Below are 56,767 nucleotides of genomic sequence, written 5' to 3'. Positions count from 1 at the left end.
CCAGCGGGAAGCTGTCAAACGCATGCACCGTGCATTCATATTCATAGCCGAGCAGGCGCGCGCTGTGCAAACGGTTGATCTCGGCCGGCGCGGCCACGAGGGCCTGGTACACGGCTTTCACGCCCGCGCTGTCGGGGAATTGCTTGAGGAAAATCTGGTCGATGCGCGGATTGCGCAGCAAGGACAGAATATCGGCCCAGCCGGCCTGGTCCATGTCGAAGAAATCGGGAATGGCGAGGAAAATCTGGAACGCCTGCTCGATGAGTTCCAGGAAACTGTTGACGGGCTTGTGCGGCCCCGTCTGGACGGTGGCGTTGACTTCCAGCAGCGGGTGCAGGGCCAGTTTCGTTTCCGGCGAAAAATGCTGGAAGCCCTTGGCGGCCACGGAACAGCGCAGCGGCTCGCTGCCGGCGGCGGGAATCTCGTAGTCACACAGGTATTTCGGATAACCGAACAGTTCGCGCCCGTTGATCAGGGCCATCGCGTCATCGACGAAAATATGGCACGGGTACCAATAGATATGCGCGAGCTTGCCCGCCGCATCCATCTGCCCCACCATGATCCAGGTGACGATGTCGACTTCCGTGATCCAGCCCTTGGCCTGGTCGACGGGGTTGGCGGAGTCCGCATGGTTGACGCGCGTAAACGTCAGCATCACATACGGCGACAGGGCCTTCAGTGTCATCTTGCTGCCCGCCACCTGGTTCAGGGTGGTATTCACGGTCGCTTGCAGCTTGGCCAGGTCGCCCCTGACGAAATAGCCATACATTTCCGACTGTTTCAATTGCAGCGGCGAGTGCATCATCACCGAACCGCCCTGATAGATATACGAAGGTCTTGCCGAAGGTTGCGCCGTCATTGCCCTGCCCCCAATTAAAGTTTCAGACAAACAAGATTGCTACAGTGTATTTCAGAAACAGCATTGCATGATATGAAATAAATTAAAGGATTTGCCAAGATGCATAGCTTGGGCTTGCGCACGGCAGCCGGGGCAAGCCCATGCCATCGGGTGTACGATGAAGCATCTTGACCGTTCCGAGCAGCATGCCATGGCAATGATTACCACCGACTACGTTTCCACTTATTCAGGCAACCGTTTTTATCCCTTGCGTCCGCATATCGACAAGGTCGCCATCGAGGACATCGCCCACGGCCTCGCCTACCAGTGCCGCTTCAATGGACAGACGCAAGTGTTTTACTCGGTCGCCCAGCACAGCCTGATCGTCGCCGAACTGGTGCCGCCGCCCCAGCGCCTGGCCGCCCTGCTGCACGATGCGGCCGAAGCCTATCTGGGCGACATGGTGAAACCCTTGAAAGTGTTGTTGCCGGAATTTGCCGTGCTGGAAGACAAGGTCAGCGCCATCATCGCCGCCACCTATGGCCTGGATTTTTCCGATTACGCGCCCATCAAGCGGGCCGACCTGATCGCGCTGGCCACGGAAAAGCGCGACCTGATGCCGCACTCGGCCGAACGCTGGGCTTACCTTGACGGCATCGCACCCTTGCCCGGTATAATCGAAGCCATGGGTCCGGCAGAAGCCAAGCAGCGCTTCCTGCATGCATTCGCCCAGCTGGGCGGGCTTGAGCTTGCCGCATGAATGCTGGCACCTTGCCTCACAAACGGGCGCTAAGCTCCGGTTTTTGCACGGCTTTTTTAGATATCCACAGCAACTGTGGATAAAGTTGTTGATAAGCCCCTCTTGACAAGCCGCAACACCAGTATTGATGCGGGTTTCAACAATTTGCTGATTTCACAGGCAATTTTTTACCCCAATGAAATCAATGACTTGCAATCACGAATTTGCACCTGAGCAAAGTTACTTCACCACAATGAAAATATATTTTTCTGTGCATAAGCAGATCCGGCGCCAGACCGTCTTGTCTGAACAGCATTGTTTTGACAAACCCCGCAGACTGGCATAGTGTGGAGTAGCAAGCACGATCAACGGTGGATGGACGCATGAATATGGATAGCGATAGCGCCGCCAAGGGGGCGGACGAACCGGACTGGCTGGTCGACGAGCCGCTGGAACGGGCAGGCGCAGCGGCGGAATCTGCCACCGCGGCGCCATGGCGCGTGCTGATCGTCGATGACGATGTCGATGTGCATGTGGTGACCAAGTTCGCCCTCAGCCAGGCCAGCTTCCAGGGCCGCAGGCTGAGCTTTTTGCATGCGTATTCGGGCGCCGAGGCGCTGGCCTTGCTGCGCAGCACGCCCGATATCGCCGTCGTGCTGCTCGATGTGATCATGGAAACCCAGGATGCGGGGCTGCAAGTGGCGCGCCAGATCCGCGAGGAGCTGCACAACAGCGCCGTGCGCATCATCCTGCGCACGGGCCAGCCCGGCCAGGCGCTCGAGCACCGCATCATCATCGATTACGACATCAACGATTTCTGGTGCAAGACCGACCTGACCACGCGCAAGTTGTTTACCACCGTGATCGCCTCGCTGCGCACCTATGCCACCTTGCGCGAAGCGGAGCAGCAAGTCGCCGAACTGGCCGCCGCCCTGGCCCAGTGCGGCGATACGCCACCGAAGCCGGCCGGCGGTACGCCCTGAACACGGCCGCTACTTTCAGTCATAAAAACACGAGCACTGGATAGGCATACAGGCTTCCCGGATGCCCCATTTTGGCCCGTTTTGCCCGCCGCTTGCACTCGCTGGCCGACTCCGATTTCCTAAGTGGCGGATTGTTAAGCGCTTTTTCAGATATCCACACGGACTGTGGATATCTTTGTGGATAAGGGCCTATTGACAGCCTTCAAAGCCACAGCCGGTGCGGCTTTCAATAAACTGCTCAATCAAACAGCAAAAATAAAATCCATTAAAATCAAACACTTAGAAACTCACACATAATCACAGGAAAATTATTTCGCCAATTTCGTTAACCCATCATTTGTGCATAACTGAGCAGTAATGATCAATCCGACAACACCGGCTTAACGCTGCCGGCAACACAATTGCCGTGTGGATATTCAATGCACGGTCTGGCGGCGCTGCTCCGGATGCAGCAGCACGCGCTCGATCAGCTCCGGGGCGACATTGTATGACTTCAGGTATTCCAGCGCGCACAAGGTGCTGAAGGCAGCCTGCACGGCGATGCCCAGATTGACGATATCGCACATCTTCTGGTCGACGCGGGCGTGCAGCGCCACTGGCTTGACGGGCATGTGCAAGGTTTCTTGGGAACTCAGCATGATGAATGACTCCTGCGGAAGACAGACGTGGCGGGAAATGGCGGCGGAAAACGGTGCCGCGCCGGATGGCAGCGCGGAAGAGTGACAGCGAAAGTATTGCCGAAAAACGCGCGATGTCAATGCCAGCCAGTTATTCCCATGCAGTTTTTTTCTGATACACAAGGCCGCACACCTAAGACAGATCAAATACGGTGCCTGTCGCCAGCCTAGTATGGACTGGCTGCCATCGCGCGGCGTTCGCGCGGCATGGACGAGGAGAGACGACATGAATACAACACCCGAACCAGCGAAAAATCCCGGCGACGTGGCCCCTCCAGGCACGCCCGGTACCGGTGAAAACGTCTGCACGCATTGCCAGGGCCGGGGCGCCATGGCCGATGGCCAGCCCTGCCCCATGTGCGGGGGCACGGGCCTAGTCATCGCCGGCATCGGCGGGGGCTGAGCCATGCCTGGACACGGGCAAGGGAAATAAGTACGGACATAAGCATGGACAAGGCGAAGCAGGCACGGCGATAATCAGCCATGCCCGCACCTTCCACCTTTCCGCCCGACCTGCCCCGTCCGCAACCAGCTTCGCTTGCCGACCTGTTCTTCTCGTTCACCTGGCTGGCCCTGCAGGGCTTTGGCGGCGTGCTGGCCGTGATCCAGCGCGAAATGGTCGAGCGCAAGCGCTGGCTGACGCAGGAGGAGTTCCTCGAAGACTGGGCCGTTGCACAAATCATGCCCGGGCCGAATGTCGTCAACCTGTCCCTGATGGTGGGCGGGCGCTATTTCGGTTTGAAAGGCGCACTGACGGCGCTGGCCGGCATGCTGACCGCCCCGCTCGTCATCGTCCTCGTGCTGGGCGTGCTGTACACGCGCTTTGGTGACAATCCGCACATGGCGGGCGCTCTGCGCGGCATGGCGGCCGTCTCGGCCGGCATGATCGCCGCCACGGGCGTGAAACTGGCGACGGCGCTGACCAAGCATCCGCTGCCCTTGTGGCTGACCTTGTCCATCACCGTGCTGGGCGTGCTGATGGTGGCCGTGCTGCGCTGGCCCCTGCTGTACATCCTGCTGGGCCTGGGTGGCATCGGCTGCCTGCTCACGTATCGAAAGCTGTCCACATGAATCCGCCCCTGCAACTGGTGCTGAGCGCGGGCGACTGGCTGAACCTGTTCGGCCACTACCTGATGCTGTCGCTGATGTCGATCGGCGGCGCCATTTCGACCACTTCCGAAATGCACCGCTTCCTCGTCGAGCAGCACGGCTGGCTGACGCAGGCGCAATTCAACGAATCGATTGCCATCGCCCAGGCCGCGCCCGGCCCGAACGTGCTGTTCGTCGCCCTGATGGGCTGGAACGTGGGCATGAACGCGGGCAGCTACACGGCCGCCTACCTGGGCGTGTTCATCACCATGGTGGGCATCATGCTGCCCAGCACCACCCTGACCTACGTGGCGGCCCAGTGGGGCTACCGCAACCGCGACCTGCTCCCCGTGCGCGCCTTCAAGCAAGGCATGGCGCCCATCGTCGTCGCCCTCCTGATTTCCACGGGCATGATTTTGGGCGGCGCCAACCACGACATCCGCACGGACTGGCCCCTGTGGAGCCTGTCCATCATCACCGGCCTCATCATCTGGCGCACGAAGATCCATTTGTTGTGGCTGCTGGCGGCGGGCGCCGTGCTGGGCTGGTTCCAGCTCGTCTGACCTTACACGGCCAGGTGCCGCTTCACGTCCTCGCCATCCATCTGTTCCGCCTTGCCGCCGGCCACCACGCTGCCGCGCGACAACACGATGAATTCGTCGGCCAGTTCGCGGGCAAAGTCGAAATACTGTTCGCACAGCACGATGGCCATGTCGCCGCGCTGTTTCAACAATGAAATGACCCTGCCGATATCCTTGATGACGGAGGGTTGTATACCTTCCGTCGGCTCGTCGAAAATGATCAGATGCGGCTCGGCCAGCAGGGCGCGGGCGATGGCCAGTTGCTGCTGTTGTCCGCCGGACAAATCGCCGCCGCGCCGCTGCAGCATCTCCTTTAATACCGGGAACAGTTCATACACGTGGGGATCGATGCGCGACGCCTGCCTGCCCCGCTTCACCGCCATGCCCATCAGCAAGTTTTCCTCGACCGTCAGGCGCGCAAAGATGTCGCGCCCCTGCGGCACGTAAGCGATGCCCAGCTTGGCCCGCGCATGCGGCGTCAGCTTCGTGATGTCGCGCCCCTGGAACACCACCTTGCCCTGCGCCACGGGCAGCACGCCCATCAGGCATTTGAGCAAGGTCGTCTTGCCCACGCCATTACGCCCAAGCAAGGCGAGACATTCGCCCTTGCGCGCCGACAAACTGATGCCGCGCAAGGTGTGCGAGGAGCCATAGTATTGATTCAATTGCTCGACTTCCAGCATAGTTACCTTCCCAGATAGACTTCGATGACGCGCTCGTCGGCCTGCACTTCGTCCATGCGGCCCTGCGCCAGCACGGAACCTTCATGCAGCACGGTGACGATGCCTTGCTGGGCAATGTCCGTCACAAAACCCATGTCGTGTTCGACCACCATGATCGAATGCTTGCCGCGCAACTCATTGAGCAATTCCGCCGTGCGCGCCGTTTCCGCGTCCGACATGCCGGCCACGGGTTCATCGAGCAAGATCAGCTGCGGCTCCTGCATCAGCAGCATGCCGATTTCCAGCCACTGCTTTTGCCCATGCGACAGCAAACCGGCCGGCCGCGCCTCGTGGCCGTTGAGGCGGATCAGGCGCAAGATGGCTTCGATCCTGTCCGCCTGCTCGGACGTCAAACGGGCAAACAGGGTGGGCGCCACGCGCTTGTCCATCTTCATCGCCAGTTCCAAATTATCGAACACCGTGTGCTGCTCGAACACGGTGGGACGCTGGAACTTGCGGCCGATACCCGCGTGGGCGATCTGCGCTTCCGTCATGGTGGCCAGATTCATGGTCTGGCCAAACCAGGCCGTGCCGGAGGTGGGCCGCGTCTTGCCGGTGATCACATCCATCATCGTCGTCTTGCCCGCGCCATTCGGACCGATGATGCAGCGCAATTCGCCCACGGAAATATCGAGACTGAGCTTGTTGATGGCCTTGAAGCCGTCGAAGGACACGCTGATGTCTTCCAGGTACAAAATCGCGCCATGCGCCGTGTCGACGCCCTCGCCTTTGACGCGCGAATAGCTGGCGCCCGTTTCCGTGCCGGCCATGCCGGGCAACATGCGGATACTCATGCGGCCTCCTCTGCCACGACGGCCGTTTTCCTGCGTTTGAGCTTGCTCAACACACCGAGCATGCCTTGCTGCATGAACAGGGTGACGACGATGAACAGCAGGCCCAGCGCGAACAGCCACAGTTCCGGCAAGGCGGCCGTGAACCAGCTTTTCAAGCCGTTGACGGTAAATGCGCCCAGGATGGGGCCGATCAAAGTACCGCGCCCGCCGACGGCCACCCACACGACCATTTCGATGGAGTTCGCCGGCGACATTTCGGACGGGTTGATGATGCCCACCTGCGGCACGTACAGGGCGCCGGCGATGCCGCACAGCACGGCCGACAAGGTCCACACGAACAGCTTGAACCACAGCGGGTTGTAGCCGAGGAACATCAAGCGCGCTTCGCTGTCGCGTACGCCCTGCAGCACCCTGCCCAGTTTCGAGCGGACGATGGCGCGTGCGCCGATCAAGGCCGCCAGCAGGAAGGCCAGGGTCAGCAGGAACAGCACGGCCCGGGTGGCGGGCGCCGTGATGTCATGGCCAAGGATGGTCTTGAAGTCCGTGAAACCGTTGTTGCCGCCAAAGCCAGTGTCATTGCGGAAAAACAGCAGCATGAAGGCATACGTCATCGCCTGCGTGATGATGGAAAAATACACGCCCTTGATGCGTGAGCGAAACGCAAAGTAACCGAAGACAAAGGCCAGCACGCCCGGCACCAGCACGACGAGCGCCATGCAGTACCAGAAATGTTCCGTGAAAGCCCAGTACCAGGGGTAGGTTTTCCAGTCGAGAAAGACCATGAAATCGGGCAAGCTGCTGTGATACTGGCCCTGGTCGCCGATGGCGCGCATCAGATACATGCCGTGCGCATACGCGCCCAAGGCAAAGAACACGCCGTGGCCCAGGGACAGGATGCCCGTGTAGCCCCAGACGAGGTCCAGCGCCAGCGCGGCCAGCGCATAGCACATGAACTTGCCCACCAGCGCCACCGTGTAGGCGGACACGTGCAGCGCATGGCCTTCGGCAAACGCCAGATTAAAAATCGGCAACAGCGCCGCCAGCAGCGTGCATGCGGCAATGGCCAGCCAGACGGGCCGCGTGAACAGGCCCTGCTTGGATTGATAGGAGGTAGTCATTCGACGCTGCGTCCCTTCATGGCAAACAGGCCCTGCGGCCGGCGCTGGATGAAAATGATGATGAACACGAGAATGGCGATCTTCGCCAGCACGGCGCCCGCCACCGGTTCGAGGAATTTGTTCACTTCGCCCAGCCCCAGCGCGGCGATCACGGTGCCGGCCAGCTGACCCACGCCACCGAGCACCACCACCATGAAGGAATCGACGATGTAGCTTTGGCCCAGGTCCGGCCCCACATTGCCCAGCTGCGACAGGGCCACGCCACCGAGCCCGGCGATGCCGGAACCGAGGCCGAAGGTCAGCATGTCGACCTTGCCCGTGGCCACGCCCACGCAATCGGCCATGCGGCGGTTTTGCGTCACGGCCCGCACGAACAGGCCCAGCCGTGTCTTGTTGAGAATCAGCCACACGGCCACGACGACAACAAAGGCAAAGCCGATGATGGCCAGGCGGTTGTACGGCAGCACGAGGCCGCCCAGCACCGTGACGCCGCCCGACATCCACGCGGGATTGGCCACTTCCACGTTTTGCGCGCCGAAGATCGTGCGCACCGTCTGCATGAGGATGAGGCTGATGCCCCAGGTGGCCAGCAGGGTTTCCAGCGGCCGCCCGTACAGCCAGCGGATGACCGTGCGCTCAAGCGCCACGCCCACCAGTCCCGCGACGAAAAAGGCGGCCGGCAAGGCGGCCAGCAGATAGGCATCCTGCAGGCCAGGCAGATAGGTGCGGAAGAACAGCTGGCACAGATACGTCGTGTACGCGCCTATCATCAGCAATTCGCCATGCGCCATGTTGATGATGCCCATCAAGCCGAAGGTGATGGCCAGCCCCAAGGCGGCCAGCAGCAGCACGCTACCCAGCGAAATGCCGTAGAACACATTGCCGGCGAATTCCATGCGCGCCACTCGTCCCTTGATCTGACCCATGGTGTCGATGGCGGCCAGCTGCACTACTTCGTCCGGCTCGCCCCCTTTCTCCAGCATGGCTTGCAGCACGGGCAGCAGTCGGGCATCGCTGCTGCCCGCCAGATCTTGCACGGCCTGCTTGCGCGTGGCGGCGTCTGGCGCGTGCAGGTTGGCGCTGGCGATCAGCACTTGCAATATCTGCTGGATCTCGGCATCGCTCTCTTGCGCCAGCGCCTTGTGGATCAGGGGCAACTGCGCCGGATCAACGGATTGCTGCAGCGCCTGCGCGGCGGCCAGCCGCGTGCTCCGCTCGGGCGCCAGCAGTTTCAGCCCAGACAAAGCGCCCGCCACGGCCGAGCGCAAGCGGTTGTTGACCATGACGCCGTCGATGCCCTCGGGCAGCGGCACGCTCTTGCTGGTCGACGGGTCATACGCCTGCTCGCCGTCGACGATGTAGACCTTGCCGTCGGGTGCGGCATATAGCTGATCGTCCTGCAAGGCTTGCAGTACCCTGGCCGCCTCTGGCGTGGCCAGGGCGGCGATCTGCGCGACGGCGGCGACCCTTGTATCGGGGTCGTCGCCGGATAGCGGTTTGAGCAGGTCGGGGGAAATGGCTGCCTGCGCCAGCGAGGAGAACAGCAGGCAGGCGAGGACCAGCAGTTTGGGGATGAACCTCATTGTAAGTTCCATGGAAAAACTGCACGGGGCGAGTTCGCTTACCCCAAAGGCGAGGACTGGGGTCGGATGGGGACGCCTAGTCCCTCAGGGTCCGACCCCGGCATTTGCTGGTGGGTAATAGCGCCCTACAACTTCTGCTTGCCCTCATTCCCCTTGATAAACGGGCTCCACGGCTGGGCGCGTATCGGTTCCTTGGTTTTCCACACGACATTGAATTGCCCATCAGCCTTGATCTCGCCGATCATCACGGGCTTGTGCAGGTGGTGATTCGTCGCATCCATGGTCAGGGTGAAGCCGGACGGCGCCTTGACGCTCTGGCCGGCCATGGCGGCGATCACCTTGTCCGTGTCCGTTGACTTGGCTTTTTCCACGGCTTGCGCCCACATGTGGATGCCGACATAGGTCGCTTCCATCGGGTCGTTCGTCACGACCGAACCGGCGTTCGGCAGTTTTTGTGCCACGGCGTACGCCTTCCACTGCTTGATGAACGCGGCATTCACGGGGTTCTTGACGGATTCAAAGTAATTCCACGCCGCCAGATGGCCAAGCAGCGGCTTGGTATCGATGCCGCGCAACTCTTCCTCTCCCACGGAAAACGCGACGACAGGCACGTCCGTGGCTTTCAAGCCCGCATTGCCCAGTTCCTTGTAGAACGGCACGTTCGAGTCGCCATTGATGGTGGAAATGACGGCCGTCTTGCCGCCCGTGGAAAACTTCTTGATGTTGGCGACGATGGTTTGATAGTCGGCATGGCCGAACGGCGTGTAGACCTCGCTGATATCGCTATCCTTGACGCCCTTGCTTTTCAGGAAGGCGCGCAGGATCTTGTTGGTGGTGCGCGGATACACGTAATCCGTACCCAGCAGCACGAAGCGCTTGGCGCCGCCGCCATCCTTGCTCATCAGGTATTCCACGGCGGGAATGGCCTGCTGGTTCGGCGCGGCGCCCGTATAGAACACGTTCTTTTCCAGTTCCTCGCCTTCGTATTGCACCGGGTAAAACAGCAGGCTGTTGAGTTCCTTGAACACAGGCAAGACGGATTTGCGCGACACGGATGTCCAGCAGCCGAACACGACGGCAACCTTGTCCTGCGCCACCAGCTGGCGCGCTTTTTCCGCGAACAAAGGCCAGTTCGACGCCGGGTCGACGACGACAGGCTCGAGCTTCTTGCCCAGCACGCCGCCCTTGGCGTTGATCTCGGCAATCGTCATCAAGGCCACGTCTTTCAGCGACGTTTCGGAAATGGCCATGGTGCCCGACAGCGAGTGCAAAATGCCCACCTTGATCGTATCGGCGGCCAGGGCTGCCTGCATATAGGTGGACGTGGCCAGGGCCAGTGCGCCGGCGGCGGCCGCTTTCAGGATGATGCGTCGTGACATGGGGACTCCTGTGATGGGTTCGTGGGGGTCGAGCTGGGCATACGATGTTGTTAAAGCAGAATGCATGCCAGGTACATTGCCCTGCAGTGGAGAGCACTGGGAGACAGGGTGGCGCGCGGCCCACCGTTTTGGTGCAGCAGCGCCACTTCCTGGGGAATCCGGAGTTATCTAAAAACTAATTGAGCTTTCTTGATAAGCGCACTAAGATATGACTCTCTTGCGTCGCATTGCCTGGCGGCGTAAGTAAACATGAAATCAGCGCGGTACTTGCTTCTTTCCCTTTACTTCACTCACTTAGGTAGTTCACTCATGAAAAATATGATCGCGGGCGCGTGCGCCCTGTTGCTGTTGAGCGCATGCGCCGCACCTACGGCCCCGGCGGGTGGCATCAGCACGAGCCAGGTCAAGGTCGACGATGAAGGCAGTACGGGCAGCAATATCAAGAAACGCCCGAAAAAAGCGGCCGAAGTCGTGTCTGCCAACACTTCGAACCATCACGCTTGATCAAGCTGCGGCAAGCATGTAACGCCGCTCCAGGGCCTGCCGAGTGCAGGCCCTGTTCACATCTGCGGTGCGCGCCTAGCGCTTGATGCCGCGCAAACGGCGCCAGCCCTTGCGTCCCAGCGGGAACAGCAGCACGAAAGCGATCAGCCACGGCAGGATGTAGGCCATGGCCGTGATGGCGTTGGCCACGCCTTCCGACAGGTTGTCCGTGAAATTGCCCAGCGAGCGCTTGACGGGCGTCCAGAACGATTGTTTGCCTTCGGCGCTGATGGCCACGTTCAGCAAGTCCGTATCGATGCGCTGCATCAACAGCGCGTCGGCCGCCGTCGCCTGCTCCAGCTCGACTTGCACGGTGGCCAGTTCCTTGGTCACCTTGATCAGGGCATCGACATTCGTGCCCGAGCGTTTTTCCAGGTCTTGCAGCTGGGCCTGGTATTGCCTGAGCATCTCCAGGCGCTTCTTGCTGTCAAGCACGGGGCGGCCCAGGTCTTCCACCTTGGTGCCCTGGCTGGTGACGTCGCCTTCGGCCGCGACCAGCGCGACGAGCTTTTTGATGCCGGCCGGCTTGGCGCGCATGCTGATGCGCGCATGCACGTAGCGGCCGCTGTCGAGGCTGGAATCGAGCAGCAGACAGCCGTTTTCCGTATCGGCCTTGCAGGCGGCGACCACTTTTTCATACAGGGGCCGCACTTGCGCCTCGCGCGTATCGACGCCGACATTATGTTCATAGGCCAGAAACTCGCTGCCCTTTTCCTTGCCATCGAGACGCGCGGCGCTCGATTGCCCGCCGCTCTCGCCCTTGCCGCCGCAACCGGCCAGCAGCATCAGGCCGATCAGACCCACATACACTTTTTTCATGATTTTTTTCCTGGATTATTTTTGCAGCGGCAGCAATGTGATATCGGGCAAGTGCGCCGCCACGTCCTGCACGGTGGCGTATTGCGTCAGCGACGCCACCACCTGCGGCAGCGGTTCCGCCCAGATTTCCGGCAAGTCGCGTTCCTCGGGCGCCAGCACGGGAAAGGCCAGCTGCTCGCGTGGCGGCGTGAAGGCGGCATCGACGCCGGGCTTGTTGCCGCGCGCATCGATGCGGTACCAGCCAAACTCCTGCAGATACACGGCATTCAAACCATGCAGGCAAAACGGCGGCCCCACTTCGCCCACGGCCAGGCGCTGGTAGCACAGGCCGGCGGGAATGCCGTTGGCGCGCAGCAGCGCGGCCAGCAGATGGCTCTTCGCATAACAGTATCCCGTGCCATGCTGCAAGACGTCGGAAGCGCGGCAAGTGACGGGATTGCGCTTGTAATCCCAGCTGTGGGCCACCTCGTCGCGCACGAAGGCAAAGCAGCGGGCCGCGATGGCGGCGTCGCCCACGGCACCTGCCGCCAGTTCGGCCGCCCTGGCACGCACGGCCGGATGGTCGCTGTCGATATACAGGCTGCTGCCTAGATAGGGGGAAAAGTCGGTAGACATGGCATAAAGGCAAGGCGAAAAGATAATGCGCGATTTTAGTCGAAGCGGCGCAACATTCACCGTTTCTTTGCGCAGGAACAAAGAAAATCCACGCGCCGGACTGGCTGCGCGGGCGGCGGCGACTTTGGCGCCGGGCCGGTAGCTGGTATCATGCGGGCAAACGCAGCCGGCCGTACAGGCCCGGCACAGGCACTACCCTGCGAAGCGGCCCCGCCACCGGGCGCGCCGCCGACGCCACCCTACAGATCAGAGAAACGAGTTCCCTATGAGCACATCATCGTCCCACCCATCGTTCTGGCGCCGTGTCCCGCTGGCTTTCGGCGCTTTCTTCAGCACCCTGTCGGACGCCGCCTATGCGGCCCGCGTGGAAAAGCTGTCCTTGCCCGAGGCTGCTCCCGTCGCGCCAGCGGCCCCGGCGCCAGCCCCCGTGCCGACACCGGCCGCCGCGCCCGTCATCTTGAAGGAAGCGACGCCCGATGCGGCCCTGCAACTGCTGGCCCTGCTGCAACGCGAAGCGCGCTTGATCGATTTTACGCAGGAAAACCTGGGCAGTCATGCGGACGCCGACATCGGCGCGGCCGCCCGCGTCGTGCATGAAGGCTGCGCCAAGGTCATGCGCGAATATTTCACCATCGATGCCGTGCGCCAGGAAGCCGAGGGCAGCCGCATCGTCCTGCAGGAAGGTTTTGACTCCGCCCAGGTGCGCCTGACGGGCAACGTGGTCGGTTCGGCGCCATTCACGGGTACCTTGAGCCACCGCGGCTGGCGCGCCTCCAGCGTGCGCCTGCCGAAACTGAGCGCGCAGCACGACGCCGCCATCCTGGCACCGGCCGAGGTGGAACTGTGAACGACACAAGGAACGCCACCCCGAACACCGCGCGCTACGCCATCGGCATCGACCTGGGCACCACGCACAGCGCCCTGTCGTATGTGAACCTGGTCGAGAGCGACGGCGAAAAGTCCAGCCACGGCGTGCTGAAAGTGCCGCAACTGTCGGCGCCGGGCACCGTCGAAGAACTGTCGCTGCTGCCATCGTTCGTCTACCTGCCGCACGCCGATGAAGTGGCGGCCGGCGACCTGGCCCTGCCCTGGGTTACCGAGGAAGCGGAAGCGCCGTTCGTCGTCGGCGAAATGGCCCGCAGCCGCGGCGCCACCACGCCTATCCGTCTGGTGTCAAGCGCGAAAAGCTGGCTGTGCCACCCGGGCGTGGACCGCCGCGCGGCCATCTTGCCGAACGACGCGCCGGCCGAAGTGGCGCGCATCTCGCCGATCACGGCCGCCACGCGCTACCTGACGCACTTGCGCCAGGCCTGGGACAACGCCCACCCGCAAGCGCCGTTCGCCGAGCAGGAAATCACGGTGACGATTCCCGCCTCGTTCGACCCGGCCGCGCGCGAGCTGACGATGGAAGCGGCGCAGGCGGCTGGCTATTCCTCGTTGACCTTGCTGGAAGAGCCGCAGGCGGCTCTGTACAGCTGGATCCAGACGAGCGAAGGACGCTGGCGCAAGGAAGTCAAGCCGGGCGACATCATTTTGGTCGTCGACGTGGGCGGCGGCACCAGCGACTTTTCGCTGATCGCCGTGCTCGAACGCGACGGCGTGCTGGAACCGCACCGCGTGGCCGTCGGTGAACACATCCTGCTCGGTGGCGACAATATGGACCTGGCGCTGGCCCACCTGGTGGCGCGCAAGCTGGCCGCCAACGGCACCCAGCTCGACGCCTGGCAAATGCGTGCGCTGACCTATGGCTGCCGCAGCGCCAAGGAAAGCCTGCTGGCAGACAGTGGCATGGAAACGGCACCCATCGTCGTGCCGAGCCGCGGCTCGAAACTGATCGGCGGCTCCATCCGCACGGAACTGACGCGCGCGGAAGTGTCCACCTTCATCCTCGACGGTTTCTTCCCGCAAGTGGAAGCATCGAGCCGCCCTGCCGTACGCACGCGCGCCGGCCTGACGCAACTGGGCTTGCCGTATGCGCAGGACGCGGCCATCACGCGCCACCTGGCCGCCTTCCTGGGCCGGCAAGTGGCGGCGACTGCCGAACTGGAAGGCTTTGCGGGCCGCCAGGCGGACGGCGCCAGCTTTTTGCACCCGACGGCCGTGCTGTTCAACGGCGGCGTCTTCAAGTCCGACTTGCTGGTCCAGCGCATCATGGCGACCGTCAACGACTGGCTGTACATGGAAGGCGCGGAACCGGCGCGCATGCTGGCCGGGGCCGACCTGGACCTGGCCGTCGCACGCGGCGCGGCCTACTACAGCTACGTGCGGCGCGGCCATGGCGTGCGCATCCGCGGCGGCACGGCCAGTTCCTTCTATGTCGCCATCGAATCGGCCATGCCCGCCATCCCCGGCATGGAACCGCCGATCCAGGCCTTGTGCGTGGCGCCGTTCGGCATGGAAGAAGGCAGCGAACTGGAACTGCCGGGCCAGCAATTCGGCCTCGTCGTGGGCGAACCCGTGCACTTCCGCTTCTTCGCCTCGTCCACGCGCCGCAACGACCAGATCGGCGACCTGCTCGACTTCTGGGGTCCCGATGAACTGCAGGAACTGAGCGAAATCCAGGCGACCTTGTCCGCCGAAGGCCGTCAGGCTGGCGATGTGGTGCAGGTGAAACTGCATGCGCGCGTGACGGAAGCGGGCACCCTGGAACTGCTGGCCGTTTCCACTGACGGCGCCGAGCGCTGGAAAGTGGAATTCGACGTGCGCGGCACGCCGCAGCCATAAGCATGCGCGGCGCTGAGGGCAAGCCGGCCTTCCTGGTCGGCATCGACCTGGGCACCACCAACACGGTGGTGGCCTATGCCAAGGCGAATGATGCGCAGGCTGAAATAAACCTGTTCGCCATCGAGCAGCTGGTCGCTCCCGGCGAAGTGGGCGCACGCCCGCTGCTGCCCTCCTTGCGCTACCATCCCGCCGCCGGCGAACTGGCGGCGGGCGACTTGCAGCTGCCTTGGCCGCAGCAGGACCTGGAGCATGCCGTGCTGGGCGCCCTGGCGCGCCAGCTCGGCGCCCAGGTACCGGGACGCCTCGTTTCCAGCGCGAAGAGCTGGCTGTCGCATGCGAACGTGGACCGCCAGGCGCCCATCCTGCCGTGGGGCGCCGATGCCGATGTGGCCAAAGTGTCGCCCGTGGCGGCCAGCGCCAGCTACCTTGCCTACGTGCGCGCCGCGTGGAATCACCGCTTCCCGGACTCTCCCCTGGAAGAGCAGGAACTGGTGCTGACCATCCCCGCCTCGTTCGACGAGGGTGCGCGCGCACTCACATTGGCATCGGCGCGCATGGCGGGCTTGCCCACCCTGCGGCTGGTGGAAGAACCGCAGGCGGCCTTTTATGACTACCTGCAGCGCCGGCGCGCCACCCTGCGCGACGACTTGGCCGACACGCGCCGCATTCTGGTCTGCGACGTGGGGGGAGGCACCACGGATTTCAGCCTGATCGACGTGGCCTTCGATGACGACGGCGAACCGCAGCTCACGCGCAGCAGCGTGGGCAACCATTTGATACTGGGCGGCGACAATATGGACCTGGCGCTGGCCCACCTCGTGGAAACGCGCATGGCCGCTGGCATCGACGGCGGCATGAAGCTGTCTGCCGCGCGATTGTCGCAGCTGATGGAACGCTGCCGCGCCGCCAAGGAACTGCTGCTGTCGCAGGACGCGCCCGACAAGGCCACCGTCACCCTGCTGGGCGGCGGGTCGCGTTTGATCGGCGGCAGCCGTTCGGCCGACATCACGCGCGAAGAAGTGGCGACCATGGTGGTCGACGGTTTCTTCCCGAAGGTGGAATTCACCGAGACGGCGAAAAAAGGCCGCGCGGGCATCGTCGAATTCGGCCTGCCGTATGCGCAGGACGCGGCCATCACGCGCCACCTGGCCAGCTTTCTGCAGCAACACCAAGGGGCATTGCCCGACACCCTGCTGCTGAACGGCGGCGTGTTCCGCGCCGACGCGCTGGCGCGCCGCCTGGCCGACACGCTCGCCCACTGGCGCGGTGCTCCGCTCACCATCCTGCACAACGATAATCCCGACGTGGCCGTGGCCCGTGGCGCCGTCGCCTACGCGCTGGCCCGCCGTGGCCAGGCGCCGCGCATCGGCGGCGGCTCGCCGCGCAGCTATTTCCTCGTGCTGGGCGAAGCGGGCAAGGACCACCGGGCCGTGTGCATCCTGCCCCGCGGCAGCGCCAGCGGCGAAGAAATCCGCCTGACGGAGCGCCTGTTCGCGCTGCGCCTGGGCCGGCCCGTGCGCTTCCACCTGGCCACCTCGCTTGCCGAAGCGGGCACGCCGCCGCGACTGGGCGAGATCGTCGACCTGGACGCCGGCGAATACCTGCGCCTGCCGCCGCTGGCCTGCGTGCTGCAGGCGGAAAGCGGCGACAAGCGAGAGATCACCGTGCAGCTGGCAACCGTCATGACGGAAGTCGGGACTTTGGAAGTGCATTGCGTGGCCGAAGCCGACGCCGGCCAGCGCTGGCTGCTGGAATTTCAATTACGGGGCGAAGACGAAGCGCCGGCAGAAACGTCCAGCGTGCCGCCACGCGTGAAAGAAGCCATCGAGAAGATCGAGCGCATTTTCGGCGGCAAGGCGCAAAAGGTCGACGTCAAGGAAGTACGCCAGCTGCGCCAGCACCTGGAACGAGGCTTGGGCGGACGCGAAAGCTGGGAGACTCCCCTGCTGCGCCAGCTGTTCGACGCCCTGATGCTGCGCGCACGCGGCCGGCGCCGCTCCGCCGAGCATGAGCGGGTGTGGCTGAACCTGGCCGGCTACTGCCTGCGTCCCGGCTATGGCGATGCGCTTGATCCATGGCGCATCGAGCAGCTGTGGGCCCTGTTCGACACGGGCGTCCAGCACCACAAGGACAACCAGGTGTGCGCCGAATGGTGGACCCTGTGGCGCCGGGTGGCCGGCGGCTTGAATTCGGAGCAGCAACTGCGCCTGCTCGACGACTTCGCCTTCAACCTGCAAGCCGACGCGGCCCAGCGCGGCAGCCGCCCCGTCACGCTGGTGAACGGCAGCGACGACGACATGCTGCGCCTGGGCGCGTCGCTCGAGCGCATCCCGGGCGCCTACAAGGCGGAAGTGGGCGCCTGGCTGATCAAGCGGCTGGAGAAAGCCGGCAAGAAAGGCGAAGCGGCGGACACGAATACCTTGTGGGCGCTGGCCAGGGTCGGCGCGCGCCAGCCCTTCCACGGCAGCGCGCACGAAGTGGTCGACAGCGCCACCGTGTCCGATTGGCTGGACGTGCTGCTGGCGCTGGACTGGAAGAAGACGGAACCGGCGGCGTTTGCCGCCGCCCACCTGGCGCGCATGACGGGCGACCGCTCGCGCGACATCGGCGACGAGCTGCGCGCCGCCATCCTCGCCCGCCTGAAAGCCGTCGGCGCCCCGTCCCTGTGGCAGGCCATGGTCAGCGAAGTGACGCAGCTGGACGAAGCGAATACCAAGCGCATGCTGGGCGAGGCGCTGCCGCCGGGCTTGAAGCTGATAGGCCGACATCATTGATCACGTAGGTCGGATTAGCCCGGAGGGCGTAATCCGACAACATCGTCGGCAGCACCTGTCGGATTACGCGGCGTGCCGCCGCTAATCCGACCTACCCCTCGCTACGCTCCCCGCGATACCGTGGCAAACCGTCGGCCAGCTTCACCCACTCCAGTTGCGTGTCCGTATAAATATGGCTGTGAGGCGGCAGCTGTTCCGGGCTGTCCAGGCTACCGGTGGTCAAGCCGACCTCGTCCGGGTCGCGCTCATCCTCGAACGTCAGCTGCGTGCCGCAGCAGGGACAAAAACTGCGCGTGCAGTGTTCGCTGGAAGCATAGGGCGTGGCCTGTCCCCGCAGCCAGCGAAAATTCGCCCTCGGCACGCTGAACCAGGCAACGAACGGCGCGCCCGACGCGCGGCGGCACATCGAGCAATGGCAGGCCGTTTCATGGAAGGCGCCCGTGCCCGCTTCGTAGCGCACGTCGCCGCATAAACATCCTCCGCTCAGCATGGCATCCTCCTGCAAATGAAAAAGGCGCCCAGTGTAGCGCCGCTGCGGCGCCACGGTTTGCGCTAGATCAGGGCAATGATCAACAGCAGCACCGCCAGCGGCGCCTGCACCAGCACGATGCCCGGATGCGTGCGGCGCAACTGCGCCCACACGGACAGGCCCGGCACTTCCTCGTGCGGATGGTGGGCTTCATCGCGCAGCGACATCGCGTGCAGGAACATGCCGGCGATCAGGGGGCCGGGATTGACCCACCAGCCCTGCTCGAGCAAGCCGCGCGACAGGTAGATGGCCAGCGCGCCGATGGCCAGCGGCGAGGCCCATACCAGCGCCAGTATCAGACGGATGCCATAGAATTCGGCCAGTGTCCCCATGCGGTGCGAACGGCTGACATCGTGGTCTTCCATGCGCTTGTCGATGGCCAGCTCGGCGCGGCCGTACAGGGTCCACAGGCCGCCGAACAGGCAGCCCAGCAGCACGCCGATGACGATATCGGCCACGAACACCGCATATTTGTTGACGTCGGCCGTGCCGATGCCCAGCGAGGTGTGGGCGGCCGCGTGCAGGTGCAGGCCGGCCTGCTCGCCTTCGGCCGTCGTATAGCGGTCGCGCACGTCATACGTGCTGCCGATGTACACGACATCCTTGCGCGGCGCTCCGGCGTCCACGCCGGCCTGGCCATCGATCAGTTTGACGCGCGTGCGCGTGGGGTTGAGGAATTGCGGCGCCACGGCGGCCGGGTGGAACGGCGCCGTGACGGCATTCTGTTCGGCCGCCGCCCTGGCGTCGCCGCGGATGACGGGTTCGAACGCCCAGCGCGCCAGCTCCTTTTCGCTGTTCGTGCGCCGGGCCAGCTGGCACACGCGGCCGGCCAGCGCCAGCACTTCCTTTTGCTCGGACAAGGTGGCCGGCATGGGCTGCTTCTGTTCCTGCTCGTCGGCGCCATGCGCCAGCTCGAAGGCGACTGCCGCCAGCACGGGGCTTTTCAGCTCGATGCGCGTGACGGCGCCCATGCGCTCGCGGATGCGCGGACTGGCGAAATGAATGCCGGCCGCGCAGCGCGCGCGTATCCACGGCAGGTTCGCGTTCTGGTCCGATTGTTCGGGCAGGATCAGCACCAGTTGACGGCCATCGGCGGCCAGCCGGTCGAGCAGGCGGTCCAGCGGCCGCTCGCCCGCCTTGTGCTGTTCGTACACGGCCGGCGCCAGGTCCAGGTCGATGGCCAGCACCTTGCTGCCGCGCGCGGCGGCGCTGGCGATCAATTGCTCCAGGCGCGAGCGCTCCAGCGGTTCGCGCTCGTCGAAGACCTGTTCGAACGCGGGCTGGTCGATTTCGATGATGCCGGGGCGGTAGGCGGCGCCCGGGTCCTTGCCCCGGTCCAGCAACTGCTCCTGCGCCGCGCTGGCCCGCAGCATGGCCGCATCGAGCCATTCGAGCACGTGAAACCCTTCCAGCGCCAGCATCAGCGCGGCGATCAGGCTGGCGCCGATCACGTGGTGCAGCAGATGCGTGCCCGTCAGCTTGAAGGCCGAGCCCAGCTGGGCGGCCGGCCACAGCAGGCGCCGCCAGCGTGGCGGGCGCGGTTGATCCGGCGGGCTGCTTTCCACGGTGCGCTCCCTTGCGTGCGATGCCTGAATTGCCATTCAAGCAATAAATGATGACGAAAGGATAGTGTATTGCAGTTGTGCCCGTTTCGCCGCACGGCTGGCACGGGCCAACCTGGCAGCCTACTGCGGCCTGGCCAGCAGCAGCTTGCCCAGCGCTTCAAAGGCTGGCGTGGTGGTCGGATCGTTGGCCGCGTTGGCCGCCGTCGGCGTGGAGGCGAAACGCACGATCACCATTTCCGCCTTCGGATCGATGTAGATGCGCTGGCCGTACACGCCGCGCGCCATGTAGGCGCCATGGTCGTTATGCGTGACCCACCACATGTCGCGGTAGCTCCAGCCCTTGAGCAAATCGTAGCCGCCCTTGGCGAACAGCTGCTTGTCGCCGCCACGGCGGATATCGTCGACGGCCGCCTTCGGAATGATTTGCTGGCCGTTGTAGCGGCCGTCGTTGCGCAGCATCTCGCCGAAGCGGGCCAGGTCGCGCAAGCCCGCGCTCAAGCCGCCGCCGGCAAACGGCGTGCCCGTCGAATCGACCGACATATAGGCATCCTGCTCGGCGCCCAGCTTTTGCCAGACATGCTCGGACAGGTAGTCGTTGACGTTCCGCCCCGTGACCCTGGCGATGATCCATCCCAGCACGTCCGAATTGACCGTGCGGTAGCCGAAGCCCTCGCCATGTTTTCCCTCATGCCGCACCGTCTGCAGATACTCGAAATAACTGCGCGGTCCCGCGTAATCCTTGGGCTTGGGCAGCGGATTGCCGGCCGCCGCGTGCTGCCACACTTCCGCGTTCGGGTCGGCATAATCTTCGCTGAATTTCAGGCCCGTGGTCATGTCGAGCACCTGGCGCACGGTGGCGTCGCCAAACGCGGATTTGGCGAGTTCCGGCACGTACTCGGCCACCTTCTTGCCCGGATCGAGCTTGCCTTCGGCCACCAGGGCCGCGCCGATGGTGCCCATCACGGACTTCGTCACCGACATGGCGCCATGCTGGCCGCCCTCCTTCAATACGCCGAAATAGCGTTCGTACACGATGCGGCCCCGGTGCAGCACGACGATGCCGTCCGTGTAATTGGCGCCCAGCGACTGCTCCCACGTCATCGTCTCCTTCGCGCCCAGTGGCGTGAAGCGCAGGCCGTCGATATCCTTGCGCAGCGCGCGCCGCAAAGGCAGGGGCGCGGTCAAGCCGCGTGACACTGCCACCGTCGGCATCAGCTGGCGGAAGTGCGACACGCTCCAGCGCAGCTGCGGAAAATTGAAATAGCTGCCATCGTCGAAGCGGATGATTTTATCGGCCGGCGGCGGCGCGCCCACCATCCATTGCAATGCGGCCGGGTCGCTGGCGGCGGCCGACAGCGGCGCCGTCGTCTCTGCAGCATGGGCGCCGGCGGCCAGCGCCAGGCAGGCGGCGGCCAGGGCCAGGCGGCGGGTTGGTGGCAGTGTCGTCATGCATTTCTCCTGTCATGGCTGGCGCCGGCGGCGGCGCTCGCTTCATGCGATGCATGCTAACAGAGAAACTTTTTTATCTTGTTCTACGGCATCCTATTGTGCGGGCCACACGCTGAGACCATCGTCTCACGCGCGCGCCATGCTGCAGCGCAGGATGCGCGGCCTGGCGCTTCGTGCTACAAACGAAAACACCATAAAAACTGACACGAGACACTGGAGAGCGCCATGCCCTACGTCCGCCAGACCAGCCATATCGACCGCGTGCGCGACCTGATCGCCGGCCGTATCGTCAATCCGGGCGCCGATACGGCCAGGCTCGCGTCGTCGTACCGGCGCTCGCTCGACGACTACCGGCTCGACCCCGCTTCCACCACGGGGCCGCGCATCCTGACGGGCGCCGAATTGCGCGCCATCCAGCAGTCCGAGGAAGATTTTCTGCGTTCCACGGGCCAGTGCCTGCCGCGCCTGCACGCCATGGTGCGTGAAGCGGGCTATTGCGTCATCCTCGCCAATGCGCGCGGCGTGACGATCGATTACGCGGTCGATACGGACCAGCGCAAGGATTTCAAAAAGGCTGGCCTGTACCCGGGTTCGTGCTGGTCGGAAGAAGAGGAAGGCACGTGCGGCATCGCCTCCGTGCTGCTCGACCAGGAAGCCATCACCGTGCACAAGACCGACCATTTTCGCGCCGCGTTCACGGGCCTGACCTGCAGCGCCGCGCCGATCTTTTCGCCGCACGGCGACTTGATCGGCGTGCTCGATGCGTCGGCCTTGCGTTCACCCGACGCGCGCGACAGCCAGCGCCTCGTCAAGCAGCTGGTGCGGCAAGGCGCGACCCTGATCGAGGACGGTTTTTTCCTCAAGTCCTACAGCCATTGCTGCATCCTGCTGGCGCACCGCAACCGCCACTTCGTCGAAGTGCAGCCGGAGATACTGCTCGCCATCGACGAACATGGCGACATCGTCGCCGCCAACCGCTGCGCGCGCGACGTCATCGCGGGCCTCGGCAGCCTGCCGCGTCCCGTCGCGGACGTGCTGGAAGTGCGCGCCGAGAGGCTGTTCGATGCGCGCGCGGGACGCAGTCTGCTGTCCTTGCGCCTGGCCGGCGGCAGCACCTGGCTGCATGCGCGCGTGCGCGCGCCGCAGCGATCGGCCAAGGCGCGTCCGCACGCCATGCGCGAGGCGCCCGCCGCGCAAGACGTGGTGGCCTACACGGCGCCGGAACTGGCCGAACGCACGCGCATCGTCCACGCCATGAACGCCGCCAAATGGCGCCCGCTGCAGGCGGCCGCCATGCTGGGCATCTCGCGCGCCACCCTGTACCGGCGCCTCAAGCAACTGCACATCGTGGCGCCGCACCGGCAATGATGCGACAAACGCGCTGAGACTTCCGTCTCAGTAGCGGCCATGCTGCGCTGCGCAATGCGGCGCCGGAACGCCAGTGTTACAACATCGTCAGCGGCAACACAGCCGCATCCCATCATAAAGTCAGCAGACTTGGAGGAGACACGATGCAAACCGATATCAACCCGCACGACCTGGCCGTGGCCGGCGTCCTGGAACAGCTCGAAGGCTTTCTTCGCGCCAGCGACGGCACGGGCGCCGCGCAACTGTTCGAACAGGACGGCTACTGGCGCGACCTGGTGCTGTTTACCTGGAACCTGAAAACCCTGGAAGGCCGCGAGCAGATCGCCGCCATGCTGGCCGCGCAACTGGGCGCCGTGCAGCCGGTCTCCATCCGCATCGCCGATGGCGAGCATGCGGTGGAAGCCGGCGGCGTGCTGCAAAGCTGGATCACGGTGGAAACGAACGTGGCGCGCGGCGTGGGCTTCATCCGCATCCGTGACGGCAAGATCTGGACCCTGCTCACCACCATGAGCGAATTGAAGGGGTTTGAGGAAGCCAAGGGCGGCCGTCGGCCCATGGGCGCGGAACACGGCGCGCGCACCAACCGCAGCAGCTGGCTCGAGCACCGCGAGAAGGAAGCGGCGGAACTGGGCTACGCGCGCCAGCCCTACTGCGTCATCATCGGCGGTGGCCAGGGCGGCATCGCGCTCGGTGCGCGCCTGCGCCAGCTGAACGTCCCCACCATCATCATCGAGAAAAACGCGCGCCCCGGCGACAGCTGGCGCAAGCGCTACAAGTCCTTGTGCCTGCACGACCCCGTCTGGTACGACCACATGCCCTACATCCCGTTCCCCGACAACTGGCCCGTCTTCACGCCGAAGGACAAGGTCGGCGACTGGCTGGAAATGTACACCAAGGTGATGGAACTGAACTACTGGGGTTCGACTTCCTGCGAATCGGCCAGCTTCGACGAAGCCACGGGCGAGTGGACGGTGCAGGTGCTGCGCGACGGCCAGCCCGTTACCCTGAAACCCAAGCAGCTGGTGCTGGCCACGGGCATGTCGGGCAAGGCGAACATGCCGAAGTTCAAGGGCATGGAGGTGTTCCAGGGCGAGCAGCAGCACTCGTCGCAGCATCCGGGACCGGACGCGTACGTGGGCAAGAAGGTGGTCGTCATCGGCGCGAACAATTCCGCGCACGATATCTGCGCCGCCCTGTGGGAAGCGGGCGTGGACGTGACCATGGTACAGCGCTCGTCGACGCACATCGTCAAGTCCGATTCGCTGATGGACCTGGCCTTGGGCGACCTGTATTCGGAACGGGCGCTGGCCGCCGGCATGACCACAAACAAGGCCGACCTGACGTTCGCCTCGATCCCGTACAAGATCCTGGCCGACTTCCAGAAGCCCGTCTTCAAGGCCATCCGCGAACGCGATGCGGACTTTTATGCGCGCCTGGAAGAACGGGGCTTCATGCTGGACTTTGGCGACGACGATTCCGGCCTGTTCATGAAGTACCTGCGCCGCGGCTCCGGCTACTACATCGACGTGGGCGCCTCCGAGCTGGTCGCCGAGGGCAAGATCAAGCTGAAAAGCGGCGTCGGCGTGCAGGAATTGAAAGCCCATTCCATCGTGCTGTCCGACGGTACGGAACTGCCAGCCGACCTGGTGGTGTACGCCACCGGCTACGGCTCCATGAATGGCTGGGCGGCGGACCTGATCTCTCCGGAGGTGGCGAACAAGGTGGGCAAGGTATGGGGACTCGGGTCAAGCACGACGAAGGACCCTGGCCCGTGGGAGGGCGAACAGCGCAATATGTGGAAACCCACGCAGCAGCAGGCGCTGTGGTTCCACGGCGGTAACCTGCACCAGTCGCGCCATTATTCCCAGTACCTGTCGCTGCAACTGAAGGCGCGCATGGAAGGGTTGAACACGCCCGTGTATGGGCAGCAGGAGGTGCATCACCTGGCGTGATACCGACTACCTGGACGAAAAAAAACGGCGGGCTATTTGCCCGCCGTTTTTTTCAGCTTCAAACCAAGAGCAAAAACTGGGGTCGGACCCTCAGGGTCCGACCCCGGCAGTGCAGATATCGGGTCTAAAAATTACTGTTTGATGGCTTCGATGGCGAAGGTCAACGTGACATCATCGCTGACGGCCGGCGCATATTTGCCGGCGTTGAACTCCGAGCGCTTGATCTTGGCCGTGGCATTGGCGCCGCAAGCGTCTTTCTTCAGCATCGGGTGCGGTGCGCAGGCGAACGAGGTGACGGTCAGGGTCACTGGTTTGGTCACGCCTTTCAGGGTCAAATTGCCTTCAACGGAGGCCAGCTTGTCGCCGTCGAAGTTGAACTTGGTCGACTTGTAGGTGGCGACCGGATACTTGGCCGTGTCGAGGAAGTCTTCGCCTTGGATGTGCGAGTTGAACAGGGTCGAACCCGTGTCGACGGATTTGGTGTCGATCAGCACTTCGACGGCGCCCGTCTTGGCGGCGCGGTCCAGCGTGACCTTGCCGGTGGTGTTATTGAAACGGCTTTGCTGCGTCGAGAAGCCCATGTGGGTGTACTCGAAACGGGGGAAAGTGTGGCTGCCATCGATGACGTAGACTTCAGGAGCGGCAAAAGCGGACAGGGAGAAGCCGGCGGCGGCGATAAAAGCGAGCAGTTTTTTCATGATGGATTCCTGATAGGAGTGGAGGATGTCAAAACCGCAAGCAGCTGCAGGCGGGAAGCGCTGCGGCTGATTGTCCGGCTTCAGTTGCAACAGATTATGCATGGCATGAAGATCGATGTAAAACGAAAAATATACCTAGTTAGCATCGAAAAATTCGATAATAACGGCAGCGATGTCCGTGACGGCGTCTTCTGCTGCCGATTATTGTCTGCATTGCCAAAAATATCCAGCGTTATCAGATCATCAAATGAGAATGATTCTTGTTATTATTCTCCGGGATTGCTATCATCACGGCCCTGGCGGGCATGCAGCGTCGCCTTGATTCATCCATAATAGAGCAGAACACAGCACAGAAAAAAACATGACGGCCACCCGCCACACCCGCCACGCTATGCGCACCTTGAAGGCGCTTCCCGCCGCCTCCCCGCTCCGCGGCCACGGCCCCACAGCCGGCGCCCTCGCCTGATGCGGCAACCGCACGCCCGGACGCCGCTGCCTGAAGCGCATGGCGCACGCCTGCGCCGCTGGGCGTGGACGGCCGCCGGCGCCCTGATGGTGCTGCTGGGGATCATCGGCGCCATGCTGCCCGTCATGCCGACGACGATTTTCCTCATCCTCGCCCTCGCCTGCTTCAGCCGCGCCTCGCCGCGCCTCGAACACTGGCTGCTGCACCATCGCCGCTTCGGTCCGCCGCTGCGCCAATGGCGCGAGCATCGCGCCGTCTCGCGGCGCGGCAAGGCCATGGCTTGCCTGGGCATGGCCATCGGCTTTGTCGCCATGTGCCTGGGCCATCCGCCGTGGTGGGTCATCGCCATGGTGGGCGCCATGGAAATCGCCGTGCTCGTCTACCTGCTGCGGCGTCCGGAAGGCCCTGCCGCCAGCGGGGCAGAATCTGCCCGCGAAGCAGGCAATGGCGGGCAGTAAACGGCCCTGTCCACGTCGAAGAAACGGCAAGTGAGCCGAACCGCACATAAAAGTACCGCGAGGCGTCCGCAGGGCGCGGCGAACTTTTCACCAGGATGCGGCTCCCGCACGCCCCTCCACGCGATTAAATTCGGCAAGAACGCCGCTTTCCCGCTTTTTTGACTTGAAAACGGACGCATAGACATTATTTGCATATTCAAAGCAAGATTCTGTCGTAGGAGTAATAACACGATCGGAGGTATACTACGCAACCGACGTAACAGGCTGGGCGATTTGGCCCCTGCAAGCGCGCCTGTCACGGTCCAATAAAAAAGGAAACACTGCATGACCACATCCCACCGTACGCCGGTGATTCGCATCGATGGCGCGAACAAGACCTTCGCGCTGCCCAAAGGCGAACAATTCCACGCGGTCAAATCGGTCACGCTGGAAGTCTATCCCGGTGATATTTTCGGCCTGATCGGCAAGAGCGGCGCCGGCAAATCGACCCTGCTGCGTCTGATTAACCTGCTCGAGCGTCCCGACAGCGGCACCATTACCGTGGCCGGGCGCGAATTGACGAGCCTGAGCAAGAGCGACTTGCGCGATGCGCGCCAGAACATCGGCATGATTTTCCAGCAGTTCAATCTGCTGCAGAATGCCACCGTCTTCGACAACGTCGCCTTCCCCCTGAAAATCCATGGCACGACCAAGGGCGAGCAGATCGCCGCCCGGGTCGAGGAGTGCCTGGCGCTCGTCGGCCTGTCCGACAAGCTGCACAGCTATCCGGCCCAATTGTCCGGCGGGCAGAAGCAGCGCGTGGCCATCGCCCGCGCGCTGGCCAGCCACCCCGACGTGCTGCTGTGCGACGAGCCGACGTCCGCGCTGGACGCGGAAACGACGCGCGCCCTGCTCGACACCCTGCGCGACATCAATGCGCGCCTCGGCGTGACCATCGTCATCGTCAGCCATGAGCTGTCGGTGCTGGGCGCCATCTGCAACCGCGTCGCCGTCGTGGAAAAAGGCGCCATCGCCGAACAATTCGACTTGAGCGACACGGCTACCCCGCGCAAGACGGCGCTGGGACGCGAGCTGGCTTATTACGGCACCGAGGCGTTTGAAGCCACCGCATGGAAGGATGCAACACATGTTTGAAGAATCGATCAATAACGTCATCAACCTGCTGCCGGAAATCTGGGTGGCGCTGGGCCAGACCATGACGATGCTGGGCATTGGCCTCACGGCCGCCATCCTGGTCGGCGGCCCGCTGGGCATCTTGCTGTTCCTCGTATCGGAAGGCCAGTCGCTGGAAAACCGTCCGCTGTCGATGATCCTCGGCTGGCTGGTCAATACCGTACGCAGCTTCCCCTTCATCATCCTGCTCGTCGCCCTGACGCCGTTTACGCGCATCATCGCGGGCACCTCGATCGGCCCGCTGGCGGCCAGCGTGCCGCTGTCGTTCGCCGCCATTCCCTACCTGGCGCGCCTGGTGGAACAGAACCTGCGCGAAGTGCCGCGCGGCGTGATCGAGGCGGCGCACGCCATGGGCGCGTCGGAAATGCAGATCATCTTCCGCGTGCTGCTGGTCGAAGCGCGTTCCGGCCTCGTGCTGGCGCTGACCGTGCTGTCGATCAGCTTCCTGTCGTATTCGGCCGTGGCCGGCGTGGTGGGCGGCGGCGGCATCGGCGACCTGGCCATCCGCTACGGCTACTACCGCTTCGAGACGGACATCATGGTCGCCACCGTGGCCATCCTGATCGTGCTGGTGCAAACCATCCAGTTCGCCGGCACGCGCATCGCCAAGCGCCTCGACAAACGTTAATTCATCTTCAGTATTTCAGTACAAGGAAAAGCATGAACCACATTCGCCGCACCCTGCTCGTCGCCGCCACCAGCCTGGCCTTCGCCACCGCCGCCCACGCCAAGGACCCGAAAGAACTCGTCATCGGCACCAGTTCCGGCCCGTATTCGGACCAGCTGAAGCTGGGCATCAAGCCCATCCTGGAAAAACAGGGCTACAAGGTCAAGATCGTGGAATTCAACGACTACGTGCAGCCGAACTACGCGCTGGCCGAAGGCTCGCTGGACGCCAACGTGTTCCAGCACATCGTCTATCTGACCAAGTTCGCCACCGATAACAAGCTGCCATTGAGCCCCCTGATCACCGTGCCGACCATGCCGATCGGCCTGTACGGCGGCAAGCAAAAATCCTTGGCCGACGTCAAGAACGGCGCCACCATCACCATGCCGAACGACCCGACCAACCAGGCGCGCGCGCTGGTGATGCTGGCCAAGATGGGCTGGATCAAACTGAAACCGAACGTCGACCCGCTGCGCGCGTCCGAGCGCGACGTGCTGGAAAACCCGAAGAAGCTGAAGCTGGTGCCGCTGGAAGCGGCGCAGCTGCCACGTTCGCTGGCGGACGCCGACTACGCTTTCGTCAACGGCAACTTCGCCCTGGCCGCCGGCATGAAGCTGACCTCGGCCCTCGCCGTGGAAAAGATCTCGGACAGCTACATCAACCTGGTCGCCATCCGCACGGCCGACAAGGCCAAGCCATGGGTCAAGGACCTGGAAGCGGCCTACCGCTCGCGCGCCTTCCTCGACGCGACGAACAAATACCTGGCCGGCTACGAAAAGACGGACTACCAGCTGGCGCTGGAAAAGACGCTGAAAAAATAAACGGTACGCTTGAAACGTAAAAAAGGACGGCTGTTGCCGTCCTTTTTTTTCGCCCGCGCTGCGCGGGCATGCCTATACTTAGAAGCGGTAACCGACGCCGACGCCGATCAGGAGAGGATCGACCTTGACTTCGCTGGCCTTGGCGCCACCGATGAAGACGTCGCTGCGGATCTGCACTTTCTTGATGTCGAAGTTCAGGGACCAGTTTTTATCCAGTTTGTAGTCGACACCGGCTTGCAGCGAGTAACCCCAGCTGTCGTGTTCCAGGCGGCCGGCGCCGTTCAGCAATTTCACGTCCGAGATATTCGTGTAGTTGATGCCGGCACCCACGTAAGGGCTGAACTGTTTTTCAGGCATGAAGTGGTATTGCAGCGACAGGGTCGGCGGCAAGTGCTTGAAGGTACCGATATTGTTGCCGTCGAGCTTGACGTCATGCTTTTGCGGGTAGGTCAGAATCAGCTCGGCAGCGATATTCGGGGTGAAGAAGTACGAAATATCGATTTCAGGAATCGTCTTGCTGCTGACCGTCAAACGGTCGGATGCGCCGACGCCACCAACAGGAGCAGATTTATCGGCCGGATCGAGGTGCACGGCGCGCGCACGGACCAGCCATGGGCCTTCCTGTGCCATTGCGTTGCTGGCGAATGCGCCGATGGCGGCCAGGACGATTGCTGCTGCAGTTGCGGACTTTTTCATTCTAGTTCCCTCTTTTTGTCGTTAAGTAACGCTGCGAAGTCTAAGAGTGCAGTGCAACAAAAACTTTGATCCACATCAAATAGTGCTAGATGGCATCAACAGAGGGATTTTTTCCTTTGCCCAGGTCAAGAAAATGCGGCAGCGCGTCAATTCGCTTCGGCAAACAGGCCGGCGACCCAGTCGGCAAACACGCGCACGCGCGGCGACAGTTGCCGGTGATGGGGATACAGCACGGAGACAGGCAAGGGATCGGGACGCATTTCGGCCAGCACTTCCACCAGTTCGCCCGCCGCCAGCGCCGACTCCAGGTGATAACGGGGCGCCTGGATCAGACCCATGCCCGCGCGGCAGCAGGCGTGATACGCGTCCGCATTGTTGACGGACAGCGTGCCCGGCAAGGCCACGCTGTGGCGCTGGCCATCCACCTTGAAATCGAAAGGCCAGACCTTGCCCGTCTGGGCGGAAAAAAAATTGACGGCGCGGTGGCCCGCCAGTTGCGCCAGATTCTCCGGCGTGCCGTGCCTGGCCAGGTAGGCGGGACTGGCGCACGTTACCTGGTCCAGCAGCGCCACCCGGCGCGCCACCATCGACGAGTCGCCCAATTCCCCCGCGCGCAGCACGCAATCGACGCCTTCGCGCACCAGGTCGACGAGGCGGTCGCCCATGCCGATTTCCAGCTCGATCAGCGGGTAGCGGGCGCAGAACCGGTCCAGCACGGGCATGACGAAATGCATGGCCAGGGTCGCGTGCAAGTCGACGCGCAACTTGCCGGCCGGCTGCCGCGCCGCCGAACTGAACACGGCTTCCGTTTCTTCCAGGTCCGCCAGCAGGCGCACGCAGCGCTGGTAATACGCCTCGCCATCGGGCGTGGGCGTCACTTGCCGCGTGGTCCTCTGCAGCAAGCGCACGCGCAGCCGCGCTTCGAGTTGCTTGATCGCATGCGTGACGGTCGCCTTCGGATAGCCGAGGTCATGCGCGGCCCGCGTGAAACTGCGCAACTCGACAATGCGCGTAAATATCCGCATCGCATCAAATCTATCCATGCCCTGCTCCATTGTTATTCATTACTGCACAGTACGGCGATTTTACCGTGCACTCTGCAAAAGTGGATATCAGAAGCAACAGCAAGTCTGACGCACACCATACAAATGAGAATAGTAATGATTATCATTTGCGATATAATGAATGACCTCGCTAGACGACTACAAAAGGAATGGGAGACATGGATATATTGAGGGAACTGCGTGAATCGGGCTTGAAAGTGACCATCCCCCGCTTGCGGATTCTGCAGCTGTTTCAAGAAGGGGGCATCAAGCACCTGAGTGCGGACGATGTCTACAAGCTCTTGCTGGCCGAAAAGATCGACGTGGGCCTGGCCACCATCTACCGCGTGCTGATGCAGTTTGCCGAAGCGGGCATTTTGTTTCGCCGCCACTTCGAATCGGGCCACGCCGTCTTCGAACTGAACGAAGGCCAGCACCATGACCACCTGGTTTGCACCGGTTGCGGCAAGGTTGATGAATTCGTCGATGAAGGGATCGAGCTGCGCCAGAACGAAATCGCCGCCGAACGGGGCTTCGTGCTGCACGAGCACGCGCTGTCGCTGTACGGCACCTGCGCCGAGTGCACGGCCAAGAAAATCCCGCCGCGCCGGGTCTGAGGGTGCATCGGGTATCTGGGTGCCGCTGCCTTGCGGTAAGATTCGCCCAAGCTTGAAAAAGGATCGCCCATGTACATCGGAGAAATCGCCCGCCTGGCGGGCACCTCGCCCAAAGCCTTGCGCCACTATGAAGCGCTGGGCTTGCTGGGCGACGTGCGCCGCTCGGGCGCCTATCGCGTCTACACGCAGCAAGACCTGGCGCAAGTCAAACTGATACGCCAGGCGCAGGTGCTGGGCTTCCGCCTGGCCGAACTGCTGCCCGTCCTGGCCGGCGACGACACGGACTGGGCCGCCCTGTCGCAGCACATCGCCGCCAAGCGCGCGCAGGTGCGGCAGGATATCGCCCGCCTGCGCCAGCTCGACGCGCAACTGGCCGACATCGGCACGGAAATCGGCGACTGCCTGGCGCGCCAGCGTCTGCAAGAGGCCGCTTGACTCTGCCACTAGGGGCAGGCTTTAGCATGCAAGCTCTTCTTTAACGGACAGCCTGCATCATGACCAAGACGACACCCAAGCGCATTTTGATACTCCTCGGCCACCCGTCCAGCGACAGCTTTTGCGCCGCCCTGGCCGAGGCCTACGCCGCCACGGCCCGCAACGCAGGCCACACCGTGCGCGAACTGCGCCTGGGCCAGCTGGACTTCGACCAGAACCTGCACGAGGGCTACCGCCAGGTGCAGCCGCTGGAAGCGGACTTGCTGGCGGCGCAGGAAGCCATCAACTGGGCCGAACACCTGGTGTTCGCCTACCCGATCTGGTGGGGCGGCGCGCCGGCCCTGCTGAAAGGCTTCGTCGACCGCGTCTTCCTGCCGGGCTTTGCCTTCAAGTATCGCCCGGGCAAGGCCTTCCCGGCACAGCTGCTGAAGGGCCGCACGGCCCAGCTGCTGGTGGCGATGGATACGCCGCCCTGGTATTTCCGCTGGGTCTACCACATGCCCGGCATCCACCAGCTGCGCAAGACGACGCTGGAATTTTGCGGCGTCAAGCCCGTCAGGGTGGCCAGTTTCGGCCCCATGATCGATTCCACCGAAGCGCAGCGCGCGCGCTGGCTGGAACAGGCGCAGGCGCTGGCCCGGCGCCTGTAACTTGCTTGCCATGCAGCCATCTTGCATACGGTTTTGACAAGCTCGTAATCAAGCCGTCATATTCAAAGGCTACCATGATGATATTGCCTGTTTGTCAGTCGCCTTGCTCTCGCGACAACAAGGGTCCGATCGTCATCTAAAGGTAGCCGCTGTGGAGTTCAACGCTTCTCGATTGCATCTTCCCCGTTTTCGCACGTCCGTGGCAGCCGACCTGTGCATTCCCACGGAATCCGTGCAGGCCGACGCCAGCAATTTCGCCGTGCTGGAACTGTTCACGGAACGGCGCGATATGATGAGCCTGCCCGTCACGGAGCAGCACAAACCCATCGGCTTGATCAGCCGTAACATCTTCATGTCGCAGATGTCCAAGCCCTTCTATCACGAGGTGTATGGCAAGAAGAGCTGCATCGCCTTCATGGACAAGGAGCCGCTGATCGTCGATGGCGCCATGAGCATCGAAGACCTCACCTTCCGCGCCGTCGAAGCGGGCGAGAAGGCGCTGGCCGACGGTTTCATCATCACCGAGGATGGCGCGCTGGCTGGCGTGGGTTTCGGCTTGCAGCTGATGAACGTGGTGGCCACCATGCAGGCGGAAAAGAACCGGCAGATCATGCACAGCATCGATTACGCCAGCGTGATCCAGCGCGCCCGGCTGCGCACCTCCGATGCGGAACTGCGCGCCACCCTGCCCGACGCGCATCTGGAATGGCAGCCGCGCGACGTCGTCGGCGGCGACTTCTACTTTTTCGAACGCCATGCGGGCGGCTGGTTCGCCGCCATCGCCGACTGCACGGGCCACGGCGTGCCGGGCGCCTTCATGACCCTGATCGCCTCGTCGGCCCTGAGCCAGGCACTGCGCGAACTGGGGCCGCATGATCCGGCGGCCCTGATCGGCGCCGTCAGCCGCGCCATCAAGACCCTGCTGGGCCAGGATGCGGGCGGCGGCGAAGCCGCCGGCCACGCGGGCTCGAACGACGGCATGGATTGCGCCTTTTTGTGCTACGACACGGCCAGCGCCAGCCTGCGTTTCGCGGGGGCGAAACTGGCGCTGCACGTGGTGGCGCCGGGTGAAGAGGCCGTGCGCGCCATCGACGGCGCGCGCATGGGCGTGGGCTATGTCGACACGCCGGCCGGCTACTGCTGGCACAACGAGACGCTGGCCATACCCCCCGGCAGCCTGCTGTTCCTCACCACCGACGGCTTGCTCGACCAGATCGGCGGCGCGCGCGACATCGCCTACGGCAAGCGGCGCATGCGCGAGCAGCTGCTGGCGCGGCGCGACGCTCCCGCCGGCGCGGTGGCGGCGGCGCTGCTGCAGGACAGTGCCGCGTGGCAGGGAGCGCAGCCGCGCCGCGACGACCTGACCTTTTTCTGTTTCCGCCTGTAGTTTTGGCCCCATCGAGCCACCTTATCAACAAGACACCGGGTCACCGGCTAGCCAGGAGCACGGACGTGCTGTACGAAGAATTCAACGAGTTTTGGGATGTGGCGCGCAAGCGCAACATCATCTTTTTTTACGTGGGCTATTTCTCGCAGCACGTGGTGAACGCCATTTCCGAAACCATCAAGGCGCGCCTCGATACGGCCGGCGCGGCCGGGCCCACGCGGCGGCGCATCTTTTCCTCGTTCATCGAGATGTCGCAAAACATCATGCACTATTCCGCCGACAGCCTGACGCCCGACGCGCAGCTGGACCAGCAGATGCGGCGCGGCTCGTTTTGCATCGGCACGCGCGGCGACAGCTTTTTTCTGCTGTGCGCCAACCCCGTCTCGACGGACAACGTGGCGCAGATCCGCGCCCGCCTGGAGCCGCTGCACACCATGACGATGGAGGAAATCCGCCTGGCCTATAAAAAGGCCCTGCGCGAGGAAGCGCCGGCCGACAGCAAGGGCGCGGGCCTGGGTTTTCTCACCATGGCGCGCGACGCCAGCGAGCCGCTGGAATTCGAATTCGTCCAGGATCCCCAGGAACCGGGCCACACCATCTTCTGCATCAAAGCCATCATTTGAAAGAGCCGACTCAGGAAAGCATATGCAATTACCGTCACCACTGTTCATCGCCGCGACCCCGAGTTCGCCCGAAATCGACTTCCGTTTCGAGCAGCACACCCTGTCGATCAAGGGCGAGTCGTATCCGGAAAACGCGGCCGCCTTCTATGGCCCGCTGATCGCCTCCGTGCGCGCCTACCTGGAAGGCTGCCGCGAAGCGGCCATCACCGTCAACGTCTCGCTGGCCTACTTCAACAGCTCGAGCACGAAGATGCTGTTTACCCTGTTCGACACCCTGAACCAGGCAGCCATCGATGGCAACCATGTGCGCCTGAACTGGTACCACGACGAGGACGACGACACCATCCTGGAATTCGGCGAGGAACTGCAGCAGGATTTCACGGCGCTGGACTTCCACGACCATCCCGTGCAAGGCAGCTAGGGCATGCGCGCCGCCCTCTCCGAGTCCGGCCTGGAGCCCGACCTGTTCACCGTGGAAGCGGCGGCGCTGGCCGCCGCCCGCCGCATGCACGCCGACGCCAACGCCTCGGGCGCGGAACAGCGGCGCGTGCTCGGTGAGCTGATCATCCACTACGAACGGCTGATGCGCGAGACGCGGCGCCTGATCGGCCGCAGCGACCGCGCCGAGCGCGACATGCATCTGCTGAACCGCCAATTGCAAACCCTGGCCGGCCAGCTCGAATACCGCGCCACGCACGATCCGCTGACGGGCGCCCTGAACCGTGGCGCCGTGATCGACCACGCGTCGCGCTGCCTGGCGCAGGGCGACATGGCGCTGATCGTGCTCGATATCGACCTGTTCAAGCAGGTCAACGACGACTTCGGCCACCCGGCCGGCGACGGCGTGATCCAGGCCGTGGTTGACTGTCTGAAAGGGTTGCTGGGACAGGAGACGGCCATCGGCCGGGTCGGCGGCGAAGAGTTTTCCGTCGTCTGGCCCACCTCCTCGCGCGACGACGCGGCGCAAGTGGCGCAGCGCATCTGCGACACCGTCGGGCGCCAGCGCCATGCGGCGCCCATCACGCGCGCCATCACCGTCAGCGTGGGCCTGAGCTGGAACCGCGCCGGCACCCCTTTCGAGACGGCCTACAGCCACGCGGACCAGGCCCTGTACCAGGCCAAGCGCGAAGGACGCAACTGCGTGCGCCAGTGGCTGGAAAGCTGAATCAGCGCACTGAATCAGCGCAGCTGTTCGCGCGCCATGCTGCCGTCGCGGCGCATGGCCGCCGCCGCCCGCTGCATGGCCGCCACCTGCGCCTCGGGCAGTTGCTTGTTGCAGGCCAGGTAGGTCTGCACGCGGTTGAAAGTCAGCAGCGGCACCACCTTGCCCGCCCATTCCTTGCCCACAAATGGCTTGCTGCCCACGGCCATGCCCACGGCCCACAGGTCGATGCGCCCCAGCAGCAGCTTTTGCGGATTGAGCCACTCCTGCGTCACGGGCGCCACGGTCATGCCGCGCTGGCGCAGGTAGTCGTCGCGCGCGTCGCCGAGCACCGTGCCGATCACCAGGCCGCGTGCATCGGCCAGCGTGTGTAGTGTGAGGTGTCGCTCGGCCAGGCCGTAGAGTATCCATTCCGCTTCGTTGAGGGGGCCGATCCAGCGAAATTGCGCTTCGCGCTCCTGCGTGCGGCTGGTGGAATAGATGCAGGTGTCGGGCTCGCGCAGCGCCTGCGCATACGCGCGCTTCCACGGCAGCAGCTCGATGCTGTAGGAAACACCGGCGCGCGCCATGATGTCGCGCACCTTGAGCGTTTCGCGTCCCACGACGACATTGCCTTCCATCATGCTCGAGGGCGGCAAATGCTCGCCGACGATGCGCACGTCGGCCGCCGCGGCCAGCGCCGGCATCAGCAGCGCCACTGCCAGCAGCCGCGCCATGCTTGCTTGTTTCATGCTTGCTTTCTTCTGCCACAGGATTCCAGCCGATGTTACCACCGGCCCGCAGTTATGCCGGAATAGAAACTGGAATCGCCCCGTCATTCGTATCAAAAGCACGGGATTCTCATCGAGTGTGTTGCGGATTGGTGTCGAAACGACCTGTCGCCAGGAACAAGCCGCTACCTGACCTGCCTCCTCCCGGCTTCAGTCGGCGGTGGTCCCGTGGACATGTTTTGCCACCAGCTCCGCCAGCATGCGCGCGGGAGCGCTCAGGCTTGCCTGGGAGCGGCGTACCAGGCCGATATCGCGATGGAAGGTGTGCGGCCCCAGGTCGACAACGCGTACTGCCGCCGGCCATCGCCGGTGGGCGGCAGTCTGCGGCAGCAAGGCGACGCCGACGCGATTGGCCACCAGCTTGACGATCGCATCGAGTTCGTCGACTTCGCACACTTCGCGCAAGGGCAAATGCATTTTCCGCAGGAAGCGGTCGACCTGGCGCCCGCCGAACGAGGCGCGGTCATAGCGGACGAAAGGCTGCTGCGACAGCAACTCCACCCAGTCGTCGCCGGGCACGTCCCGTGGCACGATCAAACGGAACGGTTCGCGCGCCAGCGTGGTCCAGCGCAAATCGCTCTGCAGTGCGAAAGGCGGGCGAATGATGAGCGCCATGTCGATTTCACCGGCATCGACCATGTTCAGCAGCTCCATGGACAAGCCGGGCAAAACGCGCGTGCGGCAATCGGGCAAGCGCTGGTGCAGGGTGGCCAGGGCATCCGGCAGGAAGGAGCGCTGTACCGAGGCGATGGCGCCTATGGTCACTTTGGCGGCGGGCGCGCCGGCGCTGGCGGAGCCCAGGTTGTCGTACAGGCGCAGCAACTCCTGGGATTGCTCCAGTATCTGCTGTCCCATCTTGTTGAGCCGGGCCGAGCGCCCCGCGCGGTCGAACAGCGACAAGCCCAGTTCAGCCTGCAGGCGCTGCATCTGCGCGCTGACCGCCGCTTGCGTCAGGCCGATCTTGTCGCCGGCTGCCGCAAACGTGCCCTCGCGCGCGACCGAGACCAGGGTTTTGAGTTCTCGTATCATTCATCAATCCTGTTTGTGTTTATGGAAAAAATATATTGATTATTTTTTCCATTGCGAGATTCTACAATACTTGAGCCGCGGCATGGACTTCCTCGCACATTGCTGAACGGCGGCATCCATCACACACCAACAGGAGACTTCCACATGAACCTTTCCCCCTTTCACCTCGCCATTCCCGTCTACGACTTGCCGGCCGCACGCCGCTTTTACGGCGACATTTTTGGTCTTGAAGAGGGCCGATCAAGCGTGCAATGGGTGGACTACAACTTCTTCGGCCATCAACTGGTCATCCATGAACACCCGAAGACGGCCTCCCAGGAACACGTGCATTCGAATCCCGTCGACGGGCATGATGTGCCGGTGCCGCACTTCGGCGTCGTGCTCGGCTGGAACGAATGGGAGGCATTGGCCGCGCGCCTGAAAACCTTCGGCACGAAGTTCGCCATCGAGCCTTACATCCGCTTCAAGGGCCAGGTGGGCGAGCAGGCCACCATGTTCCTGTTTGATCCGTGCGGCAACGCCCTGGAATTCAAGGCCTTCCAGAACATCGATCAGCTGTTCGCCAAGTGATACCGGCGGCACGGGTCTCGGCCCGTGTCCAATTGCCATACAATAAAATGGGGACAGGCATGAAACGGATTTCTTTGGTTGCACAAATCGCCATGGGCTTGGGTCTTGGCGTACTGGTCGGGTGGTATTTCAACACGCATCCCCTGCACCAGGAATGGGCAAGCACGCAAGTGCTCAAGCCCCTGGGCGATATTTTCATCAGGATGATGAAGATGGTCGTGGTGCCGCTGGTATTTTGCTGCATGGTGCTGGGCATCGCCGGCGGCGACAACAAATCGTTCGGCCGCATGGGGCTCAAATCGATCGCCTATTTTTTCGCCATCACGAGCGTGGCCATCGTCGTCGGCTTGTTGCTGGCCAATTTATTCCAGCCCGGCACGGGGACCGATATTTCGGGCATGGTCCATGGCGCCACCGCCGTCAGGATGGAGCCGCCCAAAGGCGCGCTGCTCATCGTGCAGAACATTGTCCCGGAAAATATTTTCGTGGCCCTGTCGGAAGGGAAATTGCTGTCGATACTATTCTTTGCCGTGCTGTTCGGCCTGTCCCTCAATTCCCTGCCCCAGGCAAGGAGCGCGCCGGTCCTGGCAGTCCTGCAAGGCATGCTCGATACCATGTTCAAGGTGGTGCGCATCGTGATGGCCTATGCGCCGATAGGCGTGTTCGGCATGATAGGCGCGACCGTCTGCAGTTTCGGCTTCGCTTCGCTGCTGCCGCTGTTAAAGCTGATCGGCGTGGTGTACCTGGCGCTGCTGCTGTTTGCGCTGCTGGTGCTCGGCGGCATCTGCTACCTGATCGGCGAAAACATCTTCAGGCTGATACGCTATTTCAAGGATGAATTGCTGCTGGCCTTTTCAAGCGCGGCATCGGCTGCCGTCATGCCGCAGTTGATGGAAAAGCTGGAAGCCTATGGCGTACCGCGCCGCATCGTCAGCTTCGTCGTCCCTGTCGGCTACGCCTTCAACCTGGATGGAGCAGCCATTTTCCTCGGCGTGGCGACCATCTTCATCGCGCAGTTGTACGGCGTCGACCTCACGGTGGCGCAACAGGCCATGCTGGTGATCACCATGGTGCTGACGTCGAAAGGCGCGGCCGGCGTGCCGGGCTTTGCCATCATCATCCTTTCCGCCACGCTTGCCTCGGCCGGACTGCCGCTGGAAGGCGTGGCCCTGATCGCCGGCATTTTCCGGATCATCGACAGCGGCACGACGACCCTCAACGTGCTCGGCAACGCCGTCGCGCCGCTGGTCATCGCGCGCTGGGAAAAAGAGGCTTTGCTTCAGCCGCCGCACTTGCCGGTACAGGCTCGCACCTGCCCTGCCAAATAGAACAAGCGAAGCGGACGCCAGCGCCGCCTGCGCGACCGCCCGGGATGGCGCTGGATACTGGATATGCGACGAATGGGAAGAAAATAACTGGCGGAAAACAGTAGGAGTCGAACCTACGGGAGAACGTCTGACGCCCTCCACCGGGTTTGAAGCCCGGCCACATCACCGGATGAGTGTGCTTTCCGCGGTGCCTGAGCTAGCTGTTGGGCAAGGCCGCGGTGCCGGACCACAGCGCTTGCGGGCGTAATAGATGCCCATTGCCAACACGGCGAGTATAACCGACGCGGTCGAAGAATTCCAGAACCTGGATCGCCCGCTTGCGGCCCAGGCCGCTGGCGTCGCGGAAGGTGGCCGCGCCGACGGCGCCGGAACCGGGCGCCAGGCCGTCGTCCGTCTCCGCTTTTTCGGTCAGGGTGCGCACCAGTTGCGCCAGCTCGGCCAGCGCCGCCTGATGATAGAACAGGTCGTGCACCACCTGGCTGATCTGGCCTGCCTTGGCAAGTTTGCGCAAGAGCCTGCGCGTCTCGTCCTCGGCCAGGCCGAATTCGCGCGCCAGGTCGCGCGTCCACGGCGGATCGGCTCGCCCCTGCTCCAGCGCGGCCAGCAAGGGGTCGGCCACCGCCTGTTCCTGCGGCGTGAGTTCCACGCTGTGCGTCGGCAAGTGCAGGCTAGCGCCGCGCGCGAGGATCTCGCCTTGCGCCAGCAAGCCTGCGACCAGATGGCTCCACAAGGCGTCTTCCATCTCCGCGTCGACGATGCGTTTGAGCCGCCACAATTCCGGCCCCGCCTCGTCGGGGGCGCGCGCGTGGAAGACTTCCAGTGCGGCCAGCACGCGCTGTTCCAGCGCTGCCTGCGCGGGCGGCGCCAGCAGCAAGGCGTCGTCGCCGCGCAGGGCGATGCGCCGCGTGTCGGGCGGCAGCGCGATGGCCGCCGCCGGCAGCAGGGACAGGCGCACGAGCAGCGACTCGCGCAGCCCCAGCGGGCTTTGCGCCAGCAGGGCGGCATAGTCGCCGTGCGCGACAAACGCGGCCAGCGCGGCCAGCCACGCCAGCCTGGCCGGGCTGCGGCGCTTGCGCGCGGGACCGAACGGGTCGAGCACCATGCCGCCGCCCACCGTCTGCGTCGCTTGCGCATTGCGCACGACGAAGCGGTCGCCCGGCACGCCGTGCATGGGGGCGTCGAACACCAGCTGTACTCTGCCCGTCTGCCCCGGCGAGAGCGTCTCGCCATCGAGCATGACGGCGCGCGCCAGCTGGTGCGCCGCGCCCAGGTGCACGTGCAGCGGCGACCAGGCTTTCAGCTGCACGCCGGCGTCGGGCAGCAAGGTCAGTTCCACGTCGAGGCGCTCGGAACACTGCGCCAGTTCGGGCGCGACGAGCCAGTTGCCCCGCTCGATGCGCTCGCGGTCGATGCCGGCCAGGTTCAGCGCCAGGCGCTGGCCCGCCATGCCCGTTTCGGCCGCGCGGTTCTGCGCATGAATGCTGCGCACGCGCGCCGGCGCGCCGCCGGGCGCCAGTTGCAGCATGTCGCCCACCTGGGCGCGTCCCGCCAGCGCCGTGCCGGTGACGATGGTGCCCTGCCCCGACAAGGTAAACACGCGGTCCACGCCGAGGCGGAACAAGCGCCGCTCGTCGCGTGGCGGCAGGCTGCGCGCCACTTGCGCCAGGTGCGCCAGCAAGGCGGCCACGCCGGGATCGTTGTCACGATGGGCGGCCGTGAGGAAGACGAGACTGCCCGCCAGCGGCGTACCGGCCAGCAGCGCCTCGATCTCAAGCCCCACCTGCGCCACGCGCACGCCGTCGGCGCGGTCGATCTTGGTCAGCGCCACGGCGCCGCGCGTCACACCGAGCAGCTGCAAGATGGCCAGGTGCTCGTGCGTCTGCGGCATGATGCCGTCGTCGGCCGCCACCACGAGCAGGGCGAAGTCGATGCCCGTCACGCCGGACGCCATGGTGCGGATGAATTTTTCGTGGCCCGGCACGTCGATCACGCCCAGCACCGTGCCGTCCGCCAGCGGCAGATAGGCGTAACCGAGTTCGATCGAAATGCCGCGCGCCTGCTCCTCCTTCAGGCGGTCCGTGTGCACGCCCGTCAATGCGCGCGTCAGGGTCGTCTTGCCATGGTCGATATGGCCTGCCGTGCCGACGATCATGCGGACAACTCGGCAAGCTGCGCGACGAAGGGCGCCTCGTGCGCCGCTTCCAGGCAGCGCAAATCGAGCCACAAGGTGTCTTGCCCGATGCGCCCGATCACGGGGCATGGCAAGGCGCGCAAGCGCTGTTCCAGCACGCCCAGGGGATTGCTCAGGCGCGAGCCGGCGGTGCTGCGGATGGCCAGGCCAAAGCTGGGCAGCTGGTCGACGGGCAAGGCGCCGCTGCCGATCTGGCTTTTCATGGATTCGGCCGTCACCACGTACTGTTTGCCCAGCGCGCCTTGCAGCAGCGGCAGCAGGGTTTGCGCCTGCGCGCGCATGGCGCAAGCGGGACGCGTCAGCAAACGCAGGGTGGTCAGGCGTTCGGCCAGCAAGTCCGGCGCGCGGTACAGCTGCAGCACGGGAGCCAGTGCGGCCAGGGTCAGCTTGCCGACCCGCAGTGCGCGTTTCAATGGATTGCGCTTGATCTTCGCGATCAGGTCGGCCCGCCCCACGATGACGCCGCATTGCGGGCCGCCCAGCAGTTTGTCGCCGCTGAACGTCACCAGGTCGGCGCCCGCCTCGATGGTTTCGCGCACCGTCGTTTCATGCGGCAAGCCATACTGCGCCAGATCAACCAGGGTGCCGCTGCCCAGGTCCACGGCCGTCGGCACGCCGTGCCTGGATGCCAGCGGCACCAGTTCGTCGAGCTCCACGCTTTTCGTAAAACCCGTGATCGCGTAATTGCTGCAATGGACCTTCATCAAGAGGGCCGTGTTCTCGTTCACGCCATGCGCGTAATCGGCCAGGTGCGTGCGGTTGGTGCTGCCCACTTCACGCAGCACGGCGCCCGCGCGCGTCATGACGTCGGGGATGCGGAAGGCGCCGCCGATTTCCACCAGTTCGCCGCGCGAGACGACGACCTCTTTATTTTGCGCCAGGGTATTGAGCATCAGCAGCACGGCGGCCGCGTTGTTGTTGACGATGGTGGCCGCTTCGGCGCCCGTCAGTTCGCGCAGCAGTTCCTCGACCAGGTCGTCGCGGTCGCCGCGCTTGCCCGTTTCCAGGTCGAATTCCAGGTTCATCGGCCACTGCAGCGCTTCCACCACGGCTTGCACGGCCGTATCGGGCAGCAGCGCGCGGCCCAGGTTCGTGTGCAGCACGGTGCCCGTCAGGTTGAAGACGGCGCGCAGCTGCGTGCGCGCTTGCGCTTGCAGCCGTTCGTCCATTTGCGCGACGATGACGGCGATCGATGCGCCCTCTTCGCACACTGCGCCGGCCAGCATGGCCGTGCGCAGTTCGGCCAGCACGGCGCGCGCGCAGGCCAGGGTCTGCACGCGGCCGTAATGCGCAATCAGGTCCAGGCAAGCCGCGTCGCCCAGGATGCGGTCGACCGACGGCAGGCGCACGGTTTGCCCCGTCGTCATGACGGCTGGCCTTCGCTGCTTTTACCCAGCCACAGCAGCGGATTGCCGCTGGCGCGCTGGTAGCCCGCTTCGCCCACCAGCAGGTCGAGCATCAGGCTGGCCAGGTCGTCGGCCAGGGGCTCGACGTTGTAATCGTGCTCCTGGTTGAAGACTTTGCGATACGTATGGCAGTCGTCGCAGGTTTCCGCGCGCGCCACCTTCTTCGGATCGTTGGCCTTGTTGGGCAGCTTGTCGTCCTTCGCCGTCACGGGGTCGAACGGTTTTGCGTCGGCCGCGTCCAGGCCCTGGTAAGCGATCTTGCCATTCTGTTCGCAGGTCGAGCACTTCACGCGCACCATATGCCATTCGCTTTCGCAAATGCCGCAGTGCAGGTAGCGGTATCCCTGCGACTGGCCGCCGATGCGGATCACGCTGGCAACGGGGTGCGAACCGCAGACGGGGCACAGGGTGCCCGTTTCCAGGTCCGGCACGCGCGCGGCGCGCAGTTCGCTGGCCGACACCGACCACAGAATTTGCAGGGCGGCCGCGACGAATGGCGCATGCATGGGATTGAGGTTGTCGCCGTTTTCATCGAGCACGGCATCGGCGCAGGCGTCCAGCGCGTCCACGTCGAGCGCGCGCAGCTGGGCCAGCACCTGGGTCAGGCCGCCGGACAAGGCCGGCTGGCTTGCGGCCGTGGTGGCCAGTTCATCGAGCAGGCTGGCGAAAATGTCGCGCCAGACGGGTGGACGGGCGCCGCTGACGGGCAGCACCGGCATGCGGTGCTGGATGGCGCGGCGCAGCGCGTCAGGGTCGGCGGCAGGCACGGCGCCGGGCGCCAGTTTTCCCACCACGGCCGCTTGCGCGTCGGCCAGCGCGGCCATCAGCACCAGGTAGCCCTGCATGCCCGCATCGACGGGGATGCCCTTGATGTTACCCTGCGCCAGTTCGCGCAAGCGCAAGGCGCGCGCCGTAAACAGGCTGCCAGGCTGCGGCAGCAGCAGGCGCGGAATCGCGTTGTGGTCCAGGCCTTCGATTTCGCCTGGCTGAAGTATGCGTTGTACCAATGGAGTTTTCCCATCAAAAAAGGCAAGGCAAAGCCAGCGGAGTTGGCTGTGCTGTAAAGTATTTTAATCGATAAAAAGAAAGGGGCCAGTCCTGGGGGACTGGCCCTGGCATACGAAAACGCCGGCGGCGGAGCATGTCGGCTTACGCGAAGCTAAGCCGACCTACCCTGCTGCCTACTTTCTCGTATTACGCACCACCGATTCAAACCACTTCGGATGGTGCTTGCGCGCCCAGCCGTAGGTGACGGTGCCGCGCACCATGGCGCCGATCGAGCCCTTGACCCACAGGGCCGCGTAGATGTGCACGATGATGGCGCAGATGATGGCGAACGCGCACACGGCGTGCAGCAAGGCGGCAAAGCGCACCACGTCGATCGGGAAATAGAACGCGAAATACGCGCGCCAGATCACGACGCCCGACAGCAGCAAGCCGATCATGCTGGCCAGCAGCACGAAAAACAGGATCTTCTGGCCGGCATTGTATTTGCCGATCTTCGGAAGCTTTTCTTCGCGGTTGTGGAGCACGTCGTCCATCTGTTTGAGCCACTGCTTGTCGCCGTCCTCGAACTTGTTATGGTGCCAGAACCGCACCACGAGGATCGCGAACGAGACGAACATCACCAGGCCGGCGAACGGATGCAAAATGCGCGTCCATTGCCCGCCGCCGAACAGGTTCGCCAGCCACGCCATCGACGGATGGAACATGGCCAGGCCGGACAGCGCCAGCATGACGAAGGCGATGGCCGTGACCCAGTGATTCGTGCGCTCGTTGGGGTTGTAGCGTTCGATCAAGGGATTGCCATCCTTGTCGCGCAGCTTGCCATCGTGATGTTCACTAGGATTCATGCTGTTCCTCCTTGATGCGCTTGGCCTCTTCCAGCGCTTCGTGCTCTTCGTCCTTGCTTACTTCGTTCGGACCGACACGCGTGTAATGGAACAGGCCTGCCAGGGCCGTGGCGGCCATGCCGGCCACTGCCAGCGGCTTGGACCAGCCCTTCCAGAAGCCCACCATCGGGCTGATGCGCGGGCGTTCCGGCAAGTTCGAATACAGCTTCGGCTTGTCGGCATGGTGCAGCACGTACATCACGTGCGTGCCGCCCACGCCCAGCGGATCGTACAGGCCCGCATTCTCGAAACCGCGCGACTTCAGGTCGACGATGCGCTCTTCCGCATGGACCTTCATGTCTTCCTTGGTGCCAAAGACGATGGCGCCCGTCGGGCAGGTTTTCACGCAGGCCGGTTCCTGGCCCACGGCCACGCGGTCCGAGCAGAGCGTGCACTTGTAGGCGCGGTCGTCCTTTTTCGAAATGCGGGGCACGTCGAAAGGACAGCCGGCCACGCAGTAGCCGCAGCCGATGCAGTTTTCCTGGTGGAAGTCGACGATGCCGTTCGTGTATTGCACGATGGCGCCCGGCGCCGGACAGGCCTTCAGGCAGCCCGGGTCCTCGCAGTGCATGCAGCCATCCTTGCGGATCAGCCACTCGAGGTTGCCGTCGTTGCTTTCGTGTTCGGCAAAACGCATCACCGTCCACGATTGCGGCGTCAGGTCCGTCGGATTGTCGTAGGTGCCATGGTTTTCGCCGACTTCGTCACGCAGGTCGTTCCATTCCATGCACGCCGTCTGGCAAGCCTTGCAGCCGATGCATTTCGACACATCGATCAGCTTGGCCACCGTGCCCGTCACCGGGCTACGCGCTTGCGGCGGCGTCACCGTGGTGGCGGACAGGCGCCGGATATCCAAAGATTGCAGTGCCATTATCGATCTCCCATCATGCTTTTTCCACCTTCACGAGGAAGGACTTGAATTCCGGTGTCTGCGAATTCGCATCCCCCACGCCCGGTGTCAGGGAATTAATCAGATACCCCGGCTTGGCCACGCCCGTAAAGCCCCAGTGCAGCGGCAGGCCCACGGTATGCACCTGCTTGCCTTCGATCTTCAAGGCCTTGATGCGCTTGGTGACGACGGCCTTGGCGATGATGTGGCCGCGCTTGGACGTGACGCGTACCTTGCCGCCGGCAACGACGCCGATGCTGGCCGCCAGTTCCTCGCCGATTTCCACGAACTGTTCCGGCTGGATGATGGCATTCAGACGTGCATGCTTGGTCCAGTAATGGAAATGCTCGGTCAAACGGTAGCTGGTCGCCACATGCGGGTATTCCTCATGCGTGCCGAACAGCTTGCGGTCCTCGGCAAACACGCGCGCGGCCGGATTGCTGGTCGCGGTCGGGTTTTTCGGATGCATGGGGTTGTAGCCGAGCGGATTTTCAAACGGCTCGTAATGCTCGGGGAACGGTCCTTCAGCCATGGCGCCGCGCGCAAAGAAGCGCGCCACGCCCTCGCCCAGCATGATGAACGGACCCATGCCGTTTTCCGGCGGTTCGTCGGCCTTGAAGTCGGGAATGTCGGCCCCGCTCCAGTTCGTGCCATTCCACTCGATGAGCTTGCGGGTCGGATCGAACGCCTTGCCCTTCAAGTCGCACGAGGCGCGGTTGTACAGCACGCGGCGGTTCGCCGGCCATGCCCAGGCCCAGCCCAACGTCTGGCCAATGCCGGTCGGGTCGCTATTGTCGCGCCGTCCCATCTGGTTGCCCGCCTGCGTCCAGCTGCCGGCGAAGATCCAGCAACCGCTCGTGGTCGTGCCATCGTCGCGCAATTGCGCAAACGAGGCCAGCTGCTCGCCCTTTTTCACCAGCAGCTTGGTCGGATCTTTCGGATCGTACAAGTCGGCCAGCGCCTTGCCGTTGAATTCGCGGGCGATTTCTTCGGGCTGCGGGTTATGCGGCTGCGCATAATTCCACGTCAGGTTGAGAATCGGATCGGGGAACTTGCCGCCCTCTTTCTTGTACATGGCACGCATGCGCAGGAACAGGCCCGACATGATCTCCAGGTCGCTGCGCGCCTGGCCCGGCGGTTCGGCCGCCTGCCAGTGCCACTGCAAGACGCGCGAGGAACTGACGAGCGAGCCGCGTTCTTCGGCGAAGCAGCTGGTCGGCAGGCGGAACACTTCCGTCATGATCTTGGTGGGATCGACTTCGTGGAACTCGCCATGCGGACGCCAGAATTCGCCCGTTTCCACGGCCAGCGGGTCCATGATGACGAGGAACTTCAGCTTCGACAGCGCTTCCGTGACCTTCTGCTTGTTCGGCGCGGACGCCAGCACATTGAAGCCCTGGCAGATATAGCCCGTCATCTTGCCTTGATGCATGTTCTCGATGGCTTGCATCAAGTCATACGGCTTGTCGAGTTTCGGCAGGTAGTCGTAGGCGTAGTTGTTGTCCGCCGTGGCAAAGTCGCCCCACCACGTCTTCATGAAGCTGACGTGGAATTTGCGGTAATTGCTCCAGTAGCTGAGCTGGTTCGGCCGCAGCGGCTTGGTGGCGCGCGCGGCGATATAGCCATCGAAGTCCTGCTCGCCCTCGTTCGGCAAGGTCATGTAACCTGGCAACAAGTTCGACATCAGGCCCAGGTCGGTCAAGCCCTGGATGTTCGAGTGGCCGCGCAAGGCGTTCATGCCGCCGCCGGCGATGCCCATATTGCCCAGCAACAGCTGCACCATGGCGCCCGTGCGGATGGTTTGCGCACCGGTCGAGTGGTGCGTCCAGCCCAGCGCGTACAGGATGGTACCGGCGCGTCCCGGCACGGCGGTCGAAGCCAGGGCTTCCGCCACCTTGTGGAACTTGTCGGCCGACACGCCGCACGTACGTTCGACCATCTCGGTCGTGTAGCGCGAGTAGTGCTTCTTCATCATCTGGTAGACGCAGCGCGGGTGCTCCAGGGTCGGATCGACCTTGGCATAGCCGTCTTCGCCGATCTCGTAATCCCAGGTGGCCTTGTCGGTGTACTTGCCTTTTTCCTTGTCGAAACCCGAGAACAGGCCGTCCTCGAACGCATAGTCCTCGCGCACGATGAAGGGCATGTCCGTGTAGTTGCGCACGTACTCATGCTGGATCTTGTCGTTCGTCAGCAGATAATTGATGATCGCGCCGAGGAAGACGATGTCCGTGCCGGTACGCGTGGCGCAGTAGTAATCTGCCACGGATGCGGTACGGGTAAAACGCGGATCGACAACGATCAGCTTGGCCTTGTTATGCGCCTTCGCTTCCGTTACCCATTTGAATCCGCAAGGATGTGCTTCTGCTGCATTGCCGCCCATGACCAGGATCACGTCGGCATTCTTGATATCGACCCAATGATTCGTCATCGCGCCACGGCCAAACGTCGGGGCAAGACCTGCCACCGTCGGTCCGTGTCATACACGCGCCTGATTATCAAAGGTCAGCATCCCCATGCTGCGCACTGTCTTGTGGGTCAGATACCCCACCTCGTTGCTGCCGGCGGACGCGGCAAGCATGCCGGTGGAGAGCCAGCGGTTGACGGTCTTGCCGTCGGCATTCTTTTCGATCAGGTTGGCGTCACGGTCATCCTTCATCAGGCGCGCGATCTTGTCGAGCGCCGCATCCCAGGAGATCGGTTGCCATTCCGTGCCGCCCGGTGCGCGGTATTCGGGCACTTTCAGGCGGTTCGGGCTGTGGATGAAGTCGACCAGGCTGGCGCCTTTCGGGCACAGGGTGCCGCGGTTCACCGGGTGATCGGCGTCGCCTTCCACGTGGATGATGCTGGAGACGGCATTTTTCGCGCCATCGCCCAGTCCATACAGCAGAACGCCGCAGCCAACGGAACAGTAAGGACAGGTATTGCGGGTCTCGGTCGTGCGAGCCAGCTTGTATTGCCTGACCTCAGCCAACGCCTGCCCCGGTGCGAAACCGAGCAAGGCGAGGCTGGAGCCAGCAATCGTGGCGCCAGTTACCCGAAGGAACTGGCGCCTGGATATCTGAACCATATCAGACCTCTATGATGTGAGTAAATAAAAAGTCATACGGCGTCGTGGTCGTGTCATATCACCAAGATATAAGCACCATGCCTGTGCCGTATGACATCATTTTACCCCTCAAACCAAATGAAGGCTCAGTCCGCTGGAGAAAATTGCCTTTAGTCAATATTAATTTGACGATAGCGAATGTTCCCTCTAATCAACGCCAGCCTGCCCGGCGAACTTGCACATCGCTAGCCACCATGAAAAAACCCGCTCGCAAGCGGGTTTTTTGGGGGGGGTGAAAATTACAGGCTGTAGCGCAAGGTCAGCGCCACGTTGCGCGGCGCGCCCGGCAAGCTCAGGTTCGGACTGGAACCGTGGCCCGACACGATGTAGCGCGTGTCGCCGATATTGTTGACGTTCAGCTGCACTTCATAGCGGCCCGTGCGGTACGCGGCCATGGCGTCGGCCGTCACGTAGCCTGGCAGCACGACGGTGTTGCCCGGATTGGCGAAGCGGCTGCCGACGGCATTCGCGCCGCCGCCCACCGTGAAGCCGTGACCCAGGTCTTTCGTCAGCCACAGGTTGGCCGTATTGCGCGCCGTCAGGGTGGCGCGCTTGCCCTTGATGGCGACGGCGCTGGCCGTCGTCGTGCCCGGCACATTGACGCTGCGGTCGACGGCGATGGAATCCGTGATGGTGGCGTCCAGGTAAGCATAGCCGGCCATCATCTTCCAGCCATCGTGCAAGTCCGCATTGAAGGTCAGTTCCAGGCCATCCGTACGCTGCGTGCCGACGGGCACGATGCGGTTCGTGATCGGGTCGCTGGTCTTGATATTGTCGCGCTCCAGGCGGAACAGCGACACGGTGGCGTTGGCGCGGCCGCCCCACAGGTCGTACTTGGCGCCCACTTCCGTGTTGCGCGTGGTTTCCGGCGACAAGTCGGCATTATTCGCGGCCAGGGCGAAGTTTTCGCCGCTCGGCTGGAACGAGCGGCTCCACGACGCGTAGTACGATTGCACGGCGCTCGGTTGCCAGACGAGCCCGGCGCGCGGGCTGTAGGCCGAATCCGTGCGCGACAGGTCCGCCGTCGTCACGCCAAGCGCATTGGCCAGGCGCGACTGCTGTTTGTAGCGGTCGTAGCGCAGGCCGGCCAGCGCCTTCCACTCGTCGCTGAAGCTGATGGCGTCCTGCACGTAGGCGGCGGACGTATCGTAGGTACCGAAGGTATCGCTGCGCGCGCCCAGCTTGCTGCGGTTGACCTGCGGCAGGACGGGATGGAAGATCGATACGTTCGTTGCCACGACGGTCGAGGCCCAGCTCGACGCATCCTTGTTTTGCTTGCCGAACTCGGCGCCGTACAGCACTTCATGGCGCACCGTGCCCGTGACCAGCTTTTGCGTCAGTTCCGTCTGGTTGAACCAGCCGCTCTCGTCGCGGTTCAGCTTGGCGTGGCCCAGGCTCATCGTGCCCTTGACTTCATTGACGTTGCCGGAAATATTCGTGTTGTTGCGGTCGAGGTGATAGTCGTAATAACGGAAGGCATTGCGCAGCGACAAGCTATCGCTGAACTTGTGCGTCAGGGTGGCGGCCGTGGAGACGACGCGCGACTGGCTGAAGTCCGCGTCGCGGGCGTTCGCGGCGCCAAAATAGGTGCGCGCATCGACGGCGACGGGACGGCCGTGATAGGACGGGATGCCGAAGTCCGTCAGGCGGCGGTCTTCCAGGTAATCACCCTGCAGCAGCAATTTGGTGGCGCTGGACAGGCGGATGGCCACGGAAGGCGACAGCGCCGTGCGGTTGATGAATTGCTGGTCGCGGTAGCTGTCCGACAATTCGCGCGCGCCCGTGAAGCGCCAGTCCACCGTCTCGCCCACGCGGCCCACGTCGACTTCGCCGCGGCGCCCTTTCGTGTTCGTCAGGCTCAGCGCCAGGTCCGTGATATCGATACCTGGCTTCTTGGTGATGCGGTTGACCAGGCCGCCCGAGGAACCGCGGCCGTACAGCACGGCGGCCGGACCCTTGATCACTTCCAGGCGCTCGACGTTCGACAGGTCGCGGAAGTACAGCGCGTCATCGCGGAAGCCGTCGACGAACTGGTCGCCGATGGCCGTGAAGCCGCGGATGAATACCTGGTCGCGCTGGCCGTCGCCCGTGGACAGGCCCACGCCCGGGATGTTCTTCATGATGTCCTGAATCGACATGGCGTTCTGGTCGCGGATGACGGCGGCCGGCACCACGTTGATCGTCTGTGGCACGTCGCGCAAGGCCATTTCCGTCTTGGTGCCGCTGGCCGAGGTGGCGGCGACATAGCCATCCTTGTCCTTCGACGCCGTCACGGTGACGGCGGGCAAGCTTTCCTGCGCCCAGGCCGCCAATGGCGTGGCGCCCAAGGTCAAGGCGCCCAGTACGGCGATGGTGATCGGTTTGAATCCTGGTGTGCGACGTTGCTGCATACAATTCCCTGGTCGATGTTTTAATACGAATGATTATCATTAGTATTTTATCAGCCCTAAAGGGGAAAAGTAAGGATGAATGTAAGTGATAGTACTTATGGACTAGGGACTTGATGTAAAAAAGCAACATGAAATTAATATCAAAAAATAATTAAAATTGCTTTGAAAAACTATTTCTCTGCGTCAATGCTATACTTGCGGCTTGCTGGGCTACGGTCAGTCTGACCGGCAAGCCCCTTGCTTCACCTCCAACGCCACGCTCAGCGCGGCGCGCCGCACAGCCATCATGCGGCACCCGAAGACCCCGATCCCCTGCGCCTTGCGGCGCCTGTCCGCCCCTGCTGGCGGCGGCGATCATGACTATTAAACTGTTAGGAATTACATGAAAAACCTGAACATCGGCAGCCGACTTGGCGTCGGCTTTGCTGTCGTATTGCTGTTGCTTGCCGCCTTGACCGTCACCGCCCTCGTGCGCATGCAAACGGCCAGCGACCTGACTTACCGCCTCATCAATACCAGCATCAAGAACCAGCGCATGGTGGCCGAGTGGTCCAAGATCATTGAACTCAACAGCGTGCGCGGCGTCGCCTCGTTCGAGATCACCGATCCTGTCGTGCGCGCCAAGATCGAGGAAGACTTGAAGGTCGATGCGGAACGTTCCAGCAAGCTGCAGGACGACATCGTCGCCTCCCTGCTCAACCCGGCCGTGATCGAGCAATTCAAGGTCGTGCGCAAGGTGCGCACCGACTATGTGACGACGCGCGCGCGCGCCTTCAAGATGAAGGCCGACGGCGACATGGCGGGCGCCAAAGTCGTGTTCGACAAGGAAGTCGCGCCGATCACCGTGGCTTACCTGGCCGAAGTCAAACGCTTCGCCACCATGCAGATCAAGGCGGCCGACGGCGTCGGCAACAGCATCATCGAAGCCTACAGCGGCACCCGCATCTTCCTGATCACCATGGGCGTGCTGGCCGTGCTGATGGGCATCGGCTTCGCGTGGTGGATCACGCGCTCGATCACCGGCCCCATCCGCGCTGCCGTGAAAGTGGCGGAAACCGTGGCAGCGGGCGACCTGACCAGCACCATCATTGCGCAAGGCCGCGATGAGACGGGCCAGCTGATGCATGCACTGAAAACCATGAACGACAGCCTCGTCGGCATCGTGGGCCAGGTGCGCAGCGGCACCGACACCATCGCCACGGCATCGGCCGAAATCGCCGCCGGCAACCAGGACTTGTCGTCCCGCACGGAGCAGCAAGCCAGTTCGCTGGAAGAAACGGCCTCGTCGATGGAAGAACTGACCTCGACAGTAAAACAGAACGCCGACAATGCGCGCCAGGCGAATAAACTGGCCGGCGACGCGGCCGGCATCGCCAGCCGCGGCGGCGCCGTGGTGGCCGAAGTGGTCGCCACCATGGGCGAGATCAATACTTCGTCGAAGAAGATCGTCGACATCATTTCCGTCATCGACGGCATCGCCTTCCAGACCAACATCCTGGCACTGAACGCGGCCGTGGAAGCGGCGCGCGCCGGCGAACAGGGCCGCGGCTTCGCCGTCGTGGCCACCGAGGTGCGCAACCTGGCGCAGCGCTCGGCGGCGGCGGCAAAAGAGATCAAGGGCTTGATCGACGACTCCGTGCAAAAAGTCGACGTGGGCACGGACCTGGTCGACAAGGCCGGCAAGACGATGGAAGAAATCGTGCAAAGCATCGGCTTCGTCACCTCCATCATGAGCGAGATCAGCAACGCCAGCGAAGAGCAGAGCGCGGGCATCGAGCAAGTCAACCAGGCAATTTCCGAAATGGACCAGGTGACCCAGCAAAATGCGGCGCTGGTGGAAGAAGCGTCGGCAGCGGCCGAAGCGATGCAGGAACAGGCGAGCGAACTGGCGCAGGTAGTCAGCGTCTTCCGCCTGGACGCCAATGCGGCGGCAACCGACCGTTTCAGCGTGAAAACGGCGCAGCGCAGCGCGCCGGCCACGCCGACAACTGCGGCCGCGCCAGCCCGCAAAGCCCCTGCGCCTGCCCTGCGCCTGCCCGCGACACGCGCCGGCAGCAAGGCGACGGCGCCTGCCGAAGGCGAGTGGGAAGAGTTTTAAATCTGATTCAGCAAGCCCTGCGGCATCAAGCCGCGCGGGCTTGCGCCTGGGCGATCAGTGCCGCCAGCTCGCGCGGCACGGACTGCCCCAGGAATTCCAGCGCCAGCGCCTCCGGATCGATGGCGGCATCCAGCGGCAAGCCATGCTCGAAACCGCCCACCATGGTGCGGCAGAAATGCGGCGATTCCGCCCGCGTTTCCACATACCAGCAGCCCGCATGGCCTTGCACGAAGTATTCCCCGATAAAGTAGCCGAGCATGGTTTTCACCCATTGCCAGCTCTCGTCGCGGATGACGATGGTGCGCATGGCCGCATCAATGTACGGCAGGTATTCGGCCGCATTGGTCAGCACTTCGTGCGCCGGCTGGATGCCCAGGCGCTCGACGAAATTCACCAGCGAAGCGCCCAGCGCGTCATAGTAGGCATCAAAAGCCGTCTGGCTTTGCTGCAATAATTGCTCTTGTTCGTACGACAGCATTCACACTCCACAGACATTCAACAATCATCTATTTTACGCCACGCTCACATCGACACCGGCCCGCTGCAGCAAGGCCTGGTTGCGGGCGGACAGATGCGTCACCTGCAGGTGCTTGCCCGCCCTTTCATAGCGCTCATACAGGACCTCGATGGCGGCGATGGCCGAGTGGTCGGCCATGTGCAGGTGCCGGCAATCGAGGATGACGCGGGCCGGGTCGGCCGCAGTCCGGAACAATTCCAGGAAATGCGTGGTCGAGGCGAAAAACAAGGTGCCATGCGGCAGGTAGACGCGCACGCCCGCGCCAGCGTCATCGATGTCGGCGCGCATGTCGCGCGCATGTTGCCAGGCGAAATTCAGGGCCGCAATGACGATGCCGCACAGCACGGCCAAGGCCAGGTCCGTGAACACCGTGATCACCGTCACGGCGACGATCACCAGCGCATCCTGCAGCGGCACCTTGCCCAGCACGCGCAAGGAACCCCAGGCAAACGTCTGCTGCGCCACGACGAACATCACGCCGACCAGGGCGGCCAGCGGGATGCGTTCGATCAAGGGCGACAGGAACAGGATGAATAGCAGGATCATCACACCGGCCGTCACGCCCGACAGGCGCGAGCGCCCGCCCGAACTCAGGTTGATCATCGTCTGCCCGATCATGGCGCAACCGCCCATGCCGCCAAACAGGCCCGAGACGACGTTCGATGCGCCGAGGGCGATGCATTCACGGTTCGGCTGGCCCCGCGTTTCCGTCATCTCGTCCGTGAGATTAAAGGTGAGCAAGGTTTCCAGCAGCCCCACCATGGCCATCAGCGCCGCGTACGGGAAGATGATGTGCAAGGTGGCCATGTCCAGCGGCACCGTGGGCCAATGCAGGGCCGGCAAGCCGCCCGCGATATGCGCGAGGTCGCCCAGGGTGCGCGTGGGCAGGTGCAAGAAATGACCGAGCACGCCCACGCCCAGGATGGCCACCAGCGCGGGCGGCACGGCCTTCGTGATGCGCGGCAGCACGTAGACGATGGCCATGGTGAGCAGTACCAGCGCGCTCATCACGTACAAGGGCGTGCCTTGCAGCCAAGCCTCGCCTTGCGGCGTGGCCTGGCGAAAATGTTCAAGCTGGGCCAAGGCGATGACGATGGCCAGGCCATTCACGAAGCCCAGCATCACGGGATGGGGCACCATGCGGATCAGCTTACCGAGGCGCAAGATGCCGAACAGCGCCATCAGCATGCCGCTCAGCACGACGGTCGCCAGCAGATATTGCACGCCATGCTGGGCCACCAACGCGACGATGACGACGGCCATGGAACCGGCCGCGCCCGAAATCATGCCGGGCCGCCCGCCAAAGATGGCCGTCAACGCGCAAATGATGAAGGCGCCATACAGGCCCATCAAGGGATTGAGTTGCGCCACGAGGGCAAAGGCGATGCATTCGGGCACCAGCGCGAATGAGGTGGTCAGACCCGCCAGGACGTTTTTTTGTATGTTCGAGAACCACTCGTCCCGAAAAGTTGCGTTGATCATTGATACACATCCAGGGTCGGAACAGCGAAATGCGCGCGCGATGCACAGTCATCGGGCGCAGCCATGCCAGCGGTCGTCAAAACGAAGCCATGCCGAGGTCGCACGGAGAGGAAAATCGTCGGTGACTACATGGGATTGGCGGACAGAGGAAGATTCAGCAGCGCCATGCGGCGCGGCCGAGCCTGCGGACATTATACAAGATGCAGCCGGGCCCGATGGACGCGGCGGCAGCGCGCAGCGGGAGCGGACACCGGCAAGCAAATAATGTTTCCAATAATTTTATTTCAAAATAAAAACAATTTAATTGGAATATTTTAAATAATCTCCGCCGTTTCAATTGGAGAGTATCTATTCAATTTTCTCCACTATTCTACTCAGCAGTGGTGGAGACTGTTGACCACATTAAAAAACGGGGCGTATCCGAAAAGCCAGACGAGTAGGAAAACTCAGGAGGAATCATGACCGACGCGCAATTATATGCCAGTAATATTACAATCAACATTCTCGTTGTAATAGACACCGATCTGATCATGGCCCAGCATCCACGTCAGACGAGTCCCGACCAGACCAAGCCTGTGGGCCTGGCGCATACGAGCCAGTACATGATTGCCACCGACCCGCGCGGCATCAATAGCGGGCAAGGCACGGCCGACCTGAGTTTCAAGGCCAATGTGGGCGACTTTGTCTCGTTCACCGGCGCTTCCATCTATGACAATGCCGATTCGGCCGTCATTGTCTACGGCATCAATTACTGGAATGGCGACAAGGTATTCAATACCTTTGTTTCCAATACCATTACACGCAGAAATGCGGCCGTGCCGAATACGGATTCGTCGAATGGCTTGCCGGCCGTGCAGCAATCGCGCAATTTTTCCAATTTCACGGCGCAGGTATCGAAATCGGGCACGGAAAATTTCTACGTTTATATTGCCGTATATAGCCTGAATGACGATGGCCAGACGCAAAGCCTGTATGGTTATTTTTATTGGGATCCACAGATTACTGTCGGTTAGTCATTTCCCGGAAACCCAATAAATATAAACCATTTATTTAATGACCGCCGACTGCAGCCGGCGCAGAGATACGCCGGAACCTCGCCACAAGCGAAAAAAAGCCCACCGAAGTGGGCTTTTTTATCTACGCATGTATCACATACGCTGCATCTGGAGGCGAGGACGGGAATCGAACCCGTCTAAACGGCTTTGCAGGCCGCTGCATAACCTCTTTGCTACCTCGCCAGAGGAACTGCTTGGATGCGCCTTGCGGCCCACCTTGAAAACTGGAGCGGGAGAAGAGTCTCGAACTCTCGACCTCAACCTTGGCAAGGTTGCGCTCTACCAACTGAGCTACTCCCGCATTGGA

Annotated in this window: 52 protein-coding genes and 3 tRNA genes (1 of these 55 cut by a window edge); 26 read left to right on the top strand and 29 right to left on the bottom strand. The window is 63.2% G+C overall.

The window, feature by feature from the left end; all coding sequences use genetic code 11:
* Window positions 1–859 carry the beginning of an NAD(P)-binding protein gene (locus tag BLU39_RS15090; RefSeq protein ID WP_254788981.1) on the bottom strand. The gene continues 2,279 nt to the left of window position 1, outside the view, so the window shows 859 of its 3,138 coding nt (coding positions 1–859); its start codon is at window positions 857–859; the stop codon falls past the left edge of the window.
* A gap of 190 nt (window positions 860–1,049) precedes the next feature.
* Here BLU39_RS15090 and BLU39_RS15085 point away from each other — a divergent pair, with 190 nt between their 5' ends.
* Both BLU39_RS15085 and BLU39_RS15080 read left to right on the top strand, forming a co-directional pair.
* The gene (locus BLU39_RS15085) at window positions 1,050–1,598 is read left to right on the top strand and encodes a phosphohydrolase (RefSeq protein ID WP_092714711.1); all 549 of its coding nucleotides are present in this window, start codon (window positions 1,050–1,052) and stop codon (window positions 1,596–1,598) included.
* 362 nt (window positions 1,599–1,960) lie between these two features.
* A complete protein-coding gene (locus BLU39_RS15080; RefSeq protein ID WP_232731136.1) occupies window positions 1,961–2,560 on the top strand; it encodes a response regulator in 600 nt (199 codons plus the stop codon).
* A 416-nt stretch (window positions 2,561–2,976) separates the two neighbouring features.
* Here BLU39_RS15080 and BLU39_RS15075 read toward each other — a convergent pair whose 3' ends face one another.
* Window positions 2,977–3,198 (bottom strand): hypothetical protein, encoded by a 222-nt coding sequence (locus tag BLU39_RS15075; protein ID WP_223278779.1) that lies wholly within the window; start codon window positions 3,196–3,198, stop codon window positions 2,977–2,979.
* Between the two features lie 265 nt (window positions 3,199–3,463).
* Here BLU39_RS15075 and BLU39_RS28630 point away from each other — a divergent pair, with 265 nt between their 5' ends.
* The 3 genes from BLU39_RS28630 to BLU39_RS15065 all read left to right on the top strand — a co-directional run bounded on the left by BLU39_RS28630 (window position 3,464) and on the right by BLU39_RS15065 (window position 4,889).
* A complete protein-coding gene (locus BLU39_RS28630; RefSeq protein WP_175539321.1) occupies window positions 3,464–3,640 on the top strand; it encodes a hypothetical protein in 177 nt (58 codons plus the stop codon).
* 80 nt (window positions 3,641–3,720) lie between these two features.
* The gene (locus BLU39_RS15070; RefSeq protein ID WP_092714323.1) at window positions 3,721–4,308 is read left to right on the top strand and encodes a chromate transporter; all 588 of its coding nucleotides are present in this window, start codon (window positions 3,721–3,723) and stop codon (window positions 4,306–4,308) included.
* The gene (locus BLU39_RS15065; protein ID WP_092714321.1) at window positions 4,305–4,889 is read left to right on the top strand and encodes a chromate transporter; all 585 of its coding nucleotides are present in this window, start codon (window positions 4,305–4,307) and stop codon (window positions 4,887–4,889) included. Before BLU39_RS15070 ends, BLU39_RS15065 begins: the two co-directional genes overlap by 4 nt.
* A gap of 2 nt (window positions 4,890–4,891) precedes the next feature.
* Here the strand turns inward: BLU39_RS15065 and urtE are convergent, their stop codons facing one another.
* The 5 genes from urtE to urtA all read right to left on the bottom strand — a co-directional run bounded on the left by urtE (window position 4,892) and on the right by urtA (window position 10,503).
* Complete coding sequence (gene urtE, locus BLU39_RS15060) at window positions 4,892–5,590, bottom strand: urea ABC transporter ATP-binding subunit UrtE (protein ID WP_092714319.1); 699 nt, start codon at window positions 5,588–5,590, stop codon at window positions 4,892–4,894.
* Between the two features lie 2 nt (window positions 5,591–5,592).
* Window positions 5,593–6,423: an urea ABC transporter ATP-binding protein UrtD gene (urtD, locus tag BLU39_RS15055; RefSeq protein WP_092714317.1), complete on the bottom strand. Its 831-nt coding sequence runs from the start codon at window positions 6,421–6,423 to the stop codon at window positions 5,593–5,595.
* Window positions 6,420–7,541, bottom strand: a complete 1,122-nt coding sequence (urtC, locus tag BLU39_RS15050) for an urea ABC transporter permease subunit UrtC (RefSeq protein ID WP_092714315.1) — start codon at window positions 7,539–7,541, stop codon at window positions 6,420–6,422. The genes urtD and urtC overlap by 4 nt, the downstream gene beginning before the upstream one ends.
* Entirely contained in the window at window positions 7,538–9,124 is a 1,587-nt protein-coding gene (urtB, locus tag BLU39_RS15045; protein WP_092714313.1) for an urea ABC transporter permease subunit UrtB, read from the bottom strand. The genes urtC and urtB overlap by 4 nt, the downstream gene beginning before the upstream one ends.
* Before the next feature lie 125 nt (window positions 9,125–9,249).
* On the bottom strand, window positions 9,250–10,503 hold the full coding sequence (gene urtA, locus BLU39_RS15040; RefSeq protein ID WP_092714311.1) for an urea ABC transporter substrate-binding protein: 1,254 nt from the start codon (window positions 10,501–10,503) through the stop codon (window positions 9,250–9,252).
* 309 nt (window positions 10,504–10,812) lie between these two features.
* Between urtA and BLU39_RS15035 the strand changes: the two genes are divergently transcribed.
* Window positions 10,813–11,007 (top strand): hypothetical protein, encoded by a 195-nt coding sequence (locus BLU39_RS15035; protein ID WP_139178297.1) that lies wholly within the window; start codon window positions 10,813–10,815, stop codon window positions 11,005–11,007.
* Between the two features lie 75 nt (window positions 11,008–11,082).
* Here the strand turns inward: BLU39_RS15035 and BLU39_RS15030 are convergent, their stop codons facing one another.
* Window positions 11,083–11,865, bottom strand: coding sequence for a DUF4349 domain-containing protein (locus BLU39_RS15030; protein WP_092714307.1), 783 nt, complete (start codon window positions 11,863–11,865; stop codon window positions 11,083–11,085).
* Window positions 11,866–11,880: 15 nt separating this feature from the next.
* Window positions 11,881–12,480, bottom strand: a complete 600-nt coding sequence (locus BLU39_RS15025) for a transglutaminase-like domain-containing protein (protein WP_092714305.1) — start codon at window positions 12,478–12,480, stop codon at window positions 11,881–11,883.
* Between the two features lie 265 nt (window positions 12,481–12,745).
* Here BLU39_RS15025 and BLU39_RS15020 point away from each other — a divergent pair, with 265 nt between their 5' ends.
* Genes BLU39_RS15020 through BLU39_RS15010 form a run of 3 tightly spaced genes read left to right on the top strand, consistent with a single transcriptional unit; the run spans window position 12,746 to window position 17,978 of the window.
* Entirely contained in the window at window positions 12,746–13,327 is a 582-nt protein-coding gene (locus BLU39_RS15020; RefSeq protein WP_070305115.1) for a DUF2760 domain-containing protein, read from the top strand.
* The gene (locus tag BLU39_RS15015) at window positions 13,324–15,204 is read left to right on the top strand and encodes an Hsp70 family protein (protein ID WP_092714303.1); all 1,881 of its coding nucleotides are present in this window, start codon (window positions 13,324–13,326) and stop codon (window positions 15,202–15,204) included. Before BLU39_RS15020 ends, BLU39_RS15015 begins: the two co-directional genes overlap by 4 nt.
* Before the next feature lie 2 nt (window positions 15,205–15,206).
* Entirely contained in the window at window positions 15,207–17,978 is a 2,772-nt protein-coding gene (locus BLU39_RS15010) for an Hsp70 family protein (RefSeq protein WP_092714300.1), read from the top strand.
* Window positions 17,979–18,069: 91 nt separating this feature from the next.
* Here the strand turns inward: BLU39_RS15010 and BLU39_RS15005 are convergent, their stop codons facing one another.
* The 3 genes from BLU39_RS15005 to BLU39_RS14995 form a co-directional block, all read right to left on the bottom strand.
* Complete coding sequence (locus BLU39_RS15005) at window positions 18,070–18,468, bottom strand: GFA family protein (RefSeq protein ID WP_092714298.1); 399 nt, start codon at window positions 18,466–18,468, stop codon at window positions 18,070–18,072.
* A gap of 62 nt (window positions 18,469–18,530) precedes the next feature.
* Window positions 18,531–20,072, bottom strand: a complete 1,542-nt coding sequence (locus tag BLU39_RS15000; RefSeq protein WP_175539319.1) for a CHASE2 domain-containing protein — start codon at window positions 20,070–20,072, stop codon at window positions 18,531–18,533.
* A gap of 120 nt (window positions 20,073–20,192) precedes the next feature.
* Window positions 20,193–21,521 (bottom strand): serine hydrolase domain-containing protein, encoded by a 1,329-nt coding sequence (locus tag BLU39_RS14995; RefSeq protein ID WP_092714294.1) that lies wholly within the window; start codon window positions 21,519–21,521, stop codon window positions 20,193–20,195.
* A 225-nt stretch (window positions 21,522–21,746) separates the two neighbouring features.
* Between BLU39_RS14995 and BLU39_RS14990 the strand changes: the two genes are divergently transcribed.
* Entirely contained in the window at window positions 21,747–22,889 is a 1,143-nt protein-coding gene (locus tag BLU39_RS14990; protein WP_092714292.1) for a sigma-54-dependent Fis family transcriptional regulator, read from the top strand.
* Window positions 22,890–23,032: 143 nt separating this feature from the next.
* Window positions 23,033–24,841 carry an NAD(P)/FAD-dependent oxidoreductase gene (locus BLU39_RS14985; RefSeq protein ID WP_092714290.1) on the top strand — a complete coding sequence of 603 codons (1,809 nt, stop codon included), beginning with the start codon at window positions 23,033–23,035 and terminating at the stop codon, window positions 24,839–24,841.
* Between the two features lie 131 nt (window positions 24,842–24,972).
* Here the strand turns inward: BLU39_RS14985 and BLU39_RS14980 are convergent, their stop codons facing one another.
* Window positions 24,973–25,539: a YceI family protein gene (locus BLU39_RS14980; RefSeq protein WP_034756709.1), complete on the bottom strand. Its 567-nt coding sequence runs from the start codon at window positions 25,537–25,539 to the stop codon at window positions 24,973–24,975.
* Window positions 25,540–26,004: 465 nt separating this feature from the next.
* Between BLU39_RS14980 and BLU39_RS14975 the strand changes: the two genes are divergently transcribed.
* The 4 genes from BLU39_RS14975 to BLU39_RS14960 all read left to right on the top strand — a co-directional run bounded on the left by BLU39_RS14975 (window position 26,005) and on the right by BLU39_RS14960 (window position 29,124).
* A complete protein-coding gene (locus BLU39_RS14975; RefSeq protein WP_092714288.1) occupies window positions 26,005–26,463 on the top strand; it encodes a YbaN family protein in 459 nt (152 codons plus the stop codon).
* 324 nt (window positions 26,464–26,787) lie between these two features.
* Complete coding sequence (locus tag BLU39_RS14970; RefSeq protein WP_092714286.1) at window positions 26,788–27,597, top strand: methionine ABC transporter ATP-binding protein; 810 nt, start codon at window positions 26,788–26,790, stop codon at window positions 27,595–27,597.
* Entirely contained in the window at window positions 27,590–28,264 is a 675-nt protein-coding gene (locus BLU39_RS14965) for a methionine ABC transporter permease (protein WP_092714284.1), read from the top strand. Before BLU39_RS14970 ends, BLU39_RS14965 begins: the two co-directional genes overlap by 8 nt.
* A gap of 32 nt (window positions 28,265–28,296) precedes the next feature.
* Window positions 28,297–29,124 (top strand): MetQ/NlpA family ABC transporter substrate-binding protein, encoded by an 828-nt coding sequence (locus BLU39_RS14960; RefSeq protein WP_072452913.1) that lies wholly within the window; start codon window positions 28,297–28,299, stop codon window positions 29,122–29,124.
* A 78-nt stretch (window positions 29,125–29,202) separates the two neighbouring features.
* Here BLU39_RS14960 and BLU39_RS14955 read toward each other — a convergent pair whose 3' ends face one another.
* Entirely contained in the window at window positions 29,203–29,820 is a 618-nt protein-coding gene (locus BLU39_RS14955; protein ID WP_034756695.1) for an OmpW/AlkL family protein, read from the bottom strand.
* A gap of 146 nt (window positions 29,821–29,966) precedes the next feature.
* Window positions 29,967–30,863, bottom strand: a complete 897-nt coding sequence (locus tag BLU39_RS14950; protein ID WP_092714707.1) for a LysR family transcriptional regulator — start codon at window positions 30,861–30,863, stop codon at window positions 29,967–29,969.
* 179 nt (window positions 30,864–31,042) lie between these two features.
* Here BLU39_RS14950 and fur point away from each other — a divergent pair, with 179 nt between their 5' ends.
* The 7 genes from fur (at window position 31,043) to BLU39_RS14915 (ending at window position 35,740) form a co-directional block, all read left to right on the top strand.
* A complete protein-coding gene (gene fur / locus BLU39_RS14945) occupies window positions 31,043–31,480 on the top strand; it encodes a ferric iron uptake transcriptional regulator (RefSeq protein ID WP_092714282.1) in 438 nt (145 codons plus the stop codon).
* Between the two features lie 69 nt (window positions 31,481–31,549).
* Window positions 31,550–31,915 (top strand): MerR family transcriptional regulator, encoded by a 366-nt coding sequence (locus tag BLU39_RS14940; RefSeq protein WP_092714280.1) that lies wholly within the window; start codon window positions 31,550–31,552, stop codon window positions 31,913–31,915.
* 59 nt (window positions 31,916–31,974) lie between these two features.
* Window positions 31,975–32,565 (top strand): NAD(P)H-dependent oxidoreductase, encoded by a 591-nt coding sequence (locus BLU39_RS14935; protein WP_092714277.1) that lies wholly within the window; start codon window positions 31,975–31,977, stop codon window positions 32,563–32,565.
* Window positions 32,566–32,737: 172 nt separating this feature from the next.
* Window positions 32,738–33,952, top strand: coding sequence for a SpoIIE family protein phosphatase (locus tag BLU39_RS14930; RefSeq protein WP_175539318.1), 1,215 nt, complete (start codon window positions 32,738–32,740; stop codon window positions 33,950–33,952).
* A gap of 65 nt (window positions 33,953–34,017) precedes the next feature.
* On the top strand, window positions 34,018–34,575 hold the full coding sequence (locus BLU39_RS14925; protein ID WP_034756676.1) for a SiaB family protein kinase: 558 nt from the start codon (window positions 34,018–34,020) through the stop codon (window positions 34,573–34,575).
* Between the two features lie 22 nt (window positions 34,576–34,597).
* A complete protein-coding gene (locus BLU39_RS14920; protein ID WP_092714272.1) occupies window positions 34,598–34,996 on the top strand; it encodes a DUF1987 domain-containing protein in 399 nt (132 codons plus the stop codon).
* A 3-nt stretch (window positions 34,997–34,999) separates the two neighbouring features.
* Window positions 35,000–35,740, top strand: a complete 741-nt coding sequence (locus BLU39_RS14915) for a GGDEF domain-containing protein (RefSeq protein ID WP_092714270.1) — start codon at window positions 35,000–35,002, stop codon at window positions 35,738–35,740.
* A gap of 14 nt (window positions 35,741–35,754) precedes the next feature.
* Here BLU39_RS14915 and BLU39_RS14910 read toward each other — a convergent pair whose 3' ends face one another.
* Both BLU39_RS14910 and BLU39_RS14905 read right to left on the bottom strand, forming a co-directional pair.
* Window positions 35,755–36,468 carry a substrate-binding periplasmic protein gene (locus BLU39_RS14910; RefSeq protein ID WP_232731138.1) on the bottom strand — a complete coding sequence of 238 codons (714 nt, stop codon included), beginning with the start codon at window positions 36,466–36,468 and terminating at the stop codon, window positions 35,755–35,757.
* A gap of 189 nt (window positions 36,469–36,657) precedes the next feature.
* Window positions 36,658–37,536: a LysR family transcriptional regulator gene (locus BLU39_RS14905; protein ID WP_092714267.1), complete on the bottom strand. Its 879-nt coding sequence runs from the start codon at window positions 37,534–37,536 to the stop codon at window positions 36,658–36,660.
* Window positions 37,537–37,680: 144 nt separating this feature from the next.
* Here BLU39_RS14905 and BLU39_RS14900 point away from each other — a divergent pair, with 144 nt between their 5' ends.
* Window positions 37,681–38,106, top strand: a complete 426-nt coding sequence (locus tag BLU39_RS14900; protein ID WP_092714265.1) for a VOC family protein — start codon at window positions 37,681–37,683, stop codon at window positions 38,104–38,106.
* Between the two features lie 59 nt (window positions 38,107–38,165).
* Window positions 38,166–39,434 (top strand): cation:dicarboxylate symporter family transporter, encoded by a 1,269-nt coding sequence (locus tag BLU39_RS14895; protein ID WP_092714263.1) that lies wholly within the window; start codon window positions 38,166–38,168, stop codon window positions 39,432–39,434.
* Between the two features lie 88 nt (window positions 39,435–39,522).
* Here the strand turns inward: BLU39_RS14895 and BLU39_RS14890 are convergent.
* The 8 genes from BLU39_RS14890 to BLU39_RS14850 all read right to left on the bottom strand — a co-directional run bounded on the left by BLU39_RS14890 (window position 39,523) and on the right by BLU39_RS14850 (window position 51,308).
* A tRNA-Sec gene (locus BLU39_RS14890) sits at window positions 39,523–39,618 on the bottom strand.
* 12 nt (window positions 39,619–39,630) lie between these two features.
* Window positions 39,631–41,586, bottom strand: coding sequence for a selenocysteine-specific translation elongation factor (gene selB, locus BLU39_RS14885; RefSeq protein WP_092714261.1), 1,956 nt, complete (start codon window positions 41,584–41,586; stop codon window positions 39,631–39,633).
* On the bottom strand, window positions 41,583–42,992 hold the full coding sequence (gene selA, locus BLU39_RS14880) for an L-seryl-tRNA(Sec) selenium transferase (protein WP_092714259.1): 1,410 nt from the start codon (window positions 42,990–42,992) through the stop codon (window positions 41,583–41,585). The genes selB and selA overlap by 4 nt, the downstream gene beginning before the upstream one ends.
* Window positions 42,989–44,038, bottom strand: a complete 1,050-nt coding sequence (gene fdhE / locus BLU39_RS14875; RefSeq protein WP_092714257.1) for a formate dehydrogenase accessory protein FdhE — start codon at window positions 44,036–44,038, stop codon at window positions 42,989–42,991. Before fdhE ends, selA begins: the two co-directional genes overlap by 4 nt.
* A 174-nt stretch (window positions 44,039–44,212) precedes the next feature.
* The gene (locus BLU39_RS14870) at window positions 44,213–44,884 is read right to left on the bottom strand and encodes a formate dehydrogenase subunit gamma (RefSeq protein ID WP_092714255.1); all 672 of its coding nucleotides are present in this window, start codon (window positions 44,882–44,884) and stop codon (window positions 44,213–44,215) included.
* Entirely contained in the window at window positions 44,874–45,794 is a 921-nt protein-coding gene (gene fdxH / locus BLU39_RS14865; protein WP_092714253.1) for a formate dehydrogenase subunit beta, read from the bottom strand. Before fdxH ends, BLU39_RS14870 begins: the two co-directional genes overlap by 11 nt.
* Window positions 45,795–45,807: 13 nt before the next feature.
* Window positions 45,808–48,879 carry a formate dehydrogenase-N subunit alpha gene (fdnG, locus tag BLU39_RS14860; protein WP_100427711.1) on the bottom strand — a complete coding sequence of 1,024 codons (3,072 nt, stop codon included), beginning with the start codon at window positions 48,877–48,879 and terminating at the stop codon, window positions 45,808–45,810.
* A 278-nt stretch (window positions 48,880–49,157) separates the two neighbouring features.
* Window positions 49,158–51,308, bottom strand: coding sequence for a TonB-dependent receptor (locus BLU39_RS14850; RefSeq protein ID WP_092714247.1), 2,151 nt, complete (start codon window positions 51,306–51,308; stop codon window positions 49,158–49,160).
* Window positions 51,309–51,690: 382 nt separating this feature from the next.
* Here BLU39_RS14850 and BLU39_RS14845 point away from each other — a divergent pair, with 382 nt between their 5' ends.
* Window positions 51,691–53,406: a methyl-accepting chemotaxis protein gene (locus tag BLU39_RS14845; protein WP_092714245.1), complete on the top strand. Its 1,716-nt coding sequence runs from the start codon at window positions 51,691–51,693 to the stop codon at window positions 53,404–53,406.
* A gap of 25 nt (window positions 53,407–53,431) precedes the next feature.
* Here the strand turns inward: BLU39_RS14845 and BLU39_RS14840 are convergent, their stop codons facing one another.
* Window positions 53,432–53,884 carry a hypothetical protein gene (locus tag BLU39_RS14840; RefSeq protein WP_092714242.1) on the bottom strand — a complete coding sequence of 151 codons (453 nt, stop codon included), beginning with the start codon at window positions 53,882–53,884 and terminating at the stop codon, window positions 53,432–53,434.
* A gap of 33 nt (window positions 53,885–53,917) precedes the next feature.
* On the bottom strand, window positions 53,918–55,405 hold the full coding sequence (locus BLU39_RS14835) for a SulP family inorganic anion transporter (RefSeq protein WP_092714240.1): 1,488 nt from the start codon (window positions 55,403–55,405) through the stop codon (window positions 53,918–53,920).
* A gap of 458 nt (window positions 55,406–55,863) precedes the next feature.
* Here BLU39_RS14835 and BLU39_RS14830 point away from each other — a divergent pair, with 458 nt between their 5' ends.
* Window positions 55,864–56,418: an inclusion body family protein gene (locus tag BLU39_RS14830; protein WP_092714238.1), complete on the top strand. Its 555-nt coding sequence runs from the start codon at window positions 55,864–55,866 to the stop codon at window positions 56,416–56,418.
* Between the two features lie 151 nt (window positions 56,419–56,569).
* Here the strand turns inward: BLU39_RS14830 and BLU39_RS14825 are convergent.
* Together BLU39_RS14825 and BLU39_RS14820 are read right to left on the bottom strand one after the other, a co-directional pair.
* Window positions 56,570–56,643, bottom strand: a tRNA-Cys gene (locus BLU39_RS14825).
* Window positions 56,644–56,685: 42 nt separating this feature from the next.
* Window positions 56,686–56,761, bottom strand: a tRNA-Gly gene (locus BLU39_RS14820).
* Between the last annotated feature and the right edge of the window lie 6 nt (window positions 56,762–56,767).

This window comes from Janthinobacterium sp. OK676, assembly GCF_900103595.1.
Lineage (GTDB): Bacteria > Pseudomonadota > Gammaproteobacteria > Burkholderiales > Burkholderiaceae_D > Janthinobacterium.
This window is presented reverse-complemented; position numbering and strand designations above follow the sequence as displayed.

Coding starts and splice junctions, on each gene's coding strand:
- BLU39_RS15085 (WP_092714711.1), top strand. CDS start 1,050: ATGGCAATGATTACCACCGACTACGTTTCCACTTATTCAGGCAACCGT.
- BLU39_RS15080 (WP_232731136.1), top strand. CDS start 1,961: ATGAATATGGATAGCGATAGCGCCGCCAAGGGGGCGGACGAACCGGAC.
- BLU39_RS15075 (WP_223278779.1), bottom strand. CDS start 3,198: ATGCTGAGTTCCCAAGAAACCTTGCACATGCCCGTCAAGCCAGTGGCG.
- BLU39_RS28630 (WP_175539321.1), top strand. CDS start 3,464: ATGAATACAACACCCGAACCAGCGAAAAATCCCGGCGACGTGGCCCCT.
- BLU39_RS15070 (WP_092714323.1), top strand. CDS start 3,721: ATGCCCGCACCTTCCACCTTTCCGCCCGACCTGCCCCGTCCGCAACCA.
- BLU39_RS15065 (WP_092714321.1), top strand. CDS start 4,305: ATGAATCCGCCCCTGCAACTGGTGCTGAGCGCGGGCGACTGGCTGAAC.
- urtE (WP_092714319.1), bottom strand. CDS start 5,590: ATGCTGGAAGTCGAGCAATTGAATCAATACTATGGCTCCTCGCACACC.
- urtD (WP_092714317.1), bottom strand. CDS start 6,423: ATGAGTATCCGCATGTTGCCCGGCATGGCCGGCACGGAAACGGGCGCC.
- urtC (WP_092714315.1), bottom strand. CDS start 7,541: ATGACTACCTCCTATCAATCCAAGCAGGGCCTGTTCACGCGGCCCGTC.
- urtB (WP_092714313.1), bottom strand. CDS start 9,124: ATGAGGTTCATCCCCAAACTGCTGGTCCTCGCCTGCCTGCTGTTCTCC.
- urtA (WP_092714311.1), bottom strand. CDS start 10,503: ATGTCACGACGCATCATCCTGAAAGCGGCCGCCGCCGGCGCACTGGCC.
- BLU39_RS15035 (WP_139178297.1), top strand. CDS start 10,813: ATGAAAAATATGATCGCGGGCGCGTGCGCCCTGTTGCTGTTGAGCGCA.
- BLU39_RS15030 (WP_092714307.1), bottom strand. CDS start 11,865: ATGAAAAAAGTGTATGTGGGTCTGATCGGCCTGATGCTGCTGGCCGGT.
- BLU39_RS15025 (WP_092714305.1), bottom strand. CDS start 12,480: ATGTCTACCGACTTTTCCCCCTATCTAGGCAGCAGCCTGTATATCGAC.
- BLU39_RS15020 (WP_070305115.1), top strand. CDS start 12,746: ATGAGCACATCATCGTCCCACCCATCGTTCTGGCGCCGTGTCCCGCTG.
- BLU39_RS15010 (WP_092714300.1), top strand. CDS start 15,207: ATGCGCGGCGCTGAGGGCAAGCCGGCCTTCCTGGTCGGCATCGACCTG.
- BLU39_RS15005 (WP_092714298.1), bottom strand. CDS start 18,468: ATGCTGAGCGGAGGATGTTTATGCGGCGACGTGCGCTACGAAGCGGGC.
- BLU39_RS14995 (WP_092714294.1), bottom strand. CDS start 21,521: ATGACGACACTGCCACCAACCCGCCGCCTGGCCCTGGCCGCCGCCTGC.
- BLU39_RS14990 (WP_092714292.1), top strand. CDS start 21,747: ATGCCCTACGTCCGCCAGACCAGCCATATCGACCGCGTGCGCGACCTG.
- BLU39_RS14985 (WP_092714290.1), top strand. CDS start 23,033: ATGCAAACCGATATCAACCCGCACGACCTGGCCGTGGCCGGCGTCCTG.
- BLU39_RS14980 (WP_034756709.1), bottom strand. CDS start 25,539: ATGAAAAAACTGCTCGCTTTTATCGCCGCCGCCGGCTTCTCCCTGTCC.
- BLU39_RS14975 (WP_092714288.1), top strand. CDS start 26,005: ATGCGGCAACCGCACGCCCGGACGCCGCTGCCTGAAGCGCATGGCGCA.
- BLU39_RS14970 (WP_092714286.1), top strand. CDS start 26,788: ATGACCACATCCCACCGTACGCCGGTGATTCGCATCGATGGCGCGAAC.
- BLU39_RS14965 (WP_092714284.1), top strand. CDS start 27,590: ATGTTTGAAGAATCGATCAATAACGTCATCAACCTGCTGCCGGAAATC.
- BLU39_RS14960 (WP_072452913.1), top strand. CDS start 28,297: ATGAACCACATTCGCCGCACCCTGCTCGTCGCCGCCACCAGCCTGGCC.
- BLU39_RS14955 (WP_034756695.1), bottom strand. CDS start 29,820: ATGAAAAAGTCCGCAACTGCAGCAGCAATCGTCCTGGCCGCCATCGGC.
- BLU39_RS14950 (WP_092714707.1), bottom strand. CDS start 30,863: ATGGATAGATTTGATGCGATGCGGATATTTACGCGCATTGTCGAGTTG.
- fur (WP_092714282.1), top strand. CDS start 31,043: ATGGATATATTGAGGGAACTGCGTGAATCGGGCTTGAAAGTGACCATC.
- BLU39_RS14940 (WP_092714280.1), top strand. CDS start 31,550: ATGTACATCGGAGAAATCGCCCGCCTGGCGGGCACCTCGCCCAAAGCC.
- BLU39_RS14935 (WP_092714277.1), top strand. CDS start 31,975: ATGACCAAGACGACACCCAAGCGCATTTTGATACTCCTCGGCCACCCG.
- BLU39_RS14920 (WP_092714272.1), top strand. CDS start 34,598: ATGCAATTACCGTCACCACTGTTCATCGCCGCGACCCCGAGTTCGCCC.
- BLU39_RS14915 (WP_092714270.1), top strand. CDS start 35,000: ATGCGCGCCGCCCTCTCCGAGTCCGGCCTGGAGCCCGACCTGTTCACC.
- BLU39_RS14910 (WP_232731138.1), bottom strand. CDS start 36,468: ATGAAACAAGCAAGCATGGCGCGGCTGCTGGCAGTGGCGCTGCTGATG.
- BLU39_RS14905 (WP_092714267.1), bottom strand. CDS start 37,536: ATGATACGAGAACTCAAAACCCTGGTCTCGGTCGCGCGCGAGGGCACG.
- BLU39_RS14900 (WP_092714265.1), top strand. CDS start 37,681: ATGAACCTTTCCCCCTTTCACCTCGCCATTCCCGTCTACGACTTGCCG.
- BLU39_RS14895 (WP_092714263.1), top strand. CDS start 38,166: ATGAAACGGATTTCTTTGGTTGCACAAATCGCCATGGGCTTGGGTCTT.
- selB (WP_092714261.1), bottom strand. CDS start 41,586: ATGATCGTCGGCACGGCAGGCCATATCGACCATGGCAAGACGACCCTG.
- selA (WP_092714259.1), bottom strand. CDS start 42,992: ATGACGACGGGGCAAACCGTGCGCCTGCCGTCGGTCGACCGCATCCTG.
- BLU39_RS14870 (WP_092714255.1), bottom strand. CDS start 44,884: ATGAATCCTAGTGAACATCACGATGGCAAGCTGCGCGACAAGGATGGC.
- fdxH (WP_092714253.1), bottom strand. CDS start 45,794: ATGGCACTGCAATCTTTGGATATCCGGCGCCTGTCCGCCACCACGGTG.
- BLU39_RS14850 (WP_092714247.1), bottom strand. CDS start 51,308: ATGCAGCAACGTCGCACACCAGGATTCAAACCGATCACCATCGCCGTA.
- BLU39_RS14845 (WP_092714245.1), top strand. CDS start 51,691: ATGAAAAACCTGAACATCGGCAGCCGACTTGGCGTCGGCTTTGCTGTC.
- BLU39_RS14840 (WP_092714242.1), bottom strand. CDS start 53,884: ATGCTGTCGTACGAACAAGAGCAATTATTGCAGCAAAGCCAGACGGCT.
- BLU39_RS14835 (WP_092714240.1), bottom strand. CDS start 55,405: ATGATCAACGCAACTTTTCGGGACGAGTGGTTCTCGAACATACAAAAA.
- BLU39_RS14830 (WP_092714238.1), top strand. CDS start 55,864: ATGACCGACGCGCAATTATATGCCAGTAATATTACAATCAACATTCTC.